57 protein-coding genes and 1 pseudogene (1 of these 58 cut by a window edge) are annotated in these 56,211 nt (G+C 61.2%); 32 read left to right on the forward strand and 26 right to left on the reverse strand.

Annotated elements, in window-relative coordinates:
* Positions 1-113 precede the first annotated feature (113 nt).
* From I4484_RS05605 to I4484_RS05615, 3 genes are all read left to right on the forward strand, one after another.
* Positions 114-794: a cell division protein ZipA C-terminal FtsZ-binding domain-containing protein gene (locus I4484_RS05605; RefSeq protein ID WP_197450006.1), complete on the forward strand. Its 681-nt coding sequence runs from the start codon at positions 114-116 to the stop codon at positions 792-794.
* A 108-nt stretch (positions 795-902) separates the two neighbouring features.
* A complete protein-coding gene (locus tag I4484_RS05610; protein ID WP_197450007.1) occupies positions 903-1,457 on the forward strand; it encodes a GNAT family N-acetyltransferase in 555 nt (184 codons plus the stop codon).
* A 19-nt stretch (positions 1,458-1,476) separates the two neighbouring features.
* A complete protein-coding gene (locus I4484_RS05615; RefSeq protein WP_197450008.1) occupies positions 1,477-2,097 on the forward strand; it encodes a LysE family translocator in 621 nt (206 codons plus the stop codon).
* A gap of 11 nt (positions 2,098-2,108) precedes the next feature.
* On the opposite strand, the gene I4484_RS05620 is transcribed toward I4484_RS05615, so the two are convergent.
* A complete protein-coding gene (locus tag I4484_RS05620) occupies positions 2,109-2,705 on the reverse strand; it encodes a YqaA family protein (RefSeq protein WP_254799126.1) in 597 nt (198 codons plus the stop codon).
* Positions 2,706-2,793: 88 nt separating this feature from the next.
* On the opposite strand from I4484_RS05620, the gene I4484_RS05625 reads away from it, so the two are divergent.
* The 4 genes from I4484_RS05625 (at position 2,794) to I4484_RS05640 (ending at position 5,571) form a co-directional block, all read left to right on the forward strand.
* Positions 2,794-3,204 carry a VOC family protein gene (locus I4484_RS05625; RefSeq protein ID WP_197450009.1) on the forward strand — a complete coding sequence of 137 codons (411 nt, stop codon included), beginning with the start codon at positions 2,794-2,796 and terminating at the stop codon, positions 3,202-3,204.
* A 66-nt stretch (positions 3,205-3,270) separates the two neighbouring features.
* Positions 3,271-4,275, forward strand: coding sequence for a nucleoside recognition domain-containing protein (locus I4484_RS05630; protein ID WP_234283566.1), 1,005 nt, complete (start codon positions 3,271-3,273; stop codon positions 4,273-4,275).
* 214 nt (positions 4,276-4,489) lie between these two features.
* A complete protein-coding gene (locus I4484_RS05635; protein WP_197450010.1) occupies positions 4,490-4,867 on the forward strand; it encodes a CidA/LrgA family protein in 378 nt (125 codons plus the stop codon).
* Complete coding sequence (locus tag I4484_RS05640) at positions 4,864-5,571, forward strand: LrgB family protein (RefSeq protein WP_197450011.1); 708 nt, start codon at positions 4,864-4,866, stop codon at positions 5,569-5,571. The genes I4484_RS05635 and I4484_RS05640 overlap by 4 nt, the downstream gene beginning before the upstream one ends.
* Positions 5,572-5,661: 90 nt before the next feature.
* Here the strand turns inward: I4484_RS05640 and I4484_RS05645 are convergent, their stop codons facing one another.
* The gene (locus I4484_RS05645) at positions 5,662-6,288 is read right to left on the reverse strand and encodes a LysE family translocator (RefSeq protein ID WP_197450012.1); all 627 of its coding nucleotides are present in this window, start codon (positions 6,286-6,288) and stop codon (positions 5,662-5,664) included.
* 142 nt (positions 6,289-6,430) lie between these two features.
* Between I4484_RS05645 and I4484_RS05650 the strand changes: the two genes are divergently transcribed.
* Positions 6,431-6,910: an Lrp/AsnC family transcriptional regulator gene (locus I4484_RS05650; RefSeq protein ID WP_330932859.1), complete on the forward strand. Its 480-nt coding sequence runs from the start codon at positions 6,431-6,433 to the stop codon at positions 6,908-6,910.
* 24 nt (positions 6,911-6,934) lie between these two features.
* Here I4484_RS05650 and I4484_RS05655 read toward each other — a convergent pair whose 3' ends face one another.
* Positions 6,935-7,420, reverse strand: a complete 486-nt coding sequence (locus I4484_RS05655) for a phosphate-starvation-inducible PsiE family protein (RefSeq protein ID WP_197450014.1) — start codon at positions 7,418-7,420, stop codon at positions 6,935-6,937.
* A 178-nt stretch (positions 7,421-7,598) separates the two neighbouring features.
* Between I4484_RS05655 and I4484_RS05660 the strand changes: the two genes are divergently transcribed.
* The 7 genes from I4484_RS05660 (at position 7,599) to I4484_RS05690 (ending at position 14,799) form a co-directional block, all read left to right on the forward strand.
* Positions 7,599-8,171 carry a sugar O-acetyltransferase gene (locus I4484_RS05660; RefSeq protein WP_197450015.1) on the forward strand — a complete coding sequence of 191 codons (573 nt, stop codon included), beginning with the start codon at positions 7,599-7,601 and terminating at the stop codon, positions 8,169-8,171.
* A 159-nt stretch (positions 8,172-8,330) separates the two neighbouring features.
* Entirely contained in the window at positions 8,331-8,918 is a 588-nt protein-coding gene (locus tag I4484_RS05665) for a YdeI family protein (protein ID WP_197450016.1), read from the forward strand.
* Between the two features lie 59 nt (positions 8,919-8,977).
* Positions 8,978-9,841, forward strand: a complete 864-nt coding sequence (locus I4484_RS05670; protein ID WP_197450017.1) for an oxaloacetate decarboxylase — start codon at positions 8,978-8,980, stop codon at positions 9,839-9,841.
* Positions 9,842-9,885: 44 nt separating this feature from the next.
* Positions 9,886-10,335 (forward strand): N-acetyltransferase, encoded by a 450-nt coding sequence (locus I4484_RS05675; protein ID WP_197450018.1) that lies wholly within the window; start codon positions 9,886-9,888, stop codon positions 10,333-10,335.
* An 83-nt stretch (positions 10,336-10,418) separates the two neighbouring features.
* The gene (locus I4484_RS05680) at positions 10,419-10,892 is read left to right on the forward strand and encodes a GNAT family N-acetyltransferase (RefSeq protein ID WP_197450019.1); all 474 of its coding nucleotides are present in this window, start codon (positions 10,419-10,421) and stop codon (positions 10,890-10,892) included.
* A gap of 134 nt (positions 10,893-11,026) precedes the next feature.
* The gene (locus I4484_RS05685; RefSeq protein ID WP_234283565.1) at positions 11,027-11,287 is read left to right on the forward strand and encodes a YdeI family protein; all 261 of its coding nucleotides are present in this window, start codon (positions 11,027-11,029) and stop codon (positions 11,285-11,287) included.
* Positions 11,288-11,442: 155 nt separating this feature from the next.
* Complete coding sequence (locus I4484_RS05690; protein WP_197450021.1) at positions 11,443-14,799, forward strand: cellulose binding domain-containing protein; 3,357 nt, start codon at positions 11,443-11,445, stop codon at positions 14,797-14,799.
* 54 nt (positions 14,800-14,853) lie between these two features.
* Here I4484_RS05690 and I4484_RS05695 read toward each other — a convergent pair whose 3' ends face one another.
* Positions 14,854-16,656, reverse strand: a complete 1,803-nt coding sequence (locus tag I4484_RS05695; protein ID WP_234283564.1) for an alpha/beta hydrolase — start codon at positions 16,654-16,656, stop codon at positions 14,854-14,856.
* Positions 16,657-16,872: 216 nt separating this feature from the next.
* Between I4484_RS05695 and ftsH the strand changes: the two genes are divergently transcribed.
* Genes ftsH through I4484_RS05715 form a run of 4 tightly spaced genes read left to right on the forward strand, consistent with a single transcriptional unit; the run spans position 16,873 to position 21,877 of the window.
* Positions 16,873-18,699 carry an ATP-dependent zinc metalloprotease FtsH gene (gene ftsH, locus I4484_RS05700; protein WP_197450022.1) on the forward strand — a complete coding sequence of 609 codons (1,827 nt, stop codon included), beginning with the start codon at positions 16,873-16,875 and terminating at the stop codon, positions 18,697-18,699.
* A gap of 37 nt (positions 18,700-18,736) precedes the next feature.
* Positions 18,737-19,939, forward strand: coding sequence for an efflux RND transporter periplasmic adaptor subunit (locus tag I4484_RS05705; protein ID WP_197450023.1), 1,203 nt, complete (start codon positions 18,737-18,739; stop codon positions 19,937-19,939).
* Between the two features lie 5 nt (positions 19,940-19,944).
* A complete protein-coding gene (locus I4484_RS05710; protein ID WP_197450024.1) occupies positions 19,945-21,150 on the forward strand; it encodes an FtsX-like permease family protein in 1,206 nt (401 codons plus the stop codon).
* The gene (locus tag I4484_RS05715; protein WP_197450025.1) at positions 21,143-21,877 is read left to right on the forward strand and encodes an ABC transporter ATP-binding protein; all 735 of its coding nucleotides are present in this window, start codon (positions 21,143-21,145) and stop codon (positions 21,875-21,877) included. The genes I4484_RS05710 and I4484_RS05715 overlap by 8 nt, the downstream gene beginning before the upstream one ends.
* A 108-nt stretch (positions 21,878-21,985) precedes the next feature.
* On the opposite strand, the gene I4484_RS05720 is transcribed toward I4484_RS05715, so the two are convergent.
* Both I4484_RS05720 and I4484_RS05725 read right to left on the reverse strand, forming a co-directional pair.
* Positions 21,986-22,915: a S1C family serine protease gene (locus I4484_RS05720; RefSeq protein WP_197450026.1), complete on the reverse strand. Its 930-nt coding sequence runs from the start codon at positions 22,913-22,915 to the stop codon at positions 21,986-21,988.
* Positions 22,916-23,337: 422 nt separating this feature from the next.
* Complete coding sequence (locus I4484_RS05725) at positions 23,338-25,836, reverse strand: cation-transporting P-type ATPase (RefSeq protein WP_197450027.1); 2,499 nt, start codon at positions 25,834-25,836, stop codon at positions 23,338-23,340.
* A gap of 233 nt (positions 25,837-26,069) precedes the next feature.
* Here I4484_RS05725 and I4484_RS05730 point away from each other — a divergent pair, with 233 nt between their 5' ends.
* Positions 26,070-26,618, forward strand: a complete 549-nt coding sequence (locus I4484_RS05730) for a dihydrofolate reductase family protein (protein WP_197450028.1) — start codon at positions 26,070-26,072, stop codon at positions 26,616-26,618.
* A gap of 19 nt (positions 26,619-26,637) precedes the next feature.
* Here I4484_RS05730 and I4484_RS05735 read toward each other — a convergent pair whose 3' ends face one another.
* Both I4484_RS05735 and I4484_RS05740 read right to left on the reverse strand, forming a co-directional pair.
* Positions 26,638-26,844, reverse strand: coding sequence for a hypothetical protein (locus I4484_RS05735; protein ID WP_197450029.1), 207 nt, complete (start codon positions 26,842-26,844; stop codon positions 26,638-26,640).
* A 318-nt stretch (positions 26,845-27,162) separates the two neighbouring features.
* Positions 27,163-27,600: a nuclear transport factor 2 family protein gene (locus I4484_RS05740; protein ID WP_197450030.1), complete on the reverse strand. Its 438-nt coding sequence runs from the start codon at positions 27,598-27,600 to the stop codon at positions 27,163-27,165.
* A 264-nt stretch (positions 27,601-27,864) separates the two neighbouring features.
* Between I4484_RS05740 and I4484_RS05745 the strand changes: the two genes are divergently transcribed.
* The 7 genes from I4484_RS05745 (at position 27,865) to I4484_RS05775 (ending at position 32,140) form a co-directional block, all read left to right on the forward strand.
* Positions 27,865-28,392: a DUF6622 family protein gene (locus I4484_RS05745; RefSeq protein WP_330932863.1), complete on the forward strand. Its 528-nt coding sequence runs from the start codon at positions 27,865-27,867 to the stop codon at positions 28,390-28,392.
* 31 nt (positions 28,393-28,423) lie between these two features.
* Complete coding sequence (locus tag I4484_RS05750) at positions 28,424-28,990, forward strand: nucleotidyltransferase family protein (RefSeq protein WP_234283563.1); 567 nt, start codon at positions 28,424-28,426, stop codon at positions 28,988-28,990.
* A gap of 86 nt (positions 28,991-29,076) precedes the next feature.
* The gene (locus tag I4484_RS05755; protein ID WP_197450032.1) at positions 29,077-29,541 is read left to right on the forward strand and encodes a RidA family protein; all 465 of its coding nucleotides are present in this window, start codon (positions 29,077-29,079) and stop codon (positions 29,539-29,541) included.
* Positions 29,542-29,721: 180 nt separating this feature from the next.
* Positions 29,722-30,003 (forward strand): hypothetical protein, encoded by a 282-nt coding sequence (locus tag I4484_RS05760; RefSeq protein WP_197450033.1) that lies wholly within the window; start codon positions 29,722-29,724, stop codon positions 30,001-30,003.
* Positions 30,004-30,052: 49 nt separating this feature from the next.
* Positions 30,053-30,688 (forward strand): class I SAM-dependent methyltransferase, encoded by a 636-nt coding sequence (locus tag I4484_RS05765; RefSeq protein ID WP_197450034.1) that lies wholly within the window; start codon positions 30,053-30,055, stop codon positions 30,686-30,688.
* 105 nt (positions 30,689-30,793) lie between these two features.
* Complete coding sequence (locus tag I4484_RS05770) at positions 30,794-31,105, forward strand: ester cyclase (protein WP_234283562.1); 312 nt, start codon at positions 30,794-30,796, stop codon at positions 31,103-31,105.
* A gap of 261 nt (positions 31,106-31,366) precedes the next feature.
* Positions 31,367-32,140: a nuclease-related domain-containing protein gene (locus tag I4484_RS05775; protein WP_197450035.1), complete on the forward strand. Its 774-nt coding sequence runs from the start codon at positions 31,367-31,369 to the stop codon at positions 32,138-32,140.
* Between the two features lie 87 nt (positions 32,141-32,227).
* Here I4484_RS05775 and I4484_RS05780 read toward each other — a convergent pair whose 3' ends face one another.
* Complete coding sequence (locus I4484_RS05780; RefSeq protein ID WP_197450036.1) at positions 32,228-32,572, reverse strand: site-specific integrase; 345 nt, start codon at positions 32,570-32,572, stop codon at positions 32,228-32,230.
* 182 nt (positions 32,573-32,754) lie between these two features.
* Between I4484_RS05780 and I4484_RS05785 the strand changes: the two genes are divergently transcribed.
* From I4484_RS05785 to I4484_RS05800, 4 genes are all read left to right on the forward strand, one after another.
* Positions 32,755-33,429 carry a hypothetical protein gene (locus I4484_RS05785; RefSeq protein WP_197450037.1) on the forward strand — a complete coding sequence of 225 codons (675 nt, stop codon included), beginning with the start codon at positions 32,755-32,757 and terminating at the stop codon, positions 33,427-33,429.
* A 73-nt stretch (positions 33,430-33,502) separates the two neighbouring features.
* Positions 33,503-33,991: a hypothetical protein gene (locus tag I4484_RS05790; protein WP_197450038.1), complete on the forward strand. Its 489-nt coding sequence runs from the start codon at positions 33,503-33,505 to the stop codon at positions 33,989-33,991.
* A gap of 107 nt (positions 33,992-34,098) precedes the next feature.
* Positions 34,099-35,289 carry a restriction endonuclease gene (locus I4484_RS05795; RefSeq protein ID WP_197450039.1) on the forward strand — a complete coding sequence of 397 codons (1,191 nt, stop codon included), beginning with the start codon at positions 34,099-34,101 and terminating at the stop codon, positions 35,287-35,289.
* Between the two features lie 144 nt (positions 35,290-35,433).
* On the forward strand, positions 35,434-35,919 hold the full coding sequence (locus I4484_RS05800; protein ID WP_197450040.1) for a VOC family protein: 486 nt from the start codon (positions 35,434-35,436) through the stop codon (positions 35,917-35,919).
* Positions 35,920-36,009: 90 nt separating this feature from the next.
* Here the strand turns inward: I4484_RS05800 and I4484_RS05805 are convergent, their stop codons facing one another.
* The 13 genes from I4484_RS05805 to I4484_RS05865 all read right to left on the reverse strand — a co-directional run bounded on the left by I4484_RS05805 (position 36,010) and on the right by I4484_RS05865 (position 50,025).
* Positions 36,010-37,518 carry a tripartite tricarboxylate transporter permease gene (locus I4484_RS05805; RefSeq protein ID WP_197450041.1) on the reverse strand — a complete coding sequence of 503 codons (1,509 nt, stop codon included), beginning with the start codon at positions 37,516-37,518 and terminating at the stop codon, positions 36,010-36,012.
* Between the two features lie 14 nt (positions 37,519-37,532).
* Entirely contained in the window at positions 37,533-38,000 is a 468-nt protein-coding gene (locus I4484_RS05810) for a tripartite tricarboxylate transporter TctB family protein (protein ID WP_197450042.1), read from the reverse strand.
* A gap of 167 nt (positions 38,001-38,167) precedes the next feature.
* Positions 38,168-39,124, reverse strand: coding sequence for a tripartite tricarboxylate transporter substrate binding protein (locus I4484_RS05815; protein WP_197450043.1), 957 nt, complete (start codon positions 39,122-39,124; stop codon positions 38,168-38,170).
* A gap of 300 nt (positions 39,125-39,424) precedes the next feature.
* Positions 39,425-40,390, reverse strand: a complete 966-nt coding sequence (locus tag I4484_RS05820; protein WP_234283561.1) for a tripartite tricarboxylate transporter substrate binding protein — start codon at positions 40,388-40,390, stop codon at positions 39,425-39,427.
* 67 nt (positions 40,391-40,457) lie between these two features.
* On the reverse strand, positions 40,458-41,600 hold the full coding sequence (locus I4484_RS05825; protein ID WP_197450045.1) for an amidohydrolase: 1,143 nt from the start codon (positions 41,598-41,600) through the stop codon (positions 40,458-40,460).
* Positions 41,597-42,769, reverse strand: a complete 1,173-nt coding sequence (locus I4484_RS05830) for an alpha-hydroxy acid oxidase (protein WP_197450046.1) — start codon at positions 42,767-42,769, stop codon at positions 41,597-41,599. The genes I4484_RS05825 and I4484_RS05830 overlap by 4 nt, the downstream gene beginning before the upstream one ends.
* 33 nt (positions 42,770-42,802) lie before the next feature.
* Entirely contained in the window at positions 42,803-43,738 is a 936-nt protein-coding gene (locus I4484_RS05835; RefSeq protein WP_197450047.1) for an SMP-30/gluconolactonase/LRE family protein, read from the reverse strand.
* Between the two features lie 2 nt (positions 43,739-43,740).
* A complete protein-coding gene (locus tag I4484_RS05840; RefSeq protein ID WP_234283560.1) occupies positions 43,741-45,036 on the reverse strand; it encodes a TRAP transporter large permease in 1,296 nt (431 codons plus the stop codon).
* Entirely contained in the window at positions 45,036-45,488 is a 453-nt protein-coding gene (locus I4484_RS05845; protein WP_197450048.1) for a TRAP transporter small permease, read from the reverse strand. The genes I4484_RS05840 and I4484_RS05845 overlap by 1 nt, the downstream gene beginning before the upstream one ends.
* A 95-nt stretch (positions 45,489-45,583) precedes the next feature.
* Positions 45,584-46,567 (reverse strand): TRAP transporter substrate-binding protein DctP, encoded by a 984-nt coding sequence (gene dctP, locus I4484_RS05850; protein ID WP_197450049.1) that lies wholly within the window; start codon positions 46,565-46,567, stop codon positions 45,584-45,586.
* A 475-nt stretch (positions 46,568-47,042) separates the two neighbouring features.
* Positions 47,043-48,299 carry an MFS transporter gene (locus I4484_RS05855; protein ID WP_197450050.1) on the reverse strand — a complete coding sequence of 419 codons (1,257 nt, stop codon included), beginning with the start codon at positions 48,297-48,299 and terminating at the stop codon, positions 47,043-47,045.
* Between the two features lie 8 nt (positions 48,300-48,307).
* The gene (locus I4484_RS05860; protein WP_197450051.1) at positions 48,308-48,988 is read right to left on the reverse strand and encodes an RraA family protein; all 681 of its coding nucleotides are present in this window, start codon (positions 48,986-48,988) and stop codon (positions 48,308-48,310) included.
* 44 nt (positions 48,989-49,032) lie between these two features.
* A complete protein-coding gene (locus I4484_RS05865) occupies positions 49,033-50,025 on the reverse strand; it encodes a hydroxyacid dehydrogenase (protein WP_267956370.1) in 993 nt (330 codons plus the stop codon).
* Positions 50,026-50,187: 162 nt separating this feature from the next.
* On the opposite strand from I4484_RS05865, the gene I4484_RS05870 reads away from it, so the two are divergent.
* Complete coding sequence (locus I4484_RS05870) at positions 50,188-51,093, forward strand: LysR family transcriptional regulator (protein ID WP_197450053.1); 906 nt, start codon at positions 50,188-50,190, stop codon at positions 51,091-51,093.
* A gap of 306 nt (positions 51,094-51,399) precedes the next feature.
* Here the strand turns inward: I4484_RS05870 and I4484_RS05875 are convergent.
* The 4 genes and pseudogenes from I4484_RS05875 to nirB all read right to left on the reverse strand — a co-directional run.
* Positions 51,400-51,613: pseudogene (locus I4484_RS05875) on the reverse strand (nitrite reductase (NAD(P)H) small subunit); the annotation flags it as partial.
* A gap of 62 nt (positions 51,614-51,675) precedes the next feature.
* Entirely contained in the window at positions 51,676-53,556 is a 1,881-nt protein-coding gene (locus I4484_RS05880; protein ID WP_197450054.1) for a monovalent cation:proton antiporter-2 (CPA2) family protein, read from the reverse strand.
* 227 nt (positions 53,557-53,783) lie between these two features.
* Positions 53,784-54,182, reverse strand: coding sequence for a nitrite reductase small subunit NirD (gene nirD, locus I4484_RS05885; RefSeq protein WP_197450055.1), 399 nt, complete (start codon positions 54,180-54,182; stop codon positions 53,784-53,786).
* Positions 54,183-54,259: 77 nt separating this feature from the next.
* Positions 54,260-56,211, reverse strand: partial view of a nitrite reductase large subunit NirB gene (gene nirB, locus I4484_RS05890; RefSeq protein WP_197450056.1) — the 3' portion only. It continues 550 nt past the right edge of the window; the window shows 1,952 of its 2,502 coding nt (coding positions 551-2,502); the start codon falls outside the window, past its right edge — the gene reads right to left on this strand; its stop codon occupies positions 54,260-54,262.

The following is a 56,211-nucleotide window of genomic DNA, read 5'->3' on the forward strand; positions in this document are numbered from 1 at the left end:
ATAACAAATGGCCCGACACGGCGTTGCCTGGACGAACGTAGACGCGTGCGATCGGAAGAGGGCGCGGTGCTTGGAAATGCCTCGTGGGCCAGCTAAAGGCAGAGGTACGCAGGATGGATCCGGTCGTAGCGGTACTGATCGTGGCGGGAGTGGCGTTGCTGCTCTCGATGGTATGCATGGTGGCCTTCGTGAAGAGCCGCAGTGCTCGCAGCGAGCTCGAGGAAGCGCCGCTGACAACGCGCCGCGTGGCGGAGGCCGCCCCCGATTCCCGCGCGGTGGAGGCGCCTCGGCCGGAAGCCGGAACCCTGCCCGAGCCGGATGTGCCGGAGCCGATGCACCGTTTCAAGATTGCCTCGGGCAAGGACATCAAGCAGTGCCTGTTCGTGATCCTCGACTGGCCGGGGCTGGACACCAACCGCCGCCTCGCTCGCCTGCTCAAGGAGTACAACGCCAACTATGACGCCAAACTGGGCGTCTACAAGATTCGCGACTCCCTTGCCGGCTACAAGCTGACCATTGCCAACTCGTCGCCGCCCGGGACTCTGCCACCCATCCACGAGGGCGACGACCAGCCCACCGTGCCCGGTGTCTCCATCCTGATCCACTTCGTCAGCAAGCGCAGCGTGGCGCGCAACCCCGAAACGCTGATCCAGATCACCCAGACGATCGCCTCCCTTGGCGGCCATATTCTCGACGCCGAGCGCAATGTCGTCAGCAACGAGGAGTTCGAGCTGCTGCGACAGCATGCGCAGGCGTCACAGGCGGCCGCGACGAGAGTCCGGCATCCCTCATGAGGCCGGCAACCCCAAGCGGCCGGCGCGTGTCGCCCGGTCCTGGTCTAAACTGACAGGCTATCTCCGCCAGAGCCGTTTGCGAGCCGTGATGCTGCCAGGGAGGGCACGATGTTCGAGTTGGAAACGCTGCGTCTACGGCTGCGCCCCCTGGCGACCGGCGATTTGCCGGAGCTGTCCGCGATGCTGGCCGACCCCGAGGTGATGCGCTACTCGCTGCGCGGCGTTTGCGACCAGACGGCGACCCGGATCTTTCTCGACTGGTGCTTCGACTGCTACATCAACCATCGCACGGGGCCATTGGCGCTGGTGGACAAGGACGAGCGGAATTTCGTCGGCTTCTGTGGCGTATCCCCTGAACGCGTCAAGGGCACTGCGGAGTTGAGCCTGGGCTACCGGCTTGCCCGGCGTTACTGGGGGCAGGGGCTGGCGACCGAGGCCGCGATCGCGGTGCTCGGCCATGCCTTCGACGATCGCCGCTTCAACTCGGTGGTCGCCATCGTCGAACCGGCGCACAAGGCCTCGCTGCGGGTGGCGGAGAAGGTCGGCTTCGAACGCTTCGAAACGTGCGAGTTTCACCAGCGGCCGGTGTGCCTGTCGCGAATGCGGCGAGCGCAGTGGCAGCAGCGCTTGGCTGCCGAGGCAGGCACAGCAGGCATGGACTGACTCAACACGAGGAAGCGGCATGAATCTGACGACGCTCTGGCTCTTCATCCCGGCATGCTTCGCGCTGAACCTGGCACCGGGACCCAACAATCTGCTTTCCATGAGCAATGCCAAGCGCTACGGCGTGAACGTGGCCTGCCTGGCGGGCATCGGTCGTCTGGTCGCTTTCATGATGATGATTGCGCTGGCGGCTTCCGGGCTTGCCACGCTGCTGTACGCTTCGGAGAGGCTGTTCCTTGCCGTCAAGCTGCTGGGGGCAGTTTACCTGTTCTGGCTGGCCTATCAGTTGTGGTTCGCCGCACCTGGCGAGGAGCAGGCGATCGAAGGCCGGCAGCGCAGCCTGCTGGGATTGGCGCGTCAGGAGTTCCTGTTGGCCGCCGGCAACCCCAAGGCGATATTGATCTTCACCGCCTTTCTGCCGCAGTTCGTCGACCCGGCCGGTCACATTGCCCTGCAATTTACTATCCTCGGCGCGTTGTTCCTGCTGCTCGAGTGGATCGCCATTGCCGGTTATGCCTATGTCGGTGCCTTCCTGCGCCAGTGGTTCTCCCGCCCAGCCATGCGGCAACTGTTCAACCGCAGCTGCGCCACCTTGCTGGCCAGCGCCGGCGTTGGGTTGCTGGTCGCTCGGCGGGAGTGAGATCGTGGCCGCTAGGTCGTTACCTCGTACCATACCCACAGGCCGAACAGCGCCAGGCCCAGTACGCCGAGCGAGCGGGAGTGGCGCCGCCACAGGCGCAGCGCGGCATCGCCGGTGATGGCGACCAGGGCCGCCAGGCCGAAGTAGCGAACCCCGCGGCCGAGCATGGCCGCCAGCAGGAACAGCGGGAAGGGGTAGCCGCTGGCGCCGGCGCCCAGCATGGCGATCTGGAAGGGCACCGGCACCACCCCGATGGTGGCAATGGCCACGAACCCCTCCTCCTGCAGCCGTGAGCGAAAGGCCTCGTAGCTCTCCTGGCTGCCGAACAGGCCGATCAGCTGATCGCCCCATTGCTCCATGACGGAGACGCCCAGCAGGTAACCGAGCGTGGCGGCCGTCAGGTTGCCGGCCAGTGCCACGCCGGCGATCGTCCACTTGCGCTTGGGATGGCAGAGCATCCAGGGGATCAGGATGACCTCGATGGGGATCGGGATCAGCAGGGTCTCGAGCATCGACAGGGCGAACAGCAGCGTCAAGGCATGGCGCGAGCGGTCCAGGCGGTCGAGCCAGTCCTTGGCGGAGGTCAGTCGGTGGTGTGACATGGCCATGCGGCATCCTTGCGGGTGAGAACGCTAAGAGCTTAGCTGTCTCCACGCGCGGCGTGTATTGCTCAGGAGACGACAGGGGAGGAGAGACATGAAGCCACGGATCAGCATGATCACGCTCGGCGTCCGCGACCTTGCGGCGTCGATCCGGTTCTACGAGGAGGGGCTGGGCCTGCCGCGCATGGAGTCGCCGCCGGAGGTCGCCTTCTTCACCCTCGACGGTACCTGGCTTGCGCTCTATGGCCGCGAGGCGCTGGCCGAGGATGCCGGTGTCTCGCCAGAGGGCAGCGGTTTTACCGGCATCGCCCTGGCGCACAACCTGGCCTCCGAGGCGGAAGTCGACGAGCTGCTGGAGCAGGCGGTCGCCGCCGGCGCCAGGCTGGTCAAGCCCGGCCAGAAGGTGTTCTGGGGCGGCTACTCGGGGTACTTCGCCGACCCGGACGGCTATCTCTGGGAGGTGGCCCACAACCCCTTCGTCTGGATCGGACCCAAGGACGAGTAGCGCTAGGCAAGCAATTGCACGTGCCTGGCGATAAACTAGGCAGCTGCTCCACTGATGGAATCACCCATGACACAACGACGCCCTGCCTCACTCCTCGGCACGGTGGGCAGTTTGCTGCGCGAAGCATGGAAGGTCTACTGGACCCTGCTCAAGGTGATGGTGCCGGCACTGCTGATCGTGAAGGCGCTCGAAATGCTGGGCATGACCGAGCTGCTCGGCCACTGGCTCGCGCCATTGATGGCACCGCTGGGGCTGCCCGAGCCGCTGAGCCTGGTATGGGCCGCCACGCTGTTGACCAACATCTACACCGGCCTGGTGATCTTCTTCGAGGTCACGCGGGACACCCCCTTGAGCGTGGCGCAGGTGACGGTGCTGGGGGCGCTGATGGCCGTGGGCCACTCGCTGCCGATAGAAGGGGCGGTGGCGCGCATGGCCGGCGTGCCCTGGTGGCTGACCGTGCTGCTGCGCGTGGGTGGCGCCTGGCTGCTGGGCTGGTTGCTGCATCTGAGCTATTCGCTCGGCGACTGGCTTCAGCACGCCAACCGCGTGGTGTGGCAGCCTTCCGCCCAGGAGCCGACTTTGACTGCCTGGCTGCAGGGCCAGGCCACGACGCTGGCGACCATCTTCGTGGTGATCTTCGCGCTGATGAGCTTGCTCAGGCTGCTGCACTGGCTGGGCGTCGAGCGGCTGATCCACAAGCTGCTCTACCCCCTGCTGCGACTCCTGGGTATCGGCCCGGCAGGCGCCAACATCACCGTGATCGGCATTACCCTGGGCCTCACCTTCGGTGCCGGGCTGCTGCTGCGCGAGGCGCGCTCGGGCCGCCTGACCCCACGTGACATCCTGCTCACGCTCTGCTTCCTCGGCCTCTGCCACAGCCTGATCGAGGATACGTTGCTGATCATGCTGATGGGGGCGGACCTCTCTGGCCTGCTGTGGGCTCGGCTTGGCTTCGCGCTGGCGTTTATCGCCTTGCTGGCCAGGCTGCCCTGGCTGAAGCACGCCCAGTTGCCTGGCTGGATATTTGCCGAGCGAGCCTTGTCTGATGCCAGGCCTCATACGGGAGGGTGATGGGGCGACGGCATATGTTCATCGCCCAGTGACGGGGCTGACAGGTAGGTAAACGCTTACTGGGGCGGGGCATGCCAGGAGTGGGAAGGGGGCAGCTCCGGGGCATCCCCGTACAAATGGTAGCGTGGTAATCTTTCCCAACGTACCTGTCCTGACTGCATGGCGTTTCGCAAGCCACCAGCGGACACACCTTTCCGGGCCGAATGGAGATGGCATGAAGCTGTTGCGCGGGTTCCTGTGGCTGCTCGTCTTCCAACTGTTCGGCCATGCCATCGTCGAGCTGCTCTCGCTGCCGGTCTCCCATGCCCTGGCGGGGCTGCTGTTGCTGCTGACCTGGCTATTGGCGAGGCGCAGGCTCAACGAGAGCGTGGCCACGGCCAGCCAGGCGCTGATACCGCTGCTCGCCATGCTGATCATGCCCGGCGTGGTGGGCGTGTTCTTCGTGATCGACGAGTTCGCCGGCCACTGGACGGCGATCATGCTGGCCCTGGTGGTCGGGACCTTCCTCAGCGTGCTGACCACGCTGTGGCTGATGCGCCGCTTCATGCCGCGAGAGGCCACGGACAGCGATACGCGGGGCCGCCAGGGATGAGCGAACTGCACGCATCGCTGTTGGATAGCCCCATCCTGGCTGCCGCCCTGACGTTGGCGGCCTACCTCGGCGGCGTACGTCTGTTCGAGCGGCTCGGCCGGCCGAGTTGGTGCCCGGCGGTGCTGATCGGCGCCGTGCTGACGGCGGCTTCGCTGTGGCTGCTGCGCTACGAGTACGTCGACTATCGGCGCAACGTGGCCTGGCTGACCCTGCTGTTGGGCCCTGCCACCGTGGCGCTCGCGGTGCCGCTCTACCAGCAGCGCCACCACATCTTCGCCCTGTGGAGGCCGATCCTGTGCTGCGTGCCTCTCGCCGCGGCCCTGGCGGCGCTCTACGCCGTGCTGATCGCCTGGCTGCTGGGAGCGCCGCCCATGGTGCTGGCTTCGCTGGCGCCCAAGTCGGTCACCGCGCCCATTGCCATGGGCATCAACGAACAGATCGGCGGCTCGCTCTCGCTGTTGCTGGGCGGCCTGCTGATCACCGGAGTGATGTCGACCATCTTCGTCTCGCTGCTGGCCAAGTGGCTCAGGATCGATGACAAGCGGCTGCTCGGCTTTGCCCTCGGCGTCAACGGCCATGCCATCGGCATCGTGCGCGCCTTCGAACTCGGCCCCACCGCCGGCGCCTTCGCCTCGCTCGGCATGAGCCTCACGGGTATTTTCACCGCGGTGCTCCTGCCGCTGGTGTGGCGGCTCTTCGGTTGATTGATGATGCCCTGATCGCGACGGTGCGCCGGGCAGCAGCCTGGCTGGGCGTGGATCGGGTACATCGGGGCTATGTCGTGCCACCCTCTTTCAACTGCTCAACGCCAGCTTGGTGCCGAACCCCATCAGCAAGATGGCGAACAGCCAGCGCTGGAAGCGTTGCGCCAGGGGATGACGTGCCATCCAGCGGCCCAGCGCCATGCCAACCGCCGTATAGCACAGGTCGAAGATCAGCCCGACGCCCACCAGCACGATACCGAGCAGTGCAAACTGCAACGTCACCATGCCGGAGTCGGCATGCAAGAACTGCGGCAACAGCACCGAGCAGAACAGCAGCGCCTTGGGATTGGCGATGTTGGTCAGCAGCCCGCGCTGGAATGCCAGGCGGTAGGAGCGCGGAAGTGGTGGCGACTGCGCAGGGTTTGCGGTGCCTTCCCATATATCGGCGCGGGCGAGCCGAGCGCCCAGCCAAACCAGGTACGCGGCGCCTATTCCCCGCATGAAATCGAACAGCAGCGGCGAAGCCTTCAGCAAGGCGGCCAGGCCCATCGCAGCCAGGGCCACGTGGGCACCCCGCGCCAACCCCAGTCCGCATGCCGTGGCCAAGGCAAGCCCTCGGCCCTGGCGGCTGGCAGTCTGCATGACCAGTACCATGTCCGGCCCTGGCACCAGGTAGGCAATGGCCAGCGCGGCCACGAACAGGCCCAGGTGTTCCATGCCACGACCTCCTGATCGATTTCAGACGACTAAAGCATAAGGAAAGTCGTGTCGAGGCGTGTTGCGTAGTGGGACTGTTTAGAGGGTATTCTTGGCATATTACTAACGAAAATGTGCTGCAGACTTATCTATCATGCCAAGAATGAAACTTGACAACCTGGACCGTCGGATCCTCTCTGCTCTGCAGCGCGATGCGCGATTGACCAACGTGCAACTGGCCGAAGAGGTGGGCCTGTCTCCCTCACCTTGCCTGCGTCGTGTGCGCCTGCTCGAGGAGAAGGGCATCATCCAGGGCTATCACGCCGCGCTGGATCGGGGTGGGGTGGGGTTGGGGCTCACGGTATTCGTCGGGATCAAGGTGAGGCAGCACCATGACGAAATGGCCCGGGCGTTCCGAGAGGAGGTGGTCAAGCTGCCGGAAGTCGTTGCCTGCCATCTGGTCTCGGGCGAGGCGGACTTCCTGCTGCAGGTGGTAGTACCGGATCTGGCCGCCTACGAGACGCTGCTGCTGGACAAACTGCTGAAACTACCGGGTGTCGGAGACATACGCAGCAACTTCGCAATCTCGACGGTCAAGGACCCTTCGGCCTTGCCTCTTGCACACCTGCCTCATCCGGGTTGAGAGGGGCTGGTTCGCTTTGCGGCATCAGGTTCGTTTGGCTACCAGCCAATGGGTGACGCCGAGCGCGAGAACCACGGCAGCGATAGCCAAGATCTCCATGGCCGTGACCGTCTCGGTATCCATGATGATGACCTTACGGGCGATTGCCATCAGGGCTGTGGCAATGACCAGTTGGATGGGCAGCATGTTGGTGCCCAGGTAAAGGCGAATGTTGATGAATATCTCGATCGCGATCAGTACCACCATGAAGGCACTGAATATCGCGAAGATGTCGCTCACCTCGAAGAGCAGGAAGGGGGGACTCATCAGGCGGGTGTAGAGCATGTACACCACGTCGATCACGCCCCAGATGATGACCATCACCATCAGCACCGAGAGAACCTTGACGGCCAGCCGTATGACTCGGTGCAGATTGCGGATCAGTGGATCCTCATGCTCCTTGGGCAATTCATCATGGTACAGGTGCCGTCTTGGTAAACGCTTGTCGCTGGAACCAGGAAGCTCGTCCATTCTATTCTCCTGTAACGCCGCCAACCGCAGCCTGCCATGGCATCATGACACGAAACGCCTCGCTTGCCACCGGGGACGAACCAGAGCCGCCGAAGTGTCACGAGAGCGAGGTTGGCGGCAATCTTCGGCGGGTAACTCCTTGATGTAGAGCGCAAGACATCAACGGGATGAGGAAGCGATGCGCACGGAAAAAGAGAAGATGCTGGCCGGGGAGCTCTACGATCCGCGGGATGCCCAACTGCTGCACGAGCGCCATCGCGCCCGCCTGCTGACCAAGGCCTTCAACGATACGAGCGACGATCAGGGCCGAGAGCGCAAGCGGCTTCTGAGCGAGCTGTTCGGCGCCATGGGCAAGGGCACCTTCATCGAGCCGCCTTTCCACTGCGACTACGGCGGCAACATCACGCTGGGCGAGCGGGTCTTCATGAACTTCAACTGCGTGATCCTCGACGTGGCGGAAGTCACCATTGGCAACCACACCATGTTCGGCCCAAGCGTACAGGTCTATACCGCCACCCACCCGCTCGACGTCGAAGAGCGCCGCAGCGGCCTGGAAGCCGCCAAGCCCATTACTATCGGCGATGATGTCTGGATCGGCGGCGGCGCGATTCTCTGCCCCGGCGTTACCATCGGCGCCCGCTCGGTCATCGGCGCCGGCAGCGTGGTGACCAAGGACATCCCCGAGGACGTGTTCGCCGCTGGCAACCCCTGCCGAGTGATACGCACGCTCGGGGATGATGCGTCCCGCTGAAACAACGCAATCCCTCGACATGGACGGCGACTTTCAAAGCCGGCTGGCGGAACTCAGAGAAAAGCTCCATGAAGGGGTGGGGTGGTACGTTTAACGGCCTTTAGAGGTAAGTAAGTACTGACTGGGTAGGCTGCATCACCGATTGTGAGAACAACGACAATGAACGATACGAATCCGAAAGTGGAAGCCTTGCTGAGCCAGCCGCAATGGCATGAAGAGCGGAAAAAGCTGAGAGCGATAGCGCTTGCTTGCCAACTGAGCGAAAGCGTCAAGTGGGGAAAACTCTGCTACTCGTTTCAGAATGGAAACGTGGCCATGATCTTCGGTATGAAGGACTACTGCGCACTCGGCTTTTTCAAGGGTAGCCTGTTGAAGGATCCGGCGAGAATCCTCGTCGCTCCCGGGGAGCATTCTCAGGCGATGCGCCAAACCCGCTTCACTCGGGAGGAAGAGATCGATGCACAGGCTGCCACGTTGAGCGCCTATCTCCATGAGGCCATAGAGCTGGAGAAGGCGGGCGCCAAGGTGGACTTCATCGAGAAGCATGAGCTGACTTACCCCGAAGAACTCCAGGCGGCTCTTGACGAAAATGCTGGGCTAAAAGCCGCCTTCGAGGCGCTCACTCTTGGTCGGCAGAGAGGCTACATCCTGCACATTTCCGGGGCCAAGCGATCCAGCACCCGAGTGTCGCGGATAGAAAAATGCACGCCCGATATTCTTGCTGGAAAAGGTCTGAATGGTCGCTGAAATATGACATGAAGGGTTAGTAAGCACTCACTGGGGCTGGTTGCACGATAGGAGGTGTCATGGTCGATCTTGAGCAGCGCCGCGCGGAATTTGCCAGGCTTCACGAATCGGGATGCTTCGTCATTCCCAATCCCTGGGACATCGGTACGGCGCGTTTTCTCCAGCACTGCGGTTTTCGCGCGCTGGCAACCACCAGCGCGGGTTTTCAATACAGCCAGGGCCAGATCGACAGTGTGCTGGGCCTCTCTTGCGAAGCGGCACTTGCTCATATTGCCGAAATGGTGAACGCCACCGACCTGCCGGTCAGTGCGGATTTCCAAACGGGCTATGCACACGACCCCGAAGGCGTGGCGGCCAATGTGGCCCGCTGCGTCGATACCGGCGTGGCCGGGCTCTCCATCGAAGACGCCACCGGAGAACCCGGGCAGCTATACGACCTGGCGCTCGCCGTGGAGCGCATTCGCGCTGCCCGGGCCGCCATCGACGGCACGGGCGCGCAGGTGCTGCTGACCGCACGGGCGGAAAGCTACCTGGTGGGCCACCACGAACCGCTGAAGGACGTACTGCAGCGTTTGACGGCATACGCCGAGGCCGGCGCAGACATGCTCTTTGCGCCGGGGCCGCGAACGCCGAAGGAGCTTGGCGCCATCGTCAGTGCCGTCGCACCCAAGCCGGTCAATGCCATCGTGATGGGCAATATGGGGCTGACCGTGCAGGATTTGGCCGAGCTCGGCGTGCGACGAATCAGCGTCGGCTCGGCGCTAGCCCGTACCGCCTGGGGCGCCTTCATGCGGGCTGCCAGGATGATGGCGGAGGAAGGAAGCTTCGAAGGCCTGGTCAGCGCGGCAAGCTTCGATGAGCTGAATGCCATTTTTGAAGCCTATGATGGGGCTAGTCCGCGGCAGGGCAAGGCGAGTCCGTAAGCGCCCTGACTGGCGGGGGCGCTAGCGTGCTGAGGGGAAGTGCGATGCAGGTCGAAGCGTTGACTTTGGAGGATGTGCTCTTCGAAGAGCTGAAAATTATAGGTGCAATGGAAGCCGGAGAGGCGCGCGACTACATCATTCCGTATAGCCTGGAAAAGCACCAGCAGGAATATGCGAAGTCCGCTGTAATCTACAAGGCTGTTCGTAACGGGAAAGTCCTGGTTGGCTTTGTCATGCTGGCGCTAGACCCGGATGGTGTGAGCGTTGAGCTTCGCCGAATCGTCGTGTCAGCTCCAGGGCGTGGCATTGGTGTGCGAGTCTTGGAGGGTATACGAGAGCTGTGCCGTAGTGAGTTAGGAAGAAAGCGAATCTGGCTGGACGTCTTCGAAACCAACCATCGTGCCAGGCATGTGTACGAAAAGGTGGGTTACTCATGCTTTGGAAAAACCGAGCATGATGGGCGAACTCTTCTTCTGTACGAAACCTTGGTGTAACGGAAAGGAGGCGTTCACTGTATGCCCTGCTCCGGCTTTATCCTGTGCAACAAATCGCCCTGAGGGGCATGAGGGCGACACTGATGGTGACGATTCGACTCTACCGCCAGGCGGACTGCGCTGCACTCCGCAGCCTGGTCCTCTACCTGCATGAGACCCTGCGGTCGTTCGATGCCGACCTTGCACCCGGGGATGAGATCATCGAAGGCTATTTCCAAGAGCTGATGGCAAAGGTAGAAAGCACGAACGGCGCGGTATTCGTTGCCGAGGATGGCAGCGGGTTGGTCGGATACGTGTGCCTTTGGGGTTACGTTTCCCCCGATGACCCGGACGAGAGGCCGGACCCATTCAGCTTCATGGCGGAACTCTTCGTGCGGCCAGAGAGCCGCCATCTCGGAGTGGGGCGCTTACTCGTGGAGCAAGCGGAACGCTATGTTGCCCAATGTGGCACCTACAAGATCGAGTTAAAGGTGCTGGCACGAAACGAACAGGCCATTCGCTTTTATGAAGCGCTGGGCTATGAGCCCCGCGTGGTGGTGATGAGCAAGCATTTCTGAGTCCTACGCACATGGCGCCAGCACGTAGTTTCCCGGCGCATCGGCGAGGGGAGGGTGCTGTTCGCCGCCCATGGCGGGCGGCGCCACCCGTTCCGTGGAGTGGGCCGCCAGCCACCGATGCACAGGCTGCCACGTTGAGCGCCAATCTCCATGAGGCCATAGAGCTGGAGAAGGCCGGCGCCAAGGCGGATTTCAGCGAGAAGCATGAGCTGTCATATCCGGAAGAGCTCCAATCGGCCTTGGAAAGAGACCCTGAACTGAAGGCCGCCTTCGAAGCACTCACGCCGGGACGGAAAAGAGGCTACCTTCTGCACTTCAGCAGCGCCAAGCAGTCCAGCACCCGTGTATCTCGAATTGAGAAGTGCATCCCAAGCAACCTTTCGGGCAGGGATTGAATGGGCGCTGACCTTCCCGATCGGCGCGGTGCTGGCCTACTGCGCTAGCGCTTCGCCTCGCTTGCCGGGGCTTCGCTGCGTATCTAGCCTGAAGCATTAGATAGCCTTAGTACTTATTAACTAGAAAACTCGTTCCATTGCACAGGGAGGGTGGCATGTCGGCGCGTGTCGGTTACACGGTGACGAGCCAGTGGAATAGTGGTTTCGTCTTCGAGGTCACGGTGACCAACGAAGGTACGCTGCCCATCGACGATTATCGGGTGGGGTTCGACCTGCCAGGCTCGATAACGGATCTCTGGGGCGGCCGAATAAGCGTTCACGAAGGCCAGCGCTACGAGATCATGGACGATGATGCGGACAACGACATCGCGCCGGGGCAGGCGGTCAGCTTCAAGGTCAAGAGCGTCGATGGCAGTTCGCAGATGCCGACCCGCTTCAGCGTCAACGATCAACCGATGATCGTCGAATCTCCCGAGGTCGACGAACCCGACAGCGTCGACGAGGCGTTCATCGACGGCGTGGCCACGGTCGAGCCCGGCGTCTCCGCGGCGGAACTGGAAACCCTGCTCAACGGCGCACCGAAGGGAGCCAGCGTGCGCCTGGCCGAGGGCGAGTACGTCTACGACGATTCGGTGAGCGTCACACGCTCGGATGTCTCGCTGATCGGTGCCGGCAGCGGCAAGACGACCATCACCTTCAGCGACACGGCGCTGGAGCGCGACGATGCCCATGGTCTGCTGTTCGAGGGGAAAGGCACGGCCAGCGCCGGCCGGCTGCAGGCGGATGCCGCGGAGGGCAACGACACGCTGACCCTCGAGAGTGGCCATGGCCTGGCCACCGGTGACATGGTGCGCATCTGGCAGGACAACGATGCCGAGTACTTCGAGGAGATCGGCAACACCTCCTGGCAGGGAAGCCAGTACGCGCCGCTGCGCACCAGCATGGCGCGAGTCCTCGAGCGCGACGGCAGCACGGTCACCCTCGACCGGGGCGTACACTTCGATTTCGACGGCGGCGAGGCCAGGATCCAGCGCGTCGATGCCCTTGAGAACGTTGCCCTGGAAGGGGTCTCCATCAACTATCCGCTCGGCACGCCCGATGCGGGCGCGTTCAACAATACGCTGCCGTCGCTGCTGGACTATCACGCCGTCGAGTTCAACGGCACCGTGGACGCGAGGGTCGCCGATGTCGAGGTGGCCAACGGCCCTTCGGTCGCCTTCGTTGCCAATCGCTCCGTCGACCTGCAGGCCGAGAACCTCCATGCCGAGGGTGCCTTCAACAAGGGGAGTGGCGGCAACGGCTACGCCTACGAGCTGTTCGAAAGCTACGATGGCACCTTCACCGACCTGAGCGACAGCGGCATGCGCCACAGCGCGCTGTTCGCCTCCTGGCGCTCCTCCGTGGGCAACGACATCCACGTCGAGTACACCGACCGCGACATCAACTTCCATGGCGGCCAGGACCATGACAATACGGTGAGGGTCTCGCAATCCGTGCGCGACCCGGCGAGCGATAACATGTCGCCTACCCTGTGGATCAACCAGGGCGGGGAGAGCTTTGGCGCGCCGACCGATCCCACCGCCAACCAGGTAATGTTCGACTACGTGGTCGGGTCACGGCGCAACGACGTGGTGCCGGGCTCCGACGATGGTGTCTATCTGGACGGGGCCAGGGGCCACGACACCCTGCTCGGCGGCGCCGGCGACGACATCCTGCGCGGCGGCCCGGGCAATGACCGTCTGGAGGGCGGGCCAGGCAACGACACGGCGCTGATGATGGGCGACTATGCGGCCTATGACCTGCAGCCCACGCCGGATGGTGGCCTGTTCCTGGATGGCTGGGGCGACGACGACCTGCTGGTCGACGTAGAGCGTGCGGTGTTCGCCGACGGCACCGTGCTCGACATCGAATCGCGCACGGTCACGTCCGGTGCGGCGCCGGAGATACCCACCGCCGATGAAATCCTCGCCGACGATATCATTCGCTTTCCAGACGACGAGGCACCACCGGAAACGCCGGGCGAACCGCCGGCGGACGATATCGCCGCGGCGGTGCACTTCGAGAGCGTCAGCCGCTGGGCGAGCGGCTACGTGATGGCCGTCGAGATCACCAACGAAACCGACTCGAACATCGAGGACCCGCGAATCGACTTCGAACTACCCGCCGAGATCACCCAGTTCTATGGGGCAAACCTGCTCGCGCATGAGGGCGATACATACTCCCTGGCGCTGTCCGGGGACGATACACTGACGCCGGGCGAGACTCAGCGCTTCTCCTTCAAGGCCTATGCACCCGAGAGCCACCTGCCACAGAGGCTGCGTCTTGATGGGCAGGAACTCGAGGTGGACCTGGATCAGCTCGTCGCCGGCAGGGAGAGCGAATCCGAGCTCGGCACCGAGACGAGTATTACCAGCAACCTCACGAGTACCTGGTCGAGCGGCTACACCGCCGAGGTGATCGTCGAGAACAGCTCCAACCTGGCCATCGACAGCCCCTCGATCAGCTTCGACCTGCCCGGCGAGATCGACACGCTATGGAACGGCACGGCGACGCGCGACGGCAATCGCTATACCGTCTCCGACGACAACCCGACCACGCTGCAACCCGGCGAAAGCTGGCGTTTCTCCTACAAGGCCTACGACACCAGCCAGGCGCTGCCGGCGAATGCCGTGGTGGAGGGCACGCCCCAGGTGCCGGCGAACGAGCCGACCGCCGTGACCAGCAACATTATCAGCGAGTGGTCGGGCGGCTATACGACCGAGGTACTGGTCGAGAACACCTCTACCGATGCCATCGCCGATCCCGTCGTAGACTTCGCGCTGCCCACCGACGTCGACACGCTGTGGAACGGCGTGCTGGAGCGTGACGGCGAGCGCTACCGTGTCTCGAATGACGACGCCACCGTGCTTCAACCCGGCGAGGTGTGGCGCTTCAGCTACCGTGTCTACGACGAGCAGCAGCACCTACCGGATGACGTCGTGGTGGAGGGTCAGGCCGAGCCCGCCAAGCTCGACCCATCGGAGATCGAGCAGGTGGTGGATAGCGACGGCAACCCCGTTACGGGGCAAACCGGCAGTACCCTGACTGGCACTGACGGCGACGACACCCTGAACGGCCTGCGCGGCGACGACTACCTCACCGGCGGCGCAGGCAACGACCGCCTGGTGGGCGGCAGCGGTGCCGATACGCTGACCGGCGGGGCGGGCGCCGATGTCTTCACGTACCTTTCCACGTGGGATTCAACCCCACAACGCCAGGACACCTTGCTCGATTTCAACCGCCTCGAAGGCGACCGAATCGACCTCTCCGCGATCGACGCCAACAGCGAACTGGAGGGCCCCCAAGCGTTTACCTGGCGCGGCGAAGAAGGCTTCAGCGGCGACGGCGGCGAGCTGCGCAATTCAGGGAATACCCTGCAGGCGGACGTCAACGGCGACGGAGTCGTCGATCTGCAGCTTGCCGTGCTGGGGGTCAACGCGCTCGAGCAGGGCGACCTCATCCTGCAGAGCTGAGGACATGCATCGCCCTCGGGGAGCGATGGCTGAATCGCCCAAGTCGTCCTCCGCTCATGGCGCCAGCACGTAGTTTCCCGGCGCATCGGCGAGGGGAGGGTGCTGTTCGCCGCCCATGGCAGGCGGCGCCACCTGTTCGCTGGAGTGGGCCGCCAGCCACCGATGCCAGGCCGGCCACCATGAGCCATCCTGCTCGGGCGTGATCTGTTGCCAGGTTTCCGGATCCAGGTACGCCTTGCCATGCCGTGGCGTATCCATCCGGAAGCGGCGACCGGGGTGCCCCGGCTCGCTGACGATCCCGGCATTGTGGCCGCCGCTGGTCAGTACGAAGGTCACCTCGTCGGCATCCGCCAGCAGATGGATCTTGTAGACGGATTTCCACGGGGCAACATGATCGGTAGTCGTGCTGACGACGAACAGCGGCGCGCGAATGTCCTGTATCACCACGGGCCGATCGTCCACTCGATAGTGGCCGTTGGCTAGGTCGTTGTTGAGGAACAGCTGGCGCAGATACTCGGAGTGCATGCGGTAGGGCATGCGGGTCAGGTCCGCATTCCAGGCCATGAGGGCGTTCATGGGCTGACGTCCGCCCAGTAGATAGTCGTGCACGATGCGCGACCAGATCAGGTCGTTGGAGCGCAGGATCTGGAACGCGCCGGCCATCTGAAAGCCGTCGAGATAGCCCTGATCCCACATCATGTTTTCCAGGTAGGCCACCTGGCTTTCGCCGATGAACAGCATCAATTCGCCGGCTTCGGTGAAGTCCACCTGGGTGGCCAGGGTAGTAAGGGTAGCCAGCCTGTCGTCGCCATCCCGCGCCATGGCGGCCGCGGCGATGGAGAGCAGCGTGCCTCCCAGGCAGTAACCCACGCCGTGCACCTTGCTGCCGCCCGTGATGGCGGAGACCGCGTCCAGCGCCGCCATCGGCCCCAGCCGGCGGTAATCCTCCATGCCCAAGTTGTGCTCCTCCGAGCCCGGGTTACGCCAGGAGATCATGAACACGGTATGGCCCTGGTCCATCAGGTACTTGACCAGGGATTGGGCGGGCGTGAGGTCGAGAATGTAGTACTTCATGATCCAGGCGGGCACGATCAGCACCGGCTCGGCGTAGACCTGTTTCGTCGTCGGGGTGTACTGGATCAGCTCGATGAGTCGGTTTCGGTAGACCACCTTGCCGGGAGTGATCGCCAGGTTCTTCCCCACACGGAATGCTTCGGCGCCGACCGGCGGCTTGCCGGACACGGCCCGCTCCCAGTCCTCGATGAAGTGCTGCCAGCCGACCACCAGATTCTGCCCGCCGGTCGCAAGGGTGGCCGCGACGACCTCGGGGTTCAGCCACGGGGAGTTGGAGGGGGAATAACGATCGAGGATCTGACGGGTGATGAAGTTCACTACCCGTTCGCTGTCGGGCGAGAGGCCGTCGATGTCGCTGGTGGCGTTGTGCCACCACTGCTGCGTCAAGAGAAAGGACTGGTAGATCAGGTTATAGGGCAAGCGCTGCCACGCCTCGCCCCTGAAACGTTGATCCTGCTCCAGGGGCTCGATACAGGCGCAGGCGCTGGGTTCGAGAGCCTGACGATTGATATAGTGGCCGAAGCGCGTCAGCTTGCGAGCGTACTTCTCGCCCAGCTCCAGTTGCTTGCCCGGGGAGAGCATCAGGTGGACCAGCCACTCGAAATAGACGCTGGCCAGGCCGGCCGGAGTGATGCCGGCGGTCAGCCTGGCCAGATTGGCCTTGAAGGCGCGATCCAGCGCATGGGTGGAGTAGAACCCTGGGTTGGGGCGCTCCGCGGTAGCGGGAAGACGTTCACAGGGAGCGACATCGGGATTGGGCGGGTTGGGTGAATTGGGCGACATGGCATGGCCTCCATGATCGAGACGGGGTGGCCGCGGGCGATCGCCGTCGCGGTGGTCCGGTAAGCTCAAGCACCAGTATTGCAGGCTTCGTCGCTTCGGCCATTGACATTCATCAAACTTGCCTGGGATCAAGAACCTCGGCCTACCTCCGTTCTATTCTGGCCTCGTGGGCTATGATCAGGTGAATCTCATTGAGCGCTTGGGCGGTGGCTTGAGATGGACAAGAAGCAGCGGATCAATCTCGCGTATGCGGTCGCCGCGGTCCTGCTTTGGCTGGCTTTTCTAAACTGGTTCGAGAACTGGCGTCATGTGGAACCAATACCGTATTCGGAATTCGTACAGCTGCTGGATGAAGGCAAGATCACTGACGTCGTGGTGGGACCTGAGCGCATCGTCGGTAAGTTCACTCAACCGCAGCCCGATGGGCGTACTTCTTTCATCACCTATCGGGTAGACCCGCCGCTCGCGGACATGCTGACCCAGCACGGCATCCAATACGACGGCGAAGTCGAAAGCACCTTTTTCAGAAACCTGATGTCCTGGGTGCTGCCCATCGGCATCTTCTACCTGATCTGGATGTTCTTCTTCCGCCGCTTCGCCGAGAAGCAGGGCCTGGGCGGGCTGATGTCCGTTGGCAAGTCCAAGGCCAAGGTCTATGTAGAAACCGACACCAAGGTCACCTTCGACGACGTTGCCGGTGTTGATGAGGCCAAGGAGGAACTCAAGGAGATCGTCGCCTTCCTGCGCGATCCCAAGACATATGGCCGCCTGGGCGCCCATATTCCCAAGGGCATTCTGCTGGTCGGCCCGCCCGGCACCGGCAAGACCCTGCTGGCGCGGGCCGTTGCCGGCGAGGCCGGGGTGCCGTTCTTCTCCATCTCCGGCTCGGAGTTCGTGGAAATGTTCGTCGGTGTCGGAGCCGCCAGGGTGCGGGATCTGTTCGCACAGGCGGCCAGCACCAAGCCCTGCATCATCTTCATCGATGAGCTGGATGCGCTCGGCAGGGCACGCGGCCCCGGTATTACGGGGGGGTACGATGAGAAGGAACAGACCCTGAACCAGCTACTCTCCGAGCTCGATGGGTTCGACCCTTCCGAAGGCATCGTGCTGTTGGCGGCGACCAACCGGCCGGAGATCCTGGATCCTGCTCTGCTGCGCGCCGGGCGCTTCGACCGCCAGGTGCTGGTCGACAGGCCCGAGCGCAGCGGGCGTCTCGCCATTCTCGAGGTGCATATCAAGAAGATCTGGCAGCTGGGCGCCGATGTCGATCTCGACCATCTGGCGGCGCTGACCCCCGGCTTTACCGGGGCCGATCTTGCCAACCTGGTGAACGAGGCGGCACTGCTGGCGACCCGGCGGGAGGCCGACGCCGTGACCATGGCGGACTTCACCAATGCCATCGAGCGCATCGTCGCGGGGCTCGAGAAGAAGAGCCGGTTGTTGAACCCGCATGAGCGCGCGGTGGTGGCGCACCATGAAATGGGGCATGCCCTGGTGGCGGCGGCGCTACCCGGCATGGATCCCGTCCACAAGGTTTCGATCATACCGCGCGGCGTGGGGGCACTCGGCTATACGATCCAGCGGCCGACCGAGGATCGCTTCCTGCAGACCACCACCGAACTCAGGAATCGAATGGTCGTGCTCATGGGCGGACGGGCCGCCGAGCAGCTCATTTTCGGCGAAATTTCCACCGGCGCAGCCGATGACCTGGCCAAGGTCACCGACATCGCACGGCGCATGGTGACCCGCTTCGGCATGGCGGACTCCGTCGGTCAGGTAGTCTATGAAGAAGATCGACAAGCCTTCCTGGGAAACGATTTCTACGGCACGGCGCACCCCAAGGACTATGCCGAAGCGACCGGGCGCGAGATCGATCTCGCGGTGCGCGACCTGGTGGCAGATGCCTATACCCAGGCATCTCAGATACTGGAGCGGCGCCGAGATGAGCTGACCGCCGGCGCCACCAAGCTGCTTGAGCGCGAGACGCTGACCGCCGACGAATTCCCCGCCATGAAACCGTCCGGGACGGTGCTCTCTTCCTGACGTTACGCGATGGATGGCGGCAGTACGTGAGATGCCCATGAGCCGATGGATCGTTCTCCTCGCTGCGCTGGTCGCCCTGCTGGCCGCCGGGCTCGTCTACTGGCGGATGCCTGTCGCTGCCACGGCATATGAAGTGAAAGAGGGCGCGTTGACCCAGCAAGTAGTGGCCAGCGGCCGGGTGGTGGCCTCGTCGCGGGCGCAGATCGGCAGCGAGATCGTGGGGCGGGTAACCGAGCGCCTGGTACGCGAAGGGCAGCAAGTCGAGCCCGGCGACGTCCTGGTGGTGCTCGATTCATCGGAACTTGTCGAGCGCGTGCAGGAGACCCGTGCGGCACTCCGCCAGTTGGAGAGCGCACGCCGACCCCAGGCCGAAGCCGGACTTGCCGACGCCAGGGCGCATTTCGAGCAGGCCCGGCGCGAACATGAGCGTGCCCGCCGCCTGGTGGAGAGCAACATGGTCTCTCGCCAGGCGGTAGAGCAGGCCGAAGAGCGCGAAGCCGCGGCCCGGGCCGCCCTGGAGCGTTCGCGCCTCGACGTGGAAGCGCTGGCACCGGGCGGTGCTGAGGAGGCGCTGCTGCGGGCACGGCTGGCCGCTGCCGAGGCCGCCCTGGAGCGTGCCGTCATCCACTCTCCGGTCACCGGCACGGTACTGACCCGTAACGTGGAGCCGGGGGATGTGGTGCAGCCCGGCAGGGTACTGCTGGAGATCGCTCGCACCGGGCAGCGTGAACTGCGGGTGCCGTTCGACGAGCGACACCTTGGCCAGCTCGCCGTGGGGCAGCGTGCCCGCTGCGTCACCGACGCCTATCCCGACCAGCCGTTCGACGCCACAATCAGCCTGATCGCACCGATCATCGACGCCGCCCGCGGCACCGTGGACGTAAGGCTGGTCATGGAGGAGGAACCCTGGTTCCTGCGCGAGGACATGACCGTCTCGGTCAATGTGGAAACTGCGCACCTTGAGCGGGCGCTGGTCGTGCCCAACGATGCCCTATTCGGGGTCGAGGGCGCCTCTGCCCGAGTGTACGGGGTCGAGGCGGGCCGTGTTTCACCTCGCAGCGTGACCCTGGGGCTGAAGGGGTTGCTCCACACCGAGATCACCGCAGGGTTGACGGCGAGAGAGATCGTGCTGGCCGACCCTGGTCTCAGCCCGGGGCAGCGTATCCGGCCCCGCATCACCGACCACCCGGTGCAGGGGGCGTCCGCCCCGTCCCGGGAGCCTTTTTCCTTCATTCGGTGACGCTCATGTGGATCGAAGGGTTCATCGCCTGGAGCCTGTTGCGTGATGGCCGCGCCCAGACCGCCCTGATGCTGGTCGGCATCATGGTGGGGGCAGCCGTGGTGGTCTTCATCAGTGCCCTCATTACCGGGCTGCAAGCCAACATCATCGAGCGCACCCTGGGCACGCAGGCCCACATTCGCCTGCTGCCGCCCGAGGAGTTCAATCGCGTACTGCAGCTGCAGGAGCCGGCGCCGATCGCCCTGGTGCTGGAGGACAGCAGACCGCAGCGCTTGCGCTCCATCGACAACTGGCAGGCGCTGGTGCCCGTGCTCGACCGCTGGCCGGGCGTGACCGCGGTATCGCCGACGATCAGCGGTCCGGCCCTGGCGGTGCGCGGCAGCGCCAATCGCTCGGTCTCGATCATCGGGGCCGACGCGGAGCGGCTGCGGGCCATACTGCCCATTGCCGATCACATGGTCGAAGGCGTGTTCCGGCTGCGTCCCGGAGAGATCCTGATCGGCCGGGAGCTGGCCGATGACCTGGGCCTTCAGAGCGGTAACCGGATGCGTCTCGACACCGCCGGGGAGCGTACCGTGGTCATGACCGTGGCAGGTATCTTCGAGCTAGGGGTACGCGAGATCGACAATCGGCTCATGTACCTCGACCTGGACGAGGCTCGCAGCCTCCTCGACCTGCCCGGGGGCGTGACGGCGCTCGAACTCACCGTAGCGGAGGTGTTCGCTGCCGACCGGCTGGCGCTTCGCCTCGGAGCGCTGACCGGACAGCGCGCGGAGAGCTGGATGGAGACGAATGCACAGCTGCTCAATGCACTGCGCTCCCAGACCCTCTCCACGACCATGATTCGCAGCTTCGTCAGCCTTTCCGTGGCATTCGGCATCGCCAGCGTACTGGCGGTCAGCGTGGTGCAGCGAACCCGCGAGATCGGCATCCTGCGGGCAATGGGCCTCGGCCGGGGGCGAATCCTGCGCGTGTTTCTGATCCAGGGGGCATTGCTGGGACTGGCCGGCGGGGGACTGGGGGCGCTGTTAGGCTCGCTGCTGGTGCTGGCCTTCGACGTGTTCGGTCCCCGCCTGTTCGTGATCGGCTTCAACCCCTGGCTCATTCCGGCGGCCATGGCGCTGGCCGGTATGGCGGGCCTCGCAGCCGCCGCCTGGCCCGCCAGCCGCGCGGCCCGACTCGACCCTGCAGTGGCCATTCGCCATGTCTGAGAGCCATGAAATTGAGAGCCACGAGGTTCAGGGCAACGAGGTGCTGCGGCTGGCCGGCGTGTGCAAGGCGTATGACGTAGGCACCCCGGTGGAGAACGAAGTGCTGCATGCGATCGACCTGCGCCTCGATCGCGGCACCTTTGCCAGCCTCACCGGACCCTCCGGCTCGGGCAAGAGCACGCTGCTCAACCTCATCGGCCTGCTCGACACGCCGACATCGGGGGAGCTGTTCGTCCTCGAGCGGCCGACCAGCGCCATGGATGACCAGGAACGCACCGACCTGCGGGGCGGCACGATCGGCCTGGTCTTCCAGTTTCATCACCTGATCCAGGCCTTCAGCGTGCTGGACAACGTGCTGATGCCGCTGATGATCCGGCAAGGTCGGCCGACTGCCGCGATGATCGACAGGGCCAGGGAGCTGCTGGCCGCAGTAGGGCTAGCGGCCTTTGCGTCCCGGCGGCCCAACGAACTCTCGGGAGGTCAGCAGCAGCGCGTGGCAATCGCTCGCGCCCTGGTCACCCAGCCGGTGCTGCTGCTGGCCGACGAACCCACCGGCAACCTCGACACCGCCAGTGCCGATGAAGTGTTCGAGCTGTTTCGTCGCTTCAATGCCGAGCACGACTGTGCAGTGCTGATCGTCAGCCACGATCCGCGAATTTCGGCGCGCTGCGATCGGGTCATCGAACTGGTGGATGGGCGTATCGTTCACGACGAGACAAGGCCATGAAAAGGCAGGCGGAACACCGTGATCGGCCGGCTGTTCCCGAAACGAAGCCATCGAGGGAAGCCTCGGGAGGCATGATGCGATAGGGCTCATTGTCAGGCGCGGGGCGCTTCAGCTCGCTTCCACCGGCACGATCATCAGGTTGCGTAACTCAAGTCTGCGGATGAACATCAGCTTGATGGCGATTCCGGGCTTGTGTTCCGCCAACGACCGCTGGAGATCGTCGACGCCGGCCAGGATTTTCTCGTCGATGGCGACGATGAGGTCACCCTCCTTGAGCCCGGCTTGGCTGGCTGGACCTTGCGCATCCACCGTCATGACTTCGGCCGCTGTCTCCTGCTCCAGGCCGAGCAGCCGGGTCAGCCGCCGGTCCAGCTTCCGGTCACGGGCGTGGATGCCCAGGTAACTGCGTCTTACCCGACCGTGGCTGATCAGGTGAGACACCACCCACTTGGCCGTGTTTGCCGGTATGGCGAAGCCGATCCCTTGAGCAGCGGCAATGATGGCCGTGTTGATGCCGATCACCCGGCCCCGCGAGTCCAGCAGCGGCCCTCCCGAGTTCCCGGGATTGAGGGGGGCGGTGTGCTGGATGACATTCTCGATCAGCCGTCCATTCTGGCTGCGAAAGGCGCGCCCGAGGGCGCTGATGACGCCGGTGGAAACGGTCGACTCGAAACCCAGAGGATTGCCCATGGCAATCACCAGCTGGCCAACGCGAAGATTGCCGGAGTCTCCCAGTGTGGCGTAGGGCAGGGCGGTGGTCTCGGCCCGCAGCACGGCCAAGTCGGTGTCAGGATCGCGCCCCACCAGCGCCGCGGCTGCCCTGCGTCCGCTGGTGAAAACCGTTCTCAGCTGCTTGGTCTTGCCGACCACATGGCTGTTGGTCAGCAGATACCCATCGGGGGTAATAATGACACCCGAGCCGGCGCCTTGGCGCTCGGCCGCGCCGCGGCTCGGGTCGCCGCCGGTAAACAGGCTGACGACAGCGGGCCCCACCGCGTCCACGACGGCGATGACGGCTCGCGAGTAGGCGTCGAGCATCTCGACCTCGGGAGTCGTCTGCGGGCTCACTTCGTGGCAGGCGTGGCCCATTTCTTCGCCAGCCTCCTCGTCGGATGACATTGTCAATGCCGCCACACCTCCGATCGTCGTCTGCTTCGTTTATTACAGGGCTAAGTCGTAGGAAGCGACTCGGCAAGCTTGCACTACTTCAATGCGGTGCACTTCATGTCTCTTTGAAGCCGCACCTTCGGCATACGTAGCTGCCATTGTGTGCAGGAGGTGGTGGCCTGCCGAATCCGGGTGCCCCTGGATTATTGCAATGCGCCTGGTCATCGCTCTGCTCCAAAAGAGATCGTGTGCATGAAGCTCTGCAAACGGCCGCCTTGGTGGGGGCATGCGGTTCGCGTAGTTGGGTTGGCTTTTTCGCTTCGTGGTTATACCTATTGATGTAGCGCTTCTCTTCATCCTCGTCGAGTACGTTGAAGCCAGGAGCGTTGGGCCTGCGAAGGGAACCGGCCGAGGCGCACCAGCAGTGCGGAGAGCAGACTGCCGCCCAACACCAGTAGCCAATCTTCCAGATGCAGCGGTTGCAGATGCAGCAGTGTGCCGAGCCCGGGCGTGTGGACCAGCAGCGCCGAGAGCGCCGGGGGGGCGAGCGCCATGAGCCATGCCGCGACGTGGCGCAGGCGGCTCAACGCTGCCGTGATCCCTGCCCCGGCGAAGATTAGCGAGAGCAGCGCCACGGTCCTGGCATGGTCGACGGCATAGTCGGCGCCGAGGCCATTCAGGTAGGTGCTCGTGACCACCAGGGTCACTACTGCGCCCACCGCCAGGATTCCCCACCACTCGCGGCGGTCAAAGAAGCGCGGTTGCGTTCCTCTTGGCGGGGGTGGCCCCATGGCCTGACGCGATGGCAGGTTCTGGAACACCAGCAGTGCGGTCGGGTGAATGATCAGCTCCAGCCACACGATGTGGATCGGCAGGTAGAGCAGGGGGTAGCCCAGCATCGGTATCAGGGCGGCGGTGATCACTAGCGGGATGTGCACCATGAGCAGGTACTGGAAGCTCAGTTGCAGGTTGGTGAACAGCCGGCGCCCCTCGGCGATGGCCCCGACGATGCTGCCGAAGTCGTCGTCCAGCAGCACGATGGAAGCCACCTCCCGCGCGCTGCGGGTACCGCGCTCCCCCATGGCGATGCCGATGTCAGCGGCCTGCAGGGCCGGCACGTCGTTGACCCCGTCGCCGGTTACCGCGACGATCTCCCCGCCCTCTTGCAGGGCGCGCACCAGGGCGAGCTTCTGTGCCGGTAGGGTCCGTGCGACGATGTCGATCCCGTCGGCGACAGGCTCGCTGCGTGCTATCCGTGCCGCGAGTTCGTCTCCCGTGATCACCTGCGGTTGCTCACCGCCAAGCCCCAGCTCACGGGCGATGGCAATAGCCGTTCCGGGGTGGTCGCCGGTGACCATGATGACACGGATGCCCGCCGCCCGGCAGGCCGCCACGGCCTCCGGGACCCCCCGGCGCACCGGGTCCTCGAAGGCCAGCAGCCCGGCGAAGTGCAGCTCCCGGTCCGGTTCGCCGCCGGTCCAGGCCTCGGCGGCGAGCGTGCGGTAAGCACAGCCGATCACCTTGTGGCCGTCGTTGCTGAAGGTCTCCACCGCCGCCAGCCAGTCGCCCCGATCGGATTCCGGCAGCTCGCAGAGCCCCAGCACCACTTCCGGTGCACCCTTCACCGCGACCAGCAGGCCGTCCGCCTGCGCGCTCACCATGGTGGCCTTGCGCCGATCCTCGGTGAACGGGAAGCGGGCCACCAGGCGCGCCTCCGCCGGGGGGCAGTCCGCCAGCACGGCCTCGTCCAGCGGGTCGCCGCTGTCGGCCTGGGACGCGGCCGCCGCCAGCCCCCGCAGGCGAGCTTCGCTCAGGCCCGGCGCCGGGCGCAGGTGGGTCAGCCTCAGGCGCCCCTCGGTGAGGGTACCCGTCTTGTCCGAGCAGATGCAGGTCACGCGGCCGATGTTCTCCACCACCAGGCTGCGTCGCACCAGGGCGTGACGACGGGCGAGGCGGTAGACCCCTACGCCGAGAAAGAAGGTGAGCACCACGGGAAACTCTTCGGGCAGGGCGGCGATGGCCAGAGTGAGTGCACTGAGCAGGGCGTCCACGAGACCGTGGCCCTGGTGATAGCGCAGCCACGCCAGCGCCAGGCAGAACACGATCGCCGCGACGATCAGCACCTTGACCAGATGCGCCACCGAGCGCTGCAACGGGGTCTGGGCGTGGGTGCCCGCCACCGCCGAGCGCACCACTTCGCCGTAGAGGGTCTCGGCGCCGGTCAGGGCGATGCGCAGCCAGGCATGGCCCGTCAACAGACGAGTGCCGGCCAGGCCCCAATGCACCTCCTCGACCGACGTCTCGCGTGTGGTGGCGGGTCGCGCCCTTTCAACCACCTGCTTGCGTACCGGCCAGGCCTCGCCAGTGAGGGTGGACTCATCCACCTGCAGCTCCTCGCCCGCGACGATCAGGCCATCGGCCGGAAAGAACTCGCCGGAGTTCACCAGCACGAGATCGCCCGGCACCAGACCCTCGGCCGCCACGGTCTGCTGAGCGCCGTCGCGCAGCACCCGGGCGGTGGTCGCGAGTCGACCGCTGAGCCCTTCCACCGACGCCTGGGTACGCCGGTGCAGGTAGGCGTCCATGCCGAACAGCGGCACCAGGGCCAGCAGCATGACCAGCGCCTCGGTGTAGCTGCCGATGAGCGTGAACAGCGCACCGGTGGCCAGCAGGAACCACAGCATGGGGTCACGCAGCGTATCCGCCAGGGTCGTGCGCCAGCCGCTGCGTATCCCCGGGATGATGGCGTTGGGGCCGTAGCGAGCCAGGCGCGCCTGGGCCTCGGCCGCGCTTAGTCCTTGCCGCGGATCGACAAGCCCTTCCAGCCGCTGCATGGGTACGCTGCGCCGCACCTGCTTCCTCCTTTTGCCGGACAGTTCCGCTTCCCGTGCTGCGGGACTACTCTCTCCACTTATACGCCAGGCTCGACGTCTCTTCCTCGTGCCGACGCGCTGCCGGATGTACCCGGGTCAAGAGGGGGCCGTATTCAACCGGACCCTGAGGTGAGTAAGCACTGACTGGTGTAGGCTTGCCGGTGTGAGCTTGGCTCACTCAGTTCGTTTCAACCCGCCCTGGAGCGTCCGGAATGAAGACTCAGTATTACACCGCCACGAGCCTCGATGGCTTCATTGCCACCGAAGACGATTCCCTGGATTGGCTCTTCCCGCTGGGGGACATCAACGATACGAGCTACTCCGCCTTCTTTGCACAGGTCGGGGCGCTGGCCATGGGCTCCACCACCTATGAGTGGATGCTGCGCCATTCCGAAAAAGTTGCCGAGGAAACCGGCTCGGCATGGCCCTATACGCAGCCAACCTGGGTCTTCTCTAGCCGCAAGCTACCGAGCATCGAAGGCGCGGATATCCGCTTCGTGCAGGGCAGCGTCGCACCCGTTCATGCCGAGATGGTGAGAGCGGCAGGTGGGAAGAACCTCTGGATCGTGGGCGGTGGCGATCTAGCCGGCCAATTCCATGATGCCGGCTTGCTGGACGAAATTCTCGTGCAGGTGGGCTCAGTCACCCTGGGCAACGGCAAGCCGCTGTTCCCACGCCGCATCACTAACCCGCCGCTGGAGCTGGTCTCCGTCCGCCAGGTGGGGACGGGCTTTGCGGAGCTGCGCTATCGGGTGCCGTGAGGCAGAGGAACGCTGCTCTTCAGATCATCAACGCCCGGCTGTGCTCCAGCTGACGCTGGGCTTCGGCCAGAGTGTGGGCTTTGCCACTCCAAGGCAGACGTTCCCCTGCGTGGTGAAGGTGGTACTCGACCTGGCATCGGTCCTCGTCGTCCAGGATCTCGTAGCGGTGGATCTGGTCGCCGAACTCGTTGCACCACCAGTTGTCGGGGAGTTGGGTCCAGTTCATGGCGTCACCTCCACTGGCGCATCAACGCCAGGATTTTCCAGTTCACCACCGCGCACTTGCGCTTGGCTTTGATCTCGTGTGCTCGGCGGGCTTCATGGCGCCAAAGCGCCTCTCCATCCACTAGGCACTGCCGGAGTCGTCGCCGCCAAGATACACTAATCGTGCGTTTGGTAACATTTAGTTGCATTTAGCCTAGTATAAAGTTTATCGGCTTGCCCATCCCAATCTTGAGCATTTTTTTGCGAGGCCTTTGAAGGGCACAGCGGCGCTGCGTGGGGCCACGCCGTGGCCTCCGCGCAGAGCGCCAAACCTCCACCCTCAGGCAGAGGGATTCAGAATGGCGTCGATTTCAGCTGTATCGAAATAGAAGGGCGTACCTTCAACCAGTAATCCGTTCTCGAACCTCAATATTTCTAAAAATGGCTGTGTGACTGTTCTCCCAGTTGCTCGGGCTGTCAGATGCAAGGTGCACGACACGTACAGCTTGGCTGGAGAGCCGGCATGGCTCAAATCCTCCACTGCCACCTTGCTGAATGCTTTGTTCATTTGCTGCATCAACCCGGCGATACCTTCCAAGCCTAGCCAGTCGCCTGAGTACGGGAGTGATGTCGGCTCGTGGACGACAACATCGGGGTGAAAAGCATCTGCTAATAGGCGAATGTCTTTTGACTCCGATTGCATAAAAGCCATCTCCACCTGGAACATTCTTTCGAGCATCTGCCTAGTAGAAAGCGATTCTTCTTGGCTGGTTTTCATAACGCCCTCGGCTGTATATGAATGACAATAAAAGGCTACTGGCCCCGCCGATGGGGCGACTATCCGTTTATTGCCGCCAAACTGAGATCTGAAGCGAGCAGTACGGCTTGGTAATATTGGCTTGCTACTGTTTTGGTCTGCGGTCATTACGCTCAGATCATCCGTCGTGTTTCGGGCCTGAGCCAAGCGGCGCTACCTCAAGCCACAGCAGGTTAGTAAGCACTGACTGGAGGGGCTGGACTCGCTTCGCTATGCTGAGGCGAAATCGATGCCAGGGAATCGGCCATGCTGATCGAGATAATAAGAAATACGCCGCGTTGGGTTTTCCTGCTCTTCATCGTGCTGCTTGTGATGGGCTATCAGCAGAGCAGGGACCGCACCGCCAGCCGACGCAGTATCACCATCCTGCCGGCCGTCTTCCTCGGCCTGGCGTTATACGGCGTCGTCTCCGCATTCGGCGCCGACCCTGTCGGCTTGGCACTGTGGGCGCTCGGTATCACCCTCTCCGTGGCGCTTCATATCAAGCTCGCCATCCCCAAGGGAGTACGCTTCTCTCCCGAACACCAAACCTTCCACCTGCCGGGTAGCTGGCAGCCGCTGCTCATCATGCTGGCGATCTTCTTCGCCAAGTACACGGTGGAGGTGATCCGTGCCCGGCAGCTCCCGCTTGCCGACACGGCCGAGTTCACTGCCACCGTCAGCCTGCTCTACGGGCTATTCAGCGGCGTGTTCCTGGGGCGGGCGATGGTGATGTGGCGGACTGCACAGGTAAGTCGTTTAGAACGGGTGTGACCTGATAGAGATTTGGTAGACGAGACAGGTTATGGCCATAGAAAGGGTGGCCCGGATGGAAGAGATCCTAATCGAGTGGCTGCGGTCGGACCGTTATAGGATGGCCGCGCTAGACATTGCCAGCCAGCTGGAGCTGAACGATTGGTGTTTGGCAGCCGGCTTTCTTCGGAACCTCGCTTGGGACAGGATCCACGGTTATGACAGGCCCACACCCTTAAATGACATCGACTTGATTTACTTTGATCGTATCGACGCATCCGCGGAGAGGGATGAGTCATTGGAGGCACAGCTCCGCTCCAAGTCGGCACATCCTTGGTCAGTCAAGAATCAAGCGAGGATGCACGAGCGCAACGGAGATAGGCCATATTCATCGACGGCAGAGGCAATGAGCTACTGGGTTGAGGTTGAGACAGCGGTCGGTGTGCGACTGGACCGGACAACCGGGAGACTGACGCTGGTGGCGCCGTTCGGGATCGATCCATTGTTTGCCAGGACGGTTACGATGAACTCGAAGCGGAGCAAGCCTGAAGAGTTCGCAGCACGTGTACAAAGCAAGGGCTGGCTGGACACTTGGCCTCAGCTCTCGGTGGTGACTTGACGCCCGGCTGGAGCTGACGGTTTCGGCGTGGCTGAGCTTCACCTTCGACACAATGGAACAGCAAGCAGCAAACAGGGAAAACTTGAATGCAACAAACCACAGAAGAACGTCTTCACTCGTTGCAACTAGAACTACCTGAGGTCATCAAGACGAGGGGCAATTTTCGTCCCTACGTTATCTCGGGGAACACGCTTTATCTGTCAGGCAAGGGGGCTCCCTTACACGAAGGCGGAGGCGCCGTCCCAAAAGTAGGGGAGGACGTCACTGTCGAGCAGGCCCGGGCTTATGCCCAAGAGGTCGGCCTGTACCTGCTGGCGCTCATCAAAGAGGCGCTCGGAAGCTTCGAGCGGGTGCAGCGTGTCGTCAAGGTTTTTGGCATGGTGAACGCTGACCCCCACTTTACTTCTCACACGGAAGTCATCAACGGCTGTTCTGATCTGTTTGTTGCAGTTTTCGGTGAGCGCGGTGAACATGCTCGTTCTGCCATTGGTGTTGGTTCATTGCCTAAGGGGTTCGCTGTGGAAATTGAAGCCATCGTTGAGTTCTTATAGGTCTATCGCGCCGAAAGAATCCGTTTCTGGCTACCCGTTCATGCCAAGCGATAGAGGCATGAGTATAGGCGGGAGGGCAGTGATAGACCTGTCGGTTGGCTTCTGGATGACATCTAACAACAGACACCGCACGTCAGCTGCACTATCAACTATCGAAGGCTAAATACTACGGAGCACCACATGCCAGTCTTTACGACAATCGAATTTCCCGGCGTTACCGAAACGACGTATGAGTCGCTCGGAGCCAGTCTGGCCTCCAAAGGAGCGCCGGTGGGCATTCTCTACCATGCTTGTGGTGCTGTTTCCGGTGGCTGGCGCATCGTGGATGTGTGGCGCTCTGCAGAAGACTTCGACAGGTTCGTGGATGGAACGCTTCTGCCGGCGGCGCGTGCACTCGGGCTTCCCGAGCCGGCCCGGCGAGAGTGCTTCCCGGCGCATCATGCCGGGCAGGTCGTCTCGTGATGGCCCAATGCTTTCCTTTTACCGTGTTCGCTGACTAAGAGTGGAATCGATGAAAAACGCCAGAGCGTTCTGGAACAGAAGTGCCGCGCGCTACGCCAAGAGCCCCATTCGCAACGTGAGCGCGTACCAGAAGAAGCTGGCTATCACCCAGGAGTACTTGCGTCCGGATTCGGCCGTGCTGGAGTTCGGCTGTGGTACGGGGAGTACGGCGATACTCCATGCCCCCCATGTCAGGGATTTGGTTGCTATCGACATCTCCGACAAGATGCTGGAAATCGCCGAGCAGAAGGCACGGGATGCCGGCGTTGAGAACATCTCCTTCCGGCGAGGCACCTTGCAAGAGGTGGAGCTGGCGGAGGCGAGTTTCGATGTCGTGCTGGGGCTCAACATCCTGCACCTGTTAGAAGACCTGGAGGCGACGCTGGCCAGGGTGCACAGCCTGCTCAAGCCCGGCGGCGTGTTCGTTTCCAGCACCGTCCTGATCGGCGATATCAACGTTCTGTTTCGTATGGCGATTCCACCCATGCAGCTGCTGGGGCTCGCTCCCTATGTGAACCGCTTCGGCAAGCAGGCGCTGGTCGATAAGCTGGACAGTGCGGGCTTCTCCATCGAGCGGGAGTGGCAACCCGGGAAGGGGACGGTGTTTATCGTTGCCAAAAAAGGGAGCGACGCAGGCTTACAATAAATTCCTGACCAGGAGGCCACCGATGAACAAGTCCGAGCTATCGAACGTCTATCGAGACTATATCGCCTGTCTGAACAGGCAGGACTGGTCAACGTTGGGGCGCTCGTGGATGAAGACGTCATGCATAACGGCGAGCGTCTCGGGGTATCCGGCTACCGAAGTATGCTGGAGAGAGACTTTTCCGAGATTCCCGATCTGTCTTTCAACATCGAGCTGCTGGTTTCCGAGCCGCCCTACATAGCCAGCCGACTCCGCTTCGATTGCACGCCCAAGGAGAGGTTTCTTGGCCTGGATGTTGATGGAAGACGAGTCTCTTTTACCGAGAACGTTTTCTATGAGTTCCGTGACAGAAAGATCGTGCAGGTGTGGTCCGTCATCGACAAGGCGGCCATCGAGGCGCAGCTATTGCCTACCTGATGTCCTGACCTACCCCTTGACCCCGACGAGATGACGCACCTGGCTTCCGTTCCTCGATGGCATCGTCCTCTGGCAACTGAGCAAGGGCTGGCTTAGCCGTATTGCGTAAGCCATTTCTTACATGCTGTAAGCGTTCTGCCTCACCGACACGACCAAGGTCAAATTTCAGGCTCGTTACGTAGATTTACACGCGGGATGGCGTTAGCGTGGGCTAAATAGACTGAAACAGCGGCCCTGCGCCGGAGCAGAGCGAGATGCGCCTTGGACTACACCTCGATCTTTTTTGAAGCCGTGCGCCCGCTGTGGTGGATTCTCCTAGTCGCGCTGGCGCTCGGCATCCTCAAGTCCCGCTGGTTCAAGGGCCTGTTCGGCGAGGCCTTCGTCAAGCTGATCGCCTGGGTGCGGTTGCCGGCGGATGAGTATCGGGGAATCCACAACGTCACGCTTGCCACGCCCGACGGTACCACGCAGATCGACCACGTACTGGTCTCCCGCTACGGCATCTTCGTCATCGAAGCCAAGCACATGACGGGCTGGATCTTCGGCAGCGAGCAGCAGGCGCAGTGGACCCAGAAGATCTACCGCAAGACCTTCAAGTTCCAAAACCCGCTGCGCCAGAACTACAAGCACGTGAAAGCGTTGGAAGCCCTGCTAGACGTGCCCATGGAAGCCATCCACTCAGTGGTGGTCTTCTCTGGCAGTGCCGTGTTCAAGACCAGCATGCCGGAGAACGTCACCATCGGCGGTGGCTACGTGCGCTATATCAAGTCGTTTCGCGAGCCTGTGTTGAACGATTTCCAGGTCCGGGAAGCCTTGGAAAGAATCGAAACCGGCCGATTGGCGCCCAGCCGTGAAACGCACCGCCAGCACGTCAAGCAGCTCAAGGCCCGCTTCGAATCCAGCTCCGACCGAGCTTGCCCGAAGTGCGGCAGCGCCATGGTACTGCGCACCGCGAAACGCGGCACAAACGCCGGCAACCGGTTCTGGGGATGCTCGGCCTATCCCAAGTGCCGGGCGGTGCAGGATGTGGCGTAGGGTGGGGATATCAGGCTCAAGATGCCACGGCACGTGCCGATGATTTATTTGGCAAGGTTAGTGTGAATAAGTGCTTCGAATCGGAGTTCAACATCGCCCGATAAAGGCACGCCGGCGGCCTGAAACCGCCAAGGTGGGGAGCCGATAAACGGCTTTCCCTGGCGGTAGCGTGCCATGGCGATAGAGGAAGACGATAGCATTCAGCGCCTGGTTCTGTGTGGCAGCTGCCACATGGCGCTCTACCGCAAGGTGCTCCAGAAAGGCGCGTACCTCGGAGCCCCCCATGTTGGAAGGATGGCGCACGCCATGCAAGCGAATGAAGTAGCGTATCCAGTAGAAGTAGGTTTTCTCGGTACGTGGGCTGTAGCGTTTCACTCGCATGGTAGCCTTCACCCGGACCATCAGCTTCGGCGGTCTGATGTGCGTGTCCATCTGCTAGTTCCTTCTTTATGTGGATATGCCTACAGTGTTATTGGTTCCGGCAAAGGTCGAAGGAGAATCAATGAGTTGGGAGAAAGGAAGCGCGTCAGATAATATTGTTGAACGCGCAGGATGTTCATCCAATATCAGGACGCGCAGTCCAATAACTGTTGAGCTTTAGGAATGAGTAAGAAATGACACATCGACTAAAAATCAACTTTCAAGGCAAAGAAGACCTCCCTGCTTGGGCAATTACTCATTATCTTCAGCAGACAGAGATTAACTACCAAAAATTTGTATTGGTAGAGCGGATTTGCGAGCTTATTTCCGAGGGTTTAAATCCAAATAGCTTGGTTGTAGCTAAGTCTTCGGCTGATCTGTTTCCAAAAAAGTCCATTGAGTACTCAGATTTTGATGATTTTGAAATACTTGCTGAAAAAGACGATTCGGCCAAGAAGTTTTGGCATGTAATAAGTCGCCATCATCGACCTGTTGTTTTTTACCGTGACGGTAATCGGTTTGTTCCCATATATAAGCCAACTGATGATAATTCTCTAACCATACGAAATGTAGGGGTGAATTCTCCGGTAAACCTCTCTCTCGAGGGGGCTGGAGGCGCTATAAGTGATATATATTATGCCAGTGATAGGGAGCAGCGCAGTCGGGTACAGTGGGAAAATGAGCAAATTGGTCAAACGGCTAGAAATGTTGAAGATATTGTCCGTGCTAGCTCAACCGCAAACAATTTGAATGTTCCAGAGGGGGTAAGGACTTATGCAAACGCTATTCTGGAACAGGCTCTTAGGAGGCAAGAAAAGCTGAATGAGGAAATAGGTATGAGCAATGCTCGCATTGACACTCAAGCTTAACAAGTGGGTGAAACTGACCGGTACTACGCTGCGCTTCGTCCCGGCAGCTTACCCAAGGCGTTAGAAGATTACTATGGAAGCAACTGAAGTCGTTCACGTCATGCAACCTGATCGAGACTGGGTCGACTACCTGGCTGCCTTGCTGGTACCGATGATTGCCATTGTAGGTGCCTTTATCGCTTGGCAGCAGTGGCGTATTAACCGAGCACGCTTAAAGAACGAGCTATTCGATCGTCGATATGAGCAGTTTTGTGTAGTAAGGGATTTTATTGGGTCGATAATGACATCCGGGAAAAGCACATTTGAAGAGCAAAGAAAGTATCTGGTCGGTACACGCGGCATGCGTTTCTTGTTCGACAAGAAGATTGCCGAGTACGTGGATGAGAACATATGGGCGCCAGCCATCGATCTAGAATGCTTGGAGTCCGAGTTGCAGGGGCTGCCTGTTGGTGGCGAGCGGAGCGCAAATGTCCGCAAGCAGCGCGACCTAAAGCAGAAATTACACGAAGAATTGAAGGGCCTAGAGGGTCGCTTTGCGGAGTATCTACAGCTTCGGCATTGATCGTCTTCTAACCACAGCGTCAACGCGGACCGGCTTTTCCGCGGGCGCTCCAAAGTCACCCGGTTACGCTGGGCGTTATGTTGCGTTTGCTAATTGCAGGGGTTTGAATGTCTGAGAGTCCGTTAAATGCTGCACTTCGCCACTTTGAGGCCGCGGAGGCAAATCTTGTTAAGACCGAGAAGCTGCTGGCCGAGATCGAAGCTGCCATACCAAGCGGGATAGCCTTCGGTGATAACCCTGACTATGAAACTAATTGCCGGAACTTGGATTCCTTGCTTACCGCGCTTCCAAAGATTGACGGATGGAAGCCAGAAATCACCCTGATGGAATTGGATGAAATTGCACAAAACCGATTGGATGCGCAGGAGGTCGGCGAGATCGAATGCATTGTGTCCGTCGAGCGTCAGATTGGGGAACCATCGCGGTTACTTCGCGAATATCGCTATCGCTTCAATCAGAAGCGGCGCGAGCTTATCCGGGACGCTCTCATAGAGCTCGTTGATGCTATCGATGCAAACCTTCGCCATCTTAGCAAACTGCTGGAAGGCGATGAACTCTCAAATGAAATTGTTACTGACGATGAGTTTGAACAGTTAAAGGAAAATGTAGCTCAAATTGCAACACTTCTCGGGAGTAGTGTCGCGAAACCTACTCGTTGGTCAGATCTGCATCGGCACATGCATTTCGGAATGCTTGGTGATCTTCATGACATCATCGAGCACGACTGGCCAAGCGTCAAAGCTGGTTTGCGTAAGTCCATGTACGGCGAAAAGGAGCCTGTCCCGGTGGAAATCGAGGACCTAGGTGCTTTGGTAAGCGCGAAGCCGAGAGGTCCGGTGGCAACAAGACTCAAGTGGGAAAGTTTGACCGACGAAGAATTTGAACGTCTGATTTTTGTTCTTATCTCGTCTGAGAGCGGCTACGAAAATCCAGAATGGTTGATGAAGACAAATGCTCCTGATCGTGGACGCGATCTATCTGTGTATCGTGTCTATGCTGACCCTCTGGGTGGAACACTAAGGCAACGAGTCATCATTCAGTGCAAACATTGGCAGTCCAAGAGTGTCGCGCCAGCCGATATAGCTGCGCTCAAGGAACAAATGAAGCTTTGGGAGCCACCCAGAGTCGACATTCATGTTATCGCCACCTCTGGACGGTTTACGTCGGATGCGGTTGCGGTTGTAGAAAAGCACAACCAATCCGATAGCGCTCTCCGAATTGAGATGTGGCCTGAAAGCCATTTGGAGCGCCTCCTTGCGAGTAGACCCGCAATCATTGCTGAATTTGGGCTTCGATAAACAGCAACATAACAACCGGTTCCACACGAACGGCTACGCAGGCGCGTGAACCGGAGCGTTAACCACCACCCCTGTCGATTTCAGCCAGCTCCATCCGACATTACATTGCCACCCACAGCAATAACCCACAGAACGGAGCTAGTCATGAAGCACATGGCAAAGAACACGATCTGCCTTTGGTACGATGGCGGCGCTGAGGAAGCCGCCCGATTTTATGCCGCGACCTTCCCCGACTCCTCGCTCCATGCGGTGCACCGCGCGCCTGGGGACTACCCAGCAGGGGAGGAGGGAAGCGTTCTGACGGTCGAGTTCACCGTGTTGGGCGTGGCGTGCCTCGGGCTGAACGGCGGGCCTATGTTCAAGCACAGCGAGGCGTTCTCGTTTCAGGTGGCGACCGAGGACCAGGAAGAGACGGATCGCTACTGGAACGCCATCGTCGGCAATGGCGGCGAGGAGAGCCAATGCGGGTGGTGCAAGGACAAGTGGGGCATCTCCTGGCAGATTACGCCGATCGCGCTGACGAAAGCGTTCACCAGCCCCGACCGTGCCGCCGCCAAGCGGGCGTTCGATGCCATGATGACGATGCGGAAAATCGACATCGCCAAGATCGAGGCGGCCTTTCGCGGTTGAGATGAGAACGGGCTTATCCAAAGCCGCCGACGCTTCCCCAGCGTCGGCGGCTTTTTTTGTGCGTCAGGCATGGCGTGCAGCTGCGCTTTATTATGATGCCGAGGTAAGGCTTCTTTTGGGTCTGAATATTCTCTTGAAAAGCGGTGTGAGTACCACGAGAAGAATCAGGGCAATAATGATCTTAGAAGTTGTGCTGTTTGCCAGTGCTGTCCAGTCACCCCCACCAATGCGCAGGGCAAGTCTCAAGTTTTGCTCGGCAAATCCGCCGAGTATCAAGCCAAGTACCACAGGCGGGAGCGGGAATTTCAGCTTATCCATGAAGTAGCCAACAAGGCCGAAGCCCAGCATAAGGTAAACATCGAACATGCGACCATTGATCGAGTAAACCCCCACCAGTACCAGTGCAATGATGAAGGCACCGAGTAACGGGCGCGGCAGGCGCAGTACCTGAGCGAAGCTGTTCGTGGCCAGGGCACCGCCGAGTACGATCAGCAGGATGGCGGCGAACAGAAACTGCCACATGAAGCCGAACACGATGTCGGGGTTGTCTCGGAAGAGCATCGGGCCGGGCTGTAGGCCGTGGATCAGCAGACCACCGAGCATCACCGCCGCAACCGCAGTACCGGGGATGCCGAGCGTCAGGGCAGGAATCAGTGCCGAGGCAGTATCGGCATTGTTAGAAGTCTCAGAGGCAGCTACGCCCTCAGGCTCGCCCTTGCCCCAGTCATCCGGATTGCTTGAGGCACGGCGTGCTTCGTTGTAGCTGAGGAAAGCTGCCATCGAGCCGCCGGCTCCTGGCAAGATGCCGACAAAGATGCCGATTATCGAAGAACGCAGCCAAGTCTTCCAATATTTCAGCATACTGGGAATGGCCTTCCAGAGACTGACGGTGTTGAGCTTACCGGACATAGAGGTATCTAAATCCACGATCTCTTCCAGCAGCGCAATGGCTGGAGGCATGGCGTAGAGCCCGACGAGCAGCACCACGACGTTGATTCCGTCGAGCAGTTCCAGGTGGCCGAAGGTGTAACGGTCATAACCCGAGATGGAGTCCAGGCCGACCAGCGATACGAAGACGCCGAAACAGGCGCTCATCAGCCCTTTGAGGATATCGCCACCGAGCAGGAAGACGATTGCCGACAGGCCGAAGACGGCCACCCAGAAGACCTCGGAGGGGCCGAAAAGCAGTGTCACCTTGGCCAGCGGTGGAGCCAGCAGCATCAGCACGATGGCCGAGGCGATGCCGCCAATGGCAGAGGAGACCACGGAGACCTGCAGCGCGTAGCCTCCCCTGCCTTGCTGAGCCATGGGGTAGCCGTCGAAGCTGGTGGCCACGGCGGCGGGAGTGCCGGGAATGCGCAGCAGTACAGCGGGAATGGAGCCGCCGTACATGGCGCCGTTATAGATACCGGCCATCATGCCAAGTGCAACCAGAGGGTCCATGCCAAAGGTGAAGGGGATCAGCACCGAGATAGCCATAGTGGCGCTGAGCCCAGGTAGGGCGCCGATGCAGATGCCGGCAATGACGCCGATAACCACGGCGGCGAAGTTGCCTAGTGACAGCACCGCCGGGAGTGCATCCAATAAACTTCCATACATGTGTCAGCCCTCCGTCAGCGGATGAAGAATTCAGTGGGAAGGTCCTGGCCCATCATCAGGACGAAGATAACCGCGAGGCCGCCGGTGAAGATCAGGTCCGCCAGTAGTAGCCGCTTAATATTCCGATAGCCGAAGCACCACGCCACCACGGGCACCATGACCGCGGTGGTAGTGTAAAAACCGATCAGGCTTACACTGACCACATAAATGCCGATGGACGTGATGATTCCGAGAAAGCGCGGCCAGGAATCGAAGATCCGGTGGCGCGGGGCCTTCACGCGTTCGCTTCGATTGGCGACGAAGACCCGCAGGATCATTAGTGCGGCGAGCCCGATCAGCGCGCTTAGCATGGTGATGGGCAGTATTGAACTCATGGTCGGCATGTCTGGCGTGCGTAACAGCAGAAACCCTGCGACGACGATTATGGCGATACCGGCGATAAGGTCGGGATGCGGACCGTGCTCGGAGGCTGTCTGTTTCATGGTCGATCCTGTCTGTCTGACTTGCTCACAAAGCGTCCTCCGCGACATGCTACCTGCGTAGTTCGAGTCGTGTGGTATGGCGGGGAGACGTCCTGTCTCGTCACGAGGCGTGCCGAGGGTGACTGGTCATGGCAGACCGGGGCGGTGGAGCGCCCCGGCCAGTCGGCTTATTTCCAGGGGGAGGTTTCCCAGACGCGCTCGGCCAGCTCGAGCTGCTCTGCGTTGAGCGCCTCGAAGTCATTTCCTGTGGTCAGTTTGACCGGATTACCGGACTTGAGCATGGCCTCACGGAACTCCGGATCTTCATAGGTTTTCTCGAAGGCTTCGATCAGGCTGGACTCGACCTCGTCGGGCAGGCCGGCAGGTGCGATGAAGCCACGCAGCGAACCGTTGACGATGTCATAGCCTTGCTCGGTGAAGGTCGGTACGTCTTCCAGCAGTTCCGAGCGCTCTTCGGTGGCGATGCCCAGCACATTCAGCTCGTCGCGGAAATTGATCACTTCTGACAGGTTGATAATGCCCATGGTGACGTGGCCGCCCATCAGGGCGCTGCGCGCTGGCGCGGAGCCCGAGAAGGGAACGATGGTGTACTCGGCATCGGTCACCTCAGAGAGACGGATCAGGAAGAAGTGGTCATCTCCACCTAGGCTCGACATGCTGACAGTGACGGCGCCTTCTCGTTCCTGTGCGGTGGCGACCAGTTTGTCCATAGTGTCGATGTCGCTGCTTTTGGGCGTGACGATCACATTTGGGTCGTCCACCACGTTGGCCAGGTAAGTGAAGCTGTCGGCATCGTAGTCGGCGTCGCGGTCGAGGGTGCGCGCCATCATGCCGGGCAGGTTGTAGGTGCCGATAGTGTAGCCGTCAGGCTCGGCCTGGGCCACGGCGGTGACGCCGATCTGGCCGCTCGCTCCGGGCATGTTCTTGACCACGACCGTGGCGTCGTTGCCGAGATGCTCCTCGAGAAAGGGGGCGACGGTGCGGGCCATGACGTCGGTACCACCTCCGGCGGCATAGCCAACGATTAGGTCGATCTTCTTTTCGGGGTAGTCAGCGAAGGCTTGCGTAGAGGTAACGCTGGCAAGGCAGAGAGCGGCGGCAATAGTGGGAATCCTGGCGGTCATCTTTTTGTACTCCCGTTGATATCACGTTGAGCGAAAAGGCCCGAGGCCAAGCTTCTTTGTGCAGTGAAACGTACAGAATGGCTGAATCAAAGCGAATACTTTTTAACTTTGTCGTAAGATTTGTTGCATCAAGTGGGCTGCTATACGAAATGACCCCTGATGGCCAGGGTTTAGGGCTGTTGCCCTGATGGAAGAAAATAATGGGTTATCGACTATGGTCGAAGATGACTAGATAAGGAAATTGCTATTGAAAGGTGTGGGGTGTGTGAAAGCCCCACACCAGTTGGCTTCAGCTGGCGGCTATTTCCACGGCGTCTCTTCCCAAGTGCGACGTGCCGCTTCGTCCTGTGCCTCTGCCAGGGCCTTGTAATCGTCACCGTAGGAAAAGCTCAGTGGGTTTCCCTGCCGTGCCATGTCGGAGAGGAAAGCGGGATCCGTGGCCATACTCTCGAGTGCACTCACCAAATCGGCGCGGATATCGTCCGGGAGACCGGCTGGAGCCGCGAGACCTCGGAATGATCCCATTTCGATATCGAATCCGAGCTCCTTCGCCGTCGGAACGTCAGGGGCCTGGGGCAAACGCTCATCGGAGAGCACGGCCAGCACGCGCAACTCTTCCTCGAAACCCACGGTCTGGCTAAAGGCCATGGTGCCCATGGCGACATGGCCGCCCATCAGGGCGCTGCGCGCATGGGCGGCGCCATTGAAAGGCACATAGTTCAGTTCGACGTCAGCCGCTTCGGCGAATTGGATGGCCGAGAAATGATCGTTGCCACCGAGTGATGACAGGCCTACCGGTATCTTTCCCGGGGCGTTCCTGGCGTGTTCGATGAGTTCCTCCAGGGAATGGATATCGGATCCTTTCGGCACTACCAAGGTATTGGGGTCAGAGACCACATTGGCCAACCAGGTGAAGCTGTCCACATCGTAGTCGGCATCGCGATCATAGGTCAGCGCCATAGCTGCCGGCAGGTTCATGGTACCGATCGTGTAACCGTCCGGCTCGGCCGACGCTATAGCCGAAAAACCAATCTGGCCGCCCGCACCGGGCATATTCTTGACCACCACTGTGGCTCCCTCACCCAGTTGCTCCTCGACATACTTGGCTACGGTGCGGGCCATGACATCCGTGCCGCCACCAGCGGAGTAGCCAACCACCAGATTTATCGTTTTCTCGGGATAGTCGGCCTGGGCGAGACTGGCGCCGACCAGCAGGGAGGTCGACGCAAAAGCGACGAGGGACAGGCTTAATAGTTGTTGTTTCATGCTGACATACTCCGTTCTTTTAGTTGAACTTGCGCTCATGGCCTTTTGAGTGCTCGGCTATTGAGGGTCATGAGCCGGCGGGTAGCCGGTAGACCCGTGTTGCCGTGTCGTGAAACACAGCGTTGCGCTCCTCTTGACTCCAGGAGGCGGTGAGTCGGTGATAAGCGTTCCACAGCACGCTGTAAGAGATGCTGCCCTTGTCGACAGGGAAGTTACTCTCCAGCATGCAGCGCGATGGGGTGAAGTGCTCGATACAGGCGTCCACATCGGGGGCAATGGCATCGGCGAGCCGCTGTGAGTCCGGTGGCACCTTTCCCGTGTCAAAGCCGAAGCCCATGATCGGCATGCCGAAGCCGCCGATCTTGAGCATTACATTGGGGAGTTCGGCCAGTCGTGCCAAGCCGTCGCGCCAAGCCCGGCGATGGGCCGAGTTGCGGTCAGCATGAGAGCTGGAATAGGGCCCGACGCCCAGGGGACCGCCGGCATGGTCGAGCACGATGGTCAGCGCGGGCAGTCGGCGGGCCAAGATTGCTACCTCGTCGAGCTGGGTCTGGTAGGCCCAGATATCTAGCGACAAGCCGCGGCGGGCCAACTCCTGCGCTCCCTCGGTGAAAGGCTTGCTGACCATCAGCCCCTCAGGAGCCGGCACGGGGTTGGAGCGCACGGTGGGGTCGGGATGCGCCGCGACTGGCATACGCACACCGCGGAAGCGCCCACCGCCTGCCTCTATCAGCGTCTCGAGCACCGGCGCGACATTGGCTCCCATCAGCAGGTCGGCGTGGCCGACGATGGCTGCCGCCACATCGGTGGGCCCGTAGTGGCCGCTGCGTGCCTGGGCTGAGAGGCCGCGAACGAACTCGATCTCGCCGACGGATCGATAGGCCGTGGGTCCGCTTGCGCGATACATCGTTCGGCACTGGACGTAGACCGAGGCGGTGACTCGATGACCGCTGTTGCCAATGTCATCGGCGAACTCCTCGAGCAGATACCGAAAGCCTCGGCGATCCCAAAGGTGGTGATGGGCATCGACGATTTTTTGCTCTGGGGCCAGCGAGGACTCCCGGACTTGGGCGAGCCAGTCCGGCCGTGGGAGAGGGTTTGGCGAGTTGACGTCGGGACGTTGGCGCCATGGCCGCTCGTCGGAGTCGTCACAGCCTTCTTGATGATGGTTCCAGGGGGTCATCACGATTTCCTCCAGCCGTGGGTTCATTGACCCGCGACAGTGATTGGCCGTGGCCCTTGGCTCGGATCGAAGACGGCTGAGGCATCGAGCTCATCCAAAGAGCGGCATCCGAGCAAGCCCAGGTCGCGGTGAACCTCGCTCTGCATGATGCGCACAGCCTGGCCGAGTGCCTTGTCTCCACCCACCGTGGAGGCAAATAGGAAGGGGCGGCCGATGAAGACGAAGTCGGCACCGAGCGCCAGGGCCTTGACGACATCGGTGCCGCGGCGAATCCCGCCGTCAAGCATGACAGCCATGTCTCCCGCTTCGGCCTTCGCTAGGGGAAGCGCACGCACAGCAGAAATGGCGTGATCGAGCTGGCGCCCTCCGTGGTTGGACAGCACCACACCATCACAGCCGAGCGTTCTTGCTATTGCGACGTCGTGATGGGACAGCAGCCCCTTCACCACCAGCCGACCCTGCCACTGGTCACGGATACGGCTGATGTGCTCCCAGTTGAGATGGTCCTTGCGACCGAAGTCCCGCGCGGCCTGCCGCGAAACGATGGGAGCTCCCCGCTGCGCGTAAGAGTTCTCGAAATGGGGCATGCCGCGACGGTGGAGGGTACGCAGGAAGGTGGCAAGCAGCCAGCGTGGCTTGGTGCCGAAATCCCAGGCCATACGAGGGGTGAAGCGAAGCGGCGTGGAAAAACCGGCACGCAGGTTATTCTCGCGATTGGCCAGTACGGCTGTGTCCGCAGTGATAACCAGCGTCTTGTATCCGGCGGTCTTGACGCGCTCGACCAGCGCCGCGATGCGGTCGTCCTCGCCGGGGACGTAGGCCTGGAACCAAGCTTGAGGGTTGGCCTCGATCACCTCTTCCATGGGAGTCAGGGAGGAGCCGCTAAGCACGTAGGGGATACCCTCGCGTCCGGCGACCCGCGCCGCGACATTATCGCCGTCATGGGCCATCAGCGCACTGATACCCATTGGCGCGATGCCGAACGGAGCCGACCACTCGGTGCCGAAGAGGCGATGACGGGTACTCCGACTCTCCACCCCACGCAACGTACGGGGAATGAGTTTCAGCCCGCTGAGCGCGGTACGATTGTCCTCATAGGCCGCCGAGGTTTCCGCGGCTCCCGCGACGTACTGGAATAGGGGGCGGGGAAGCCGCCGACGGGCCGCGGCTTCGTAGTCATCGAGATTAAGGATCATGATGGAGAGACATCGTTGTGCGGCTACAAGGCATCACGCCCCCCAACCTGAGGCCATGGGAAAGCCACCGACGGGCAGCTCGGCGCGCAGGATGGTGCCGGTGTCGGACTCGGTGATGAACAGCGAACGACCCTCTGGTCCGCCGAAGGCGCAGTTGGTAGTGCCGAGCCCGCGAGGGGACCTCACCACGGCGATCGGTACTCCGAGCGCGTCGTGAACCCAAACCAGCCCCATACCCGTCTGACAAACCACCACGCCGCCGTCTTCGGTCAGCGCCAGGCCGTCCGGTCCCGCGCGGCCACCGGAAAACTGCAGGAATAGTCCGGCCTTCACCACGCGTCCACTGTCCGAGATCGGCAGACGCCAGACGGCGTTGGCACGGGTCACCGCCACGTAGAGTGCATGGCCGGCCTTGTCGAGCACCAGCCCGTTGGGGCTTGGCACCTTGTCGATCAGGCAGTCCAATCGCCCGCTTTCATGGTGCCAGCGATAGACCCGGCCAGTGGGATCCTGCAAGCCTGTCTGGCCCTGGTCGGTGAAGTACAATGCGCCGTCAGGGCCGAAGTGCAGGTCGTTGCATCCCTTGAAGCCCTCGGTGTCGGCATCGCACAGTACGCTGGTCACCTCGCCAGTGTCCGGGTTCAGCTGCATGATGCCGTTGCGGAAGTCGGCGATGAAGATCCGTCCATAGGCATCGATTTTCAGGCCGTTGGGCTGGCCGTCGTATTCGGCAACCTGCTCGATGTCGCCGTCCGGTGAAGCGCGGAAGATTCGCCCGAAAGGAATATCGACGAACCACAGGTTACCTACGAGATCAAAAGAAGGACCTTCGATGAAGCTGTCAACGAGCGCTCCGCGTCGGTTGCGCTCCGCCCAATAGGAACGCCGCCCCGTCCTTCTCAATGTCGCTGGAAGTTCAGTAAAAACCTCTGCCTCTATCAATACCGGATCGGGATGGGGGAATGCCATGCTCAGCCTCCAGAGGTCAGGGATGGGAGCCATAGGGCTATGTCTGGGTACCAGATCAGTAGAACCAGGAAAGCTAGAATAATCAGGAAGAAGGGCAGCACACCCATGACGACTTCCTCGACCTTGACGTTGCTATCCGAACTGGCGACCACGAACAGGATGATGCCCAGCGGCGGCGTCAATTGTCCAAGCTCGACTAAAATGACCACAAAGATGCCAAACCAGATCGGGTCGATGTTCATCGCCAGCAGGACCGGGAAAACGATCGGTACAATGATGGCAATCATTCCCAATCCTTCCATAAAGCAGCCCAGTATGGCGAATGTCACCATCAGCAGCAGCAGGAACACGAACGGCGACATATCGGCTTCGCCCACCCAACTAACTAGATCCTCACCGACGCCCGAAAGTGCCGTGGCGTAGGCAAAGATCATCGAGATTAGGACGATGAACAGCACGTTACCGCTCATCAAAAGTGTTCGAGAGATGGCGTTTCTCAGCAGGGTCAGACTGAGGCGGCGGTAAGAGGCTGCGATTACCATCGCCCCGACTACACCGACCGCACCGGCCTCGGTCGGCGTGGCAAGCCCGGCATAAATGCTGCCTAGAACAAAGCCAATCAGAATCATGAAAGGCACAACATCAAGCGCTGCTTTCAGGTAATCGGTCAACTTCAGCGGGGTTGTGTCGCGAGGTGCCAGCGAGGGATTTGCCAGCGCACGAGCGGCAATAAAAAGACTGTAGCAGACGGCCAACAGGATGCCCGGCACCATACCGGCTGCGAACAGCTTTGCTATCGACGTCTCGGTAAAGGTGGCGTAGATAATCATCGTGATCGAGGGCGGTATCAGGATGCCCAAGGTGCCACCAGCGGCCAGAGAGCCCGCGATGATGCGCTTTTGGTAACCCCGAGCCGACAGTGCCGGCAAGGCCACGGTCGACATGGCCGCAGCGGTGGGGGCACTACCGCCGGCAACAGCGGCGAAGATGCCGCTGCCCATGATGTTGGTATGCAGCAGCCCGCCCGGCAGGCGTCGCATGAAGGGAGCTATGCCGTTGTAGAGCCGTCCGCTGAGGCCGCTGCCTAACAAAATTTCCGCCATCAGAATGAACAGCGGGATGGCGGCCAGGGTGAAGCTGTTGGCCGCTCCCCAACTGACCAGCCCGAGGGCCTTCCAGCCGGCGAAGCCTTTCATCAGCCACAGATAGCCGAGGGCCGCGGCCCCGACGGCGAATTGCACCCACAGGCCGCAGAGGATCAGCAGAAGCAGGGCGGAAAAGGCGATTATCGCATCCATCAGCGCTTTCCTCCGATGCCGAGCTGTAGCAGGGCGCGTTCGAACAGGAACAGGGTCATCACGGACAGACCTACCGGCAGCAGCAACTGCGGGATCCAGAGCGGGGTCATCATGGCGGTGGGTGCCACGTTACCGCGAGAGAACGAACTCATCACGAGCAGGGCGGAATGCCAGATGAGCACGCCGCAGATGCCGATGCCCAGCACGATGTACACAAGGCCGAGCAACCGTTTCACCCGCGCCGGCAGGGCGCCATAGAGAAAGCCGACCTGAAAGAGGGCATCGTGACGGATCGCCAGGCTGGCGCCGAACAGGGTGGTGGCAATGACCAGGTAACCTGAGAGCTCCTCCACCACGTGGAGGGAGCTGTTGAGGATCAGCCGCGAGCCGATCTCGGCGACGACCAGGGCGGTGAGCGTTATCAGCCCCAGGCCGGCGAGAAGGCGTACCACAGCGGCGATCGCGTCAAAGACGGGGCCGGCGGAGGCTGGCCCTTGTCCTGTTTCATACTGGTATTCAGACACGTTGCGGTCCTCTGACGGATCGATCACTTGCCCAGGGCGGTGAGCACGTCCTGCAGCGCCTGCTCGTGCTCTGGGCCGGCGTCGCTGGCCCACTCCTGCCAAAAGGGGGCGAGGGCGTCTTGGGCCTTGGCGATGTCCTCGTCGCTGGGCTCGATGATGGTCATGCCCGCTTCCGCCTGGGATTGCTTCTGGGCCTGCTCGTCGACCAGGAAGGCTTCGGTGATGTTGGTCGTCTCCTCGCTGACGATGGTAGCCAAGGTTTCGCGGTCGGCTTCGCTCAGGGATTCGTAGGCGCCGTTGTTGGCAATCACGGCGCTGTAGGCATAGTTCACCGGCAGGCGGTAGTTGTAGTCGAGGAACTCGTGCCAGTTCTTGGCGCCACCCGCACTGGCGGTCAGAACGCCATCAATTACGCCCCGCTCCAACGCGGTCGGCACATCGGAGCCGGACAGCGTGATGGGAGAACCGCCGAAGGCTTCGACAAAGGCGCCCTGTTCGGGTGAAGTCACACGGATTTTGCGATTCTCTAGATCGTCGAGGGAGTCGATCTCGAACGAGGTAAAGATAACCTGCTGGGGGTATCGATAAGCACCGAGAAAGACGACGTCCTGCTTGGCGAAACCTTCTTCAAGATAGGGGAGCATGGCCTCATAGGCCTTATCCCATTGGTCACCGTTCTCGATAAGCATTGGAAGGTTGAGGATGCGCGCGATAGGAACGTTGCCCGAAAAGAAGAGGTCGGCCGAAAAATCGATGAACCCATCGCCGACTGATTGAGTGATATCGCTGGAGGCGATCTGAAGCGTTTTCCCTAGATGAAGCGAGATCGACAGATCTTCAGCTTCTGACTCGACGCGATCAGTGATGCGCTCCATGCCCTTAACGGCTGCGGTGGTTGACACCGAGGAATAGGTGTAGCCCGTCCAGTCGGCGGCCTGGGCGCCACCTACCGCAGCGGTGCCCATAATGATCAGGCTGGATACCAGGGATTGCTTGATGGTTTTCATGGTCATACCTCTTTAATCGTTGTTGATGTCGCTATTCGTTCGAGGAGCTGGCGATACAGCACGTGATGGCGTTGCGCTTGGGAAGAAGTGCTTCATTAGACGTTGGTCTATGTTGCGTAGTCCGGAGTCACAGTTTTGTTGACCCTTGGAAAATTGAACATGAAAAGACTTGCTGTATAAAGCGCGTTTTTTTTGAGGAAAGATGCAGTATTTCTTTATACGAAATTCGCATCCAGCTGGTCGCTGTAAATAAGACGTTAGTCTAGTATTGGCTGGCCAGTAAGATGCGTAACAAGAAAAGTAGGTGCGTCAGGTAATCACAATAAACAATGAGCAGTGACGTCGTGGTGCCAATGATGACGCGGCTGGGTGTGTAGGCAGGGGAGCGCTCTTTTAAAGCCAATTGGATACTGACTTAAGGTTTTCCCGTCTCATCGATCACTAAAGATATAAGCTTGATATGGTTTCTTTGCATTCAGAATATGCTGGGAGCTTGTTTTTTTCGTCCCCTGTTCAGGGTCCAAATAATTTTTAACAACATGACCAGTACCGGAAGACTGCCGATTGCGAAAATGGCTCTTTCATGTGCCTTACCGGCGATCAGCCCGACTGCCATGGCCCCTAGGGCCGGGAGGCCACGGAAAATCATCGTGTAGAGCGATAGCACCTTACCTCTGACTATGTCAGGAACCTGTGTTTGCAGGATGACCTGAGTACAGACCCCATTGGCGAGAATGGCTCCCGATAAAAGCATAAGGGAGGCCAGAGCTGCCCAAAGGGCGTTGCTGATCAGAAAGAGTGCGCACCCAACTACTGCCGACAGGCCGAAACCCATGGTTAGCACCAGAGGACGACCTCTGGCCAGCAGTACTGATGTCACCAAGGCACCGAGCGTCGCGCCAAACCCTTGAGCCGATGTCATCAGCGAGAAGGCTGTAGCTCTTTCGGCCTCGCCGACCGCCAGATGAGCTGCGAAAGCCGGTAGCAGCTCGAAGATTGGCCGGTAGCATAGCGCCAGGAGTGCGAAGAATAATAAGAGAAGCTTATGCTGACTTGTCAGACCATTTCGGACCGCCGACCAATACGAACCTTGGCGCTTACCGATAGCCGAGTTAGCTGGAGCATTGGTATCTGTCCCTTTTTCAGGAGCTTCCTGACAGGCAAGCCGTGACAGTATCAGTGCGAAGAGCAGGTAGCTGATAGCGTTGAATATAAAGACCGACCAGAGTATCCCCAATGTCAAGGCTAGACCGGCTGCCGCTGGCCCCAACATCCGCGCAAGGTTGAACACCATTGAGTTGATCGCCACCGCCCCTGGTACATCTTCTTTGGGAATGATGCTGCTTACGACGACCATGCGTGTCGGGTGGTCGAAGCCATTCAGGATTCCAGTCAACCCTGCTACTACAAGCAAGAAAGCCGGGCTGACAAGCCCGGCCACCGTTGCCAGTAGCATCATGCAGGGAGGGAGGATCGACAAAAGCTGTAGCCGAAGTGCTAGGCGTATGCGGTGCTTTCGGTCGATTAATGTGCCTGCAAAAGGGGCCACGATGACCGACGGCAGCAGGTCGGCCATTGCCATTAATCCCAGCATGAAGCTGGATTGTGTGGTATCCCAGGCGAGCCATAGCAATATAATGCGCTGTGCCCAGGTGCCAACAGCCGAAGCCGCATTGCCCGCGAGGTATACACGAAGGCGGGCGTTGATCAGCGGTAAGGCGGCTTTAGGCAAACGCAATCTCAGCCCCTCGGCATGCTGCAGCCAGTGGCCTGCAGAGCCTTGTCGACCCAGGAGCGGTCATTCTTGCCGGCATGGATAGCTGCCATCTGATTCTCTTCCGCTGCGTGCTTTGCTTGCGCCGCCTCGAGTACTGTTGCGGCATCGTCGAAAGGAACTGCAATCAAGCCATCACTGTCGCCGAGGATCAGATCGCCAGGCTCTATGACCATGCCTCCCAGGCTAATCGGTGTGTTAACTTCGCCGGGACCGTTCTTGTAAGGCCCACGATGGGTCACGCCAGCGGCGAAGGTGGGCAGGTTAGTCTCGCGGAAACCGTCCAAGTCGCGAATCGCACCGTTGAGTACGAACCCCGCCACCCCTTTCTTGACCGCGTATGCGAGCATCAACTCACCCATCAACGCATTGGTGGTGTCTCCTCCGGCATCGCAGACGATGACGTCACCAGGCTCTGCCATGTCGATAGCCTTGTGCAGCATCAGGTTATCTCCGGGGCGCGTGCGGACCGTGAGTGCGACACCGGCCAGGTTACCATCGCGGTGCATGGGACGCAGGGTTGAGCCGCCGGCAAATACCCGGGACATGCTGTCGCTGACCACCGCAACAGGCAGTTCCGAGAAGGCTTTAACGAGCTCATCGTCAACACGACGCTTGCGCTGAAGAATTCTATTTCCGACTGTCATTGCATCACTCCGTCGAAGGGCTGAACGTTTGGAGATGGGTTTTCTCAGGTTATGGTCGCTGTTACCGGTGCATTGGCCAGGCGCGCTTTCGGTAGGGAGTTGCCGGCGAGGAAGTCGATGATGCCCTTGACCGCCAGCTCGCCGACGCGGGTGCCTGCCTCTGCGGTAACGCCGGCGATATGCGGCGTGAGGATGACTCGCTCAGAGGCGGCCAACGAACTCACGTCTGAAGGGGGCTCCTGCTCAAAGGTATCGAGCCCCGCGCCCGCGAGGTGACCGCTTTCCAGAGCGCACAGCAGCGCGGCCTCGTCGATCAGGCCACCCCGGGAGGTATTGACGACGTAGCTATCGGCCGGCATCAAGGCAAGGGTCTCAGCGTTGAGCAGATGAGCGCTCTCCTTGGTCAGCGGGCAGTGCAGGCTGACGATGTCCGATTGGCTGAGCAGTTCCTCGAGTTGCTCGACGCGGCGGGCGCCCATGGCCTCGATGGCCTCGGCCGGGGCGTAGGGGTCGTAGACCATCACATCCAGACCCATGCCCTTTACTATCTGCGCCACGGCGGCAGCGATGGCGCCGCCACCGACCAACCCCAAGCGCATACCCGACAATTCCCGACCGAGGAACCCTGCCTTCTCCCAGCGACCTGCGCGCATGCTCTTATCCAGAGGCAGCAGGCGCTTGACAGTGGCGAAGATCAGGGCGACAGCATGCTCGGCGACCGAGACGGCATTGCCGCCTGCGGCACGGATCACCTGGATGCCATGTCGGGTTGCCGCCTCGACGTCGATATTGTCAACGCCCGCGCCGTGTTTGGAGATCACGCGTAAAGATTTTCCAGCCGCGACAGCGCCTGCACCGAACTTCCCCATTCGGGATACGACGCCGACTGGGTCGTGTTGCACAATGAATTCCACCAGCATTTCTTCGGACGGATAGGGTGGAGTATGAACTAAAGTATAGCCAGCGGTTTCGGCCATTTCCCTCGCTGTGGTAGCGAGGTCAGGGCCTGTTATCAGAATCGTCGGTTGCGTTGCCAAATCGGTTCCTCCCTATTGTGGCGAGGGCAGCCGGACCCGGAGCGGTTTAGCGTCACAGGTCGGCTGCTTTTCGTGTTCTTCTCAGGATACAGGTAGATTTGGTGTACAAAAGCGAATAAAATTTGGCATTAAGTGAAGAATATCTTAATTTGGAGCAGGCTCATGGATACCCGCCAACTTCGTACCTTCGTGGCGATCGCGGAAAATGGCACGTTTGCGAGAGCAGCCTCTGTCGTGAATTTGACGCCTTCCGCAGTCAGCCAACAGATCTATGCGCTTGAGCAGGAGCTCGATACCAAGCTGTTCAATCGTGACTCAAGGCCACCCAGCCTCAACCTTCAGGGGCTAAAATTGCTGGAAACGGCTAAACAGATTCTGGCCCTGGTAGACGAAACCCGAGGTGTCCTGTCTGGGAAACAAATGACCGGCACTCTTAATGTCGGATCGGTGCGCACCAGTACGATCGGCTTACTGCCACGTGCTATCGTCGCGCTACGCCAGGAATTTCCCGAATTGAGTGTAAATCTGCGTGTTGGCATGTCTTCAACGCTGATCAGTGACGTCAATGCAGACCGACTGGATATGGCAGTAGTAGCAGAGCACACAGGTGTCTCTCGAAACCTACTTTGGTCCCCATTCATCCGAGAGCCGCTGATGGTAATTGCTCCTCCCGGCACCCCTTGGATGCCGGCCAGGGAGTTACTCGAAGCGTTACCCTTCGTGCGGTTCGGCAGCGACGTACCATTGGGGGCGTTGATCAATAATGAACTCGCGCGCTTAGGCATTACAGTGCAGGACATTGCTGAGATAGACACGGTACCAGCCATTGTGGAATGTGTTGCAGCCGGCCTGGGGGTTAGCATCGTGCCGGACATTGCTGTGCGAGAAAATGGTCGCGACATGTTGAAGCTGCCTTTTGGCGAACCCCAAGTCTTCAGGCAAATCGGCATGATCCACCGCGCCGGATCCCCTAAAGCGGAACTATTTGTTAAGCTACACAACAAGCTGGCAGAAATGGCGGGAGAGTTTGGTGTTTATCGAGAAGGGGGAGCGGTAGATGGTTCGTAGATACAGGAAGTTTTTTAATTATAAGTTGGGGCGCTACCTGTGCTGTCAGGTTGTTTGTTAGAAATGCGAGCGGTCTCTATTTTTATATTAAGTTGGTGTATTTTGTGTGAGAAGTTCTGGCGCAATGGCATTGCTTGATAGCAGCTTCTTGATTTTCAGTGTTACTTGTTTTTTATTAAAATAACTTTTGCTATGGTTGTCTTGGTTTTTAGTGGGCGGCTGTCAGGTAAATGCCGTCACACTTCACGTTATAAGCCGCCGGGCTACATTAGTCTAGCGTCTTTATCGTTTCAAAAGGCTGAAACCTCACGCCTTGATCCACACCTCGTCGCCCTTGAAGCTCACCTTCCAGGTACGTAGCGCTACGCTTCGTCTTCCAGGCACTGGCCGTCTTCCAAGCGGAAGTGTTGCTTGTAGATCGGCGAGGCGACGATGGGCTGGCCCTTGAGATCACCGGCGATGCCTCAGGCAATGACGTTAGTGTTGGAGAAAGGGCGTGATGGTCCAGGGCGTAGAGCTTCTGTCATGTAGGTGCGGAAATCGAATCAGCGCTGATACTCGGCGACAATTCTGCTTTTGTGATCAGCCACTGTCCCTCGGAGGTGTCCAAGCCGGTGCTTCGTCCTCGGTTCGCCGTGCGTCTTCCCGCATGGCGTGCCCCAACGACTCTTCGAGCTTCATGAACAACTCCCCGTAGCGCCGGCTGAAGTGGATGCCTTCTTCGATATTGCGCCAGGTGTCGAACAGTTGGTCTTCGTGGGCTTTTTCACTGGCAATAAAGGAGTCGGTCATCCGGCGGGCGCGTTGTGGGTGGACGCCCATGGCGGTGAGGGCCTCGCCACCGAGTTTCAGGGCGGAGTAATAGGTCTCGCTCACCACGTCGTCGGCACCGGCTTCACGTAACTCGTAACCATGGCCGCGGTCGAAGGCGCGGGCCAGTATCCAGACCTCCGGGTAAAGCTGTTTGACGTGGCGCACCAGACTCACGGCCCGGTCGCGGTCGTCGATGGCGACGACCAGCAGGCGCGCCTCGGCAATGCCGGCGGTTTCCAGCAGTTCGACGCGGGTGGCGTCGCCAAAGTAACTTTTCAGTTGGATCCGGCGCAGATTTTCGATCTGATCCAGGGCATGGTCCAAGGCCACGCTGGGAATGTTGTTGGCGCGAAGCAAACGACAGACGATCTGCCCGAAGCGGCCGACCCCGGCCACGATCACCGGGGCCTGCTCTTCTATCTCATCCGGCTCCGCTTCTTCGTTGGAGACCTTCTGATAGCGCGGCAGCACCACCCGGTCATAGACAATGAACAACAGCGGCGTCAGGAACATGGACAGGGCCACCACCAGTGACAGCACCTGGGCGGTGTCCGCCGGAATCACGCGGTTCTGGGTGCTGTAGGTCAGCAGGACAAACCCGAACTCACCGGCCTGGGCCAGCCCGAGGGTGAACAGCCAGCCTTCGCTGTCGCGGATGCCGAATGCGAAGGCCAGGCCAACCAGAATCAGCGCCTTGCCCACGATAACCGCCAGGGCGAGAAGAAGGACCGTATCCCAGGCATCCGCCAGCACCCCGAAATTGATCCCCGCGCCCACGGTAATGAAGAACAGCCCCAGCAGCAGCCCCTTGAACGGTTCGATATTGGCTTCCAGCTCGTGCCGGAACTCGCTGTTGGCCAGGACCACGCCGGCCAGGAAAGCGCCGAGCGCCGGCGACAGATTCACCAGGCTCATGAGTGCCGCGATGCCGATAATCAGCATCAGGGACGTGGCGGTGAACACTTCACGCATGCCGGACTGCACCACGTAGCGGAACAGCGGCCGGCTCAGGTAATGGCCGCAGATAATCACCAGCACGATCGCACCGACAACCACCAGCCCATGCGCCCAGCCCGGCAGGTTCTCAACCAGGCTGAGGCTGCTGTGTCCATGCTCGGTGCCGGTGCCGGAAATTCCCGACACGGCCAGCAGCGGGATGACGGCCAGCATGGGGATCACCGCAATGTCCTGGAACAGCAGCACTGAGAAGGCACTTCGGCCGCCTTCGGTCTTGACCAGGCCCTTTTCGGTCAGCGTCTGCAGGACGATCGCGGTTGAGGAAAGGGAGAAGAGAAACCCCACCGCCACGGCTGTTTGCCAGGGCAGGCCCAGGGACCAGGCAAAACCGGTGGCGGCGGCAGCGGTCAGTGTGACCTGCAGGCCGCCGAGACCGAGCAGACGGACCCGCATGGCCCAGAGGGATTTGGGGTCAAGCTCCATCCCCACCAGGAACAGCATCATTACCACGCCGAACTCGGCAAAATGCTGAACGGTGACGGTCTCCTGACCCACCAGTCCGGTCACCGGCCCTATGACCACACCTGCCACCAGGTAACCGAGTACCGACCCCAGCCCGAACCGCCTGGCCAGTGGTACCGCGATCACCGCCGCCACCAGGTAAATAAACGCCTGAACAAAGTAGTCTGTCATCAGAGTAGTCAGTCATGTCCGTGGGCCGAAAATCAAATATTCGCTCATCCAACCTTAGCCCAACGGCTGCATTCCGCTTTCGGTTCCGAAAACAGGAGTGACCTTCCCCCTGGTTTGGCTCCGCTAACAATTCCTCCCTAGCGTGGGTCCGTCACCGACATGAGCCAAAGCCGCCGACGCTTCCCAGCGTCGGCGGCTTTTTCTTTCTTTGCAATAGGGCCGCAACCTCACGCCTCGATCCACACCTCGTCGCCCTTGAAGCTCACCTTCCATGTGCGCAGCCGCACGCTGTCGTCTTCCAGGCACTGGCCGTCTTCCAGGCGGAAGTGCTGCTTGTAGATCGGCGAGGCCACGACGAGTTGGCCCTTGAGGTCGCCGACGATGCCGCGGGCGATGACGTTGGCGCTGGAGAAGGGGTCGTGATGATCGATGGCGTAGAGTTCCTGCGCCTGGCCGGGTAGCTGCGACTTGTTCGGGTCGCTTGGAATATAAAAGATGGCTACCTGGGCCGGGCCTTCAGGCGTTTCCACCCAGGCGGCGACGCCGGAGTAGGGCACCAGGTCGGCGCGGGTGCAGAGTCGTTGCCAGGTCTGGGTCATGGTCTTCGCCGCAATTGCTGAACTCATTCAGGTCTTCTCCACTTTTTATCTGGTCACTGCCGAGCGAGATGAAGCGGGCGGCGCGCTGGGCGCCGCCATTTCCATCACGCAGGCCTTAATTGCCCGCGCTCGGTGGTATAGATGATGTCCGGATCGGGGCGCGCGTCGTTGACGAAGCTGCGGAAGCGCTTGAGCTTCTCCGGGTCGCCGATGGCGTTGGCCCATTCGCACTCGTAGGTGTCGACCACGGCCTGCATCTGCCGCTCCAGCTCTTCGCCAATGCCGAGGCTGTCCTCGAGGATCACCTGCTTGAGGTAGTCCAGGCCACCTTCCAGGTTCTCGCGCCACACCGAGGTGCGCTGCAGGCGGTCGGCGGTGCGGATGTAGAACATCAGGAAGCGGTCGATGATGCGGTAGAGCTGTTCGTCGTCGAGGTCGGTGGCGAACAGTTCGGCGTGGCGCGGGCGCATGCCGCCGTTGCCGCATACGTACAGGTTCCAGCCGTTCTCGGTGGCGATTACGCCGATGTCCTTGCTCTGGGCCTCGGCGCACTCGCGGGTGCAGCCGGAAACGCCGAACTTGAGCTTGTGCGGGGCGCGCAGGCCCTTGTAGCGGTGCTCCAGCTGGATCGCCATGCCCACGCTGTCCTGCACGCCGTAGCGGCACCAGGTGCTGCCCACGCAGGACTTCACCGTACGCAGCGACTTGCCGTAGGCGTGGCCGGTCTCGAAGCCGGCTTCGATCAGCTCGCCCCAGATCGCCGGCAGGTCTTCCAGGCGGGCGCCGAACAGGTCGATGCGCTGGCCGCCGGTCACCTTGGTGTAGAGCTGGTACTTCTGCGCCACCTGGCCCAGCACCACCAGCTTGTCGGGGGTGATCTCGCCGCCAGGCACGCGGGGAACGACGGAGTAGGTGCCGTTCTTCTGCATATTGGCCATGAAGGTGTCGTTGGTATCCTGCAGCGGGATGTGGGCCGCGTCGGTGATCGGCTCGTTGAAGCAGGAAGCCAGGATCGAGGCCACTGCCGGCTTGCAGATATCGCAGCCGAGGCCATGGCCGTGTTTATTCACCAGCTCGCTGAAGGTCTTGATGCCCTCCACCCGCACGATGTCGTAGAGCTCTTGGCGGGTGTGGGGGAAGTGCTCGCAGATCGACTTGTCGACCTCCACGCCGCGGCTCTCGAGCTCATGGTCCACCAGGTTCTTGAGCAGGGCGGCGCAGCCGCCGCAGCCGGTGCTGGCCTTGGTCGCGCCTTTCACCGCGCCGAGGTCCACGGCGCCGGCGTCGATCGAGGCGCACACGTCGCCCTTGGTGACGTTGTGGCACGAGCAGATGGTGGCGGTTTCCGGCAGGGCGTCCGGCCCTAGGGCGGGGGCGGCTTCGCCACCGGCGGGCAGGATCAGCGCGGCCGGGTCCTCGGGCAGCTCGATGCGGTTGGCGTAGTACTGCAGCAGGGTGTCGTAGTAGCTGTTGTCGCCCACCAGCATGGCGCCGACCACGCGCTTGCCGTCGCTGGAGACCACCAGCTTGCGGTATTGCTGCTTGAGCGGGTCGAGGAAACGGAACTGGCGCGCGCCGGGGGTGCGGTCGCCGTGAGCGTCGCCGATGGAGCCCACGTCGACCCCCATCAACTTGAGCTTAGTACTCATGTCGGCGCCGCGGAAGGTTTCGCCACCTTCGAGGAGCGTTGAGGCCGCGACCTTGGCCATCTGGTAGCCGGGGGCGACCAGGCCGAAGATGCTGTTGTTCCACAGCGCCACTTCGCCAACGGCGAGGATGGCCGGGTCGCTGGTCAGGCAGTTGTCGTCGATCACCACGCCGCCGCGCTCGCCGATCTCCAGGCCGCAGTCGCGGGCCAGCTCGTCGCGGGGACGAATGCCAGCGGAGAAGACGATGAGGTCGGTCTCCAGCACCTTGTCGTCCTGGAACACCATGCGGTGGCGGCTGGCCTCGCCGTCGACGATCTCCTGGGTGGCGCGGCCGGTGAGCACCTGCACGCCCAGCGCTTCGATCTTCTCGCGCAGCAGTTCGCCGCCTTCGCTGTCCACCTGCATTG

Source organism: Halomonas sp. SS10-MC5 (assembly GCF_015992245.1).
GTDB lineage: Bacteria > Pseudomonadota > Gammaproteobacteria > Pseudomonadales > Halomonadaceae > Halomonas > Halomonas sulfidoxydans.

Coding starts and splice junctions, on each gene's coding strand:
- I4484_RS05605 (WP_197450006.1), top strand. CDS start 114: ATGGATCCGGTCGTAGCGGTACTGATCGTGGCGGGAGTGGCGTTGCTG.
- I4484_RS05610 (WP_197450007.1), top strand. CDS start 903: ATGTTCGAGTTGGAAACGCTGCGTCTACGGCTGCGCCCCCTGGCGACC.
- I4484_RS05615 (WP_197450008.1), top strand. CDS start 1,477: ATGAATCTGACGACGCTCTGGCTCTTCATCCCGGCATGCTTCGCGCTG.
- I4484_RS05620 (WP_254799126.1), bottom strand. CDS start 2,705: ATGGCCATGTCACACCACCGACTGACCTCCGCCAAGGACTGGCTCGAC.
- I4484_RS05625 (WP_197450009.1), top strand. CDS start 2,794: ATGAAGCCACGGATCAGCATGATCACGCTCGGCGTCCGCGACCTTGCG.
- I4484_RS05630 (WP_234283566.1), top strand. CDS start 3,271: ATGACACAACGACGCCCTGCCTCACTCCTCGGCACGGTGGGCAGTTTG.
- I4484_RS05635 (WP_197450010.1), top strand. CDS start 4,490: ATGAAGCTGTTGCGCGGGTTCCTGTGGCTGCTCGTCTTCCAACTGTTC.
- I4484_RS05640 (WP_197450011.1), top strand. CDS start 4,864: ATGAGCGAACTGCACGCATCGCTGTTGGATAGCCCCATCCTGGCTGCC.
- I4484_RS05645 (WP_197450012.1), bottom strand. CDS start 6,288: ATGGAACACCTGGGCCTGTTCGTGGCCGCGCTGGCCATTGCCTACCTG.
- I4484_RS05650 (WP_330932859.1), top strand. CDS start 6,431: ATGAAACTTGACAACCTGGACCGTCGGATCCTCTCTGCTCTGCAGCGC.
- I4484_RS05655 (WP_197450014.1), bottom strand. CDS start 7,420: ATGGACGAGCTTCCTGGTTCCAGCGACAAGCGTTTACCAAGACGGCAC.
- I4484_RS05660 (WP_197450015.1), top strand. CDS start 7,599: ATGCGCACGGAAAAAGAGAAGATGCTGGCCGGGGAGCTCTACGATCCG.
- I4484_RS05665 (WP_197450016.1), top strand. CDS start 8,331: ATGAACGATACGAATCCGAAAGTGGAAGCCTTGCTGAGCCAGCCGCAA.
- I4484_RS05670 (WP_197450017.1), top strand. CDS start 8,978: ATGGTCGATCTTGAGCAGCGCCGCGCGGAATTTGCCAGGCTTCACGAA.
- I4484_RS05675 (WP_197450018.1), top strand. CDS start 9,886: ATGCAGGTCGAAGCGTTGACTTTGGAGGATGTGCTCTTCGAAGAGCTG.
- I4484_RS05680 (WP_197450019.1), top strand. CDS start 10,419: ATGGTGACGATTCGACTCTACCGCCAGGCGGACTGCGCTGCACTCCGC.
- I4484_RS05690 (WP_197450021.1), top strand. CDS start 11,443: ATGTCGGCGCGTGTCGGTTACACGGTGACGAGCCAGTGGAATAGTGGT.
- I4484_RS05695 (WP_234283564.1), bottom strand. CDS start 16,656: ATGTCGCCCAATTCACCCAACCCGCCCAATCCCGATGTCGCTCCCTGT.
- ftsH (WP_197450022.1), top strand. CDS start 16,873: ATGGACAAGAAGCAGCGGATCAATCTCGCGTATGCGGTCGCCGCGGTC.
- I4484_RS05705 (WP_197450023.1), top strand. CDS start 18,737: ATGAGCCGATGGATCGTTCTCCTCGCTGCGCTGGTCGCCCTGCTGGCC.
- I4484_RS05710 (WP_197450024.1), top strand. CDS start 19,945: ATGTGGATCGAAGGGTTCATCGCCTGGAGCCTGTTGCGTGATGGCCGC.
- I4484_RS05715 (WP_197450025.1), top strand. CDS start 21,143: ATGTCTGAGAGCCATGAAATTGAGAGCCACGAGGTTCAGGGCAACGAG.
- I4484_RS05720 (WP_197450026.1), bottom strand. CDS start 22,915: ATGCTCGACGCCTACTCGCGAGCCGTCATCGCCGTCGTGGACGCGGTG.
- I4484_RS05730 (WP_197450028.1), top strand. CDS start 26,070: ATGAAGACTCAGTATTACACCGCCACGAGCCTCGATGGCTTCATTGCC.
- I4484_RS05735 (WP_197450029.1), bottom strand. CDS start 26,844: ATGAACTGGACCCAACTCCCCGACAACTGGTGGTGCAACGAGTTCGGC.
- I4484_RS05740 (WP_197450030.1), bottom strand. CDS start 27,600: ATGAAAACCAGCCAAGAAGAATCGCTTTCTACTAGGCAGATGCTCGAA.
- I4484_RS05750 (WP_234283563.1), top strand. CDS start 28,424: ATGGCCATAGAAAGGGTGGCCCGGATGGAAGAGATCCTAATCGAGTGG.
- I4484_RS05755 (WP_197450032.1), top strand. CDS start 29,077: ATGCAACAAACCACAGAAGAACGTCTTCACTCGTTGCAACTAGAACTA.
- I4484_RS05760 (WP_197450033.1), top strand. CDS start 29,722: ATGCCAGTCTTTACGACAATCGAATTTCCCGGCGTTACCGAAACGACG.
- I4484_RS05765 (WP_197450034.1), top strand. CDS start 30,053: ATGAAAAACGCCAGAGCGTTCTGGAACAGAAGTGCCGCGCGCTACGCC.
- I4484_RS05780 (WP_197450036.1), bottom strand. CDS start 32,572: ATGGACACGCACATCAGACCGCCGAAGCTGATGGTCCGGGTGAAGGCT.
- I4484_RS05785 (WP_197450037.1), top strand. CDS start 32,755: ATGACACATCGACTAAAAATCAACTTTCAAGGCAAAGAAGACCTCCCT.
- I4484_RS05790 (WP_197450038.1), top strand. CDS start 33,503: ATGGAAGCAACTGAAGTCGTTCACGTCATGCAACCTGATCGAGACTGG.
- I4484_RS05795 (WP_197450039.1), top strand. CDS start 34,099: ATGTCTGAGAGTCCGTTAAATGCTGCACTTCGCCACTTTGAGGCCGCG.
- I4484_RS05800 (WP_197450040.1), top strand. CDS start 35,434: ATGAAGCACATGGCAAAGAACACGATCTGCCTTTGGTACGATGGCGGC.
- I4484_RS05805 (WP_197450041.1), bottom strand. CDS start 37,518: ATGTATGGAAGTTTATTGGATGCACTCCCGGCGGTGCTGTCACTAGGC.
- I4484_RS05810 (WP_197450042.1), bottom strand. CDS start 38,000: ATGAAACAGACAGCCTCCGAGCACGGTCCGCATCCCGACCTTATCGCC.
- I4484_RS05815 (WP_197450043.1), bottom strand. CDS start 39,124: ATGACCGCCAGGATTCCCACTATTGCCGCCGCTCTCTGCCTTGCCAGC.
- I4484_RS05820 (WP_234283561.1), bottom strand. CDS start 40,390: ATGAAACAACAACTATTAAGCCTGTCCCTCGTCGCTTTTGCGTCGACC.
- I4484_RS05825 (WP_197450045.1), bottom strand. CDS start 41,600: ATGAACCCACGGCTGGAGGAAATCGTGATGACCCCCTGGAACCATCAT.
- I4484_RS05830 (WP_197450046.1), bottom strand. CDS start 42,769: ATGATCCTTAATCTCGATGACTACGAAGCCGCGGCCCGTCGGCGGCTT.
- I4484_RS05835 (WP_197450047.1), bottom strand. CDS start 43,738: ATGGCATTCCCCCATCCCGATCCGGTATTGATAGAGGCAGAGGTTTTT.
- I4484_RS05840 (WP_234283560.1), bottom strand. CDS start 45,036: ATGGATGCGATAATCGCCTTTTCCGCCCTGCTTCTGCTGATCCTCTGC.
- dctP (WP_197450049.1), bottom strand. CDS start 46,567: ATGAAAACCATCAAGCAATCCCTGGTATCCAGCCTGATCATTATGGGC.
- I4484_RS05860 (WP_197450051.1), bottom strand. CDS start 48,988: ATGACAGTCGGAAATAGAATTCTTCAGCGCAAGCGTCGTGTTGACGAT.
- I4484_RS05870 (WP_197450053.1), top strand. CDS start 50,188: ATGGATACCCGCCAACTTCGTACCTTCGTGGCGATCGCGGAAAATGGC.
- I4484_RS05880 (WP_197450054.1), bottom strand. CDS start 53,556: ATGACAGACTACTTTGTTCAGGCGTTTATTTACCTGGTGGCGGCGGTG.
- nirD (WP_197450055.1), bottom strand. CDS start 54,182: ATGAGTTCAGCAATTGCGGCGAAGACCATGACCCAGACCTGGCAACGA.